Origin of the sequence: Ligaoa zhengdingensis, from assembly GCF_014384885.1 — a bacterium.
GTDB classification, from domain to species: Bacteria; Bacillota; Clostridia; order Oscillospirales; family Ruminococcaceae; genus Ligaoa; species Ligaoa zhengdingensis.
The window spans coordinates 1-56,224 of sequence record NZ_JACRST010000013.1 but is presented as its reverse complement, the minus strand read 5'-3'; the positions used below and the strand labels follow the sequence as shown (position 1 = coordinate 56,224).

Here is a 56,224-nt window from a genome sequence, read left to right as displayed (position 1 = left end):
AGGGTGAGCGGGTCGATCGGCTCACTGCATAAAACCAGCACATCCAGCGGGTCGAGGTCGTCGCCGTAGGTGCGGGGGATAAAGCCGTAGTTGGAGGGATAATGGGTGGAGGTGTAGAGGATGCGGTCCAGCCGGATGAGGCCGGTATCCTTGTCCAGCTCATATTTCTTTTTGCTCCCCTTGGGGATTTCGATGACCGCCATAAAATCCTTGGGGGTGATGCGTTTGGGGCTGATGTCGTGCCAGATATTCATGGTATTATTCCGCCTTCCTGAGCGCCGCGGGCGCCTAATTTTCATGATAGGTGTGGGTTCCTCCGGCGCGTCAGGCGGGGAAGACCTCTTTCAATAGGGTGTATGCCTTCTCCTCGGTGAATACGCCCGGGGAGGTCGCAAAGTTTGCTGTGGGCGCGCAGCGGTGGGCCACTTCGCGCAGTTGTTCGTCGGTGAGATGCGGCAGCGGGGCGTCCAGCAGCTCGCCGATCAGCGCCGAGACACTGCTTCCGCCGTAGCCCAGGCTGGCGAACAGATGGGCGTACTTCTCAAAACAGTGTGCCTTGGCTTCGCGCAAAAATGCACGCAGATAGACAGCGCACGCCTGCCCGTGCGGAATCTGGTGTTCCTCCGAGAGAAAATACCCCAGCGGATGGCAAAAGCCCGTCCCGGTCGTGCTGATGGTCACGCCGGCGTAGAGCGATCCGTAGAGCAGCCGCTCCCGCACCGCATAGGGGATATCCCCATTGTTGGGCCGCTTGTGGACAGCGCGCAGCGCATCCACCAGCAGCGATACCGCCCGCGCTGCAAATAGATCCGAGAGATCGGTCGCTTTGGAGGAGAAATACCCCTCGATGGCGTGGCAGAGGGCGTCCAATGCGGTGCTGATGGTGATGCCGTAGGGGAGCGCCTCGGTGTAGTGCGGGTCGGCAAAGGCGCAGACCGCAAAGGTGCGGTGGCCGGTGTGGTCGCAAAACGATTTCTTGCGGCCGGTCTCGTCCACGGTGAGCACCGAGTAGGGGGTCACTTCGCTGCCGGTTCCGGCGGTGGTACCGATCAGTACAAAGGGCAGGGCGCAATCGGGGAGTTTGCCGTACAGCTCGGTCCCGTGCACCAGCCCGGTGGCGAAAAAGGCTGCGGCCTTGGTCGCGTCGAGCGGGGAGCCGCCTCCGATCCCGATGAGAAAGTCCGCGCCAAATGCCTGAGCGCGGCGGCCGGCCTCCTCGCAGGAGGAGAGCAGCGGGTTGGGGCCGATGCCGTCGAACACCTCGTAGGTTACGCCCTGTTCGGTCAATGCTGCGGTGCAGTCGTCCAACGCGCCGCTGAGCTTGGCGCTGTGCCGCCCGGTGATGATCAGACAGCGGCGGCCCAGGGCGGAAAAAACTGCGCCGCCCTTTCGCACACAGCCCGCACCGCTGATGACGCGCGTGGGCAGAAAAAAGTTGAAATCCATGGGGCACCTCCAATGTGGTAATCAATCCGGTTGTCCTGTCTTCATTATAGACATTTATCATAGTCAAGGCAAGCCGCTTTGCAAAAAAATCGAAGGAAATTCGGATTACAATGAGAAATTCTACACAAAAAAGAGGAAAATCAGTCGAAAATAATGATAAAAAATTATCGGTCAACTTCTGTTGTTTCCCGAATATCCATCCAGAGAATTGCGGTAGGCAAAGACGCAGTAGCGCGCGTGGGACTGGATGCGCTGCCGCGCCAGCGTGATATGCCGTGACACGGTGGAGCAGTCCAACCCCAGCTCGCCGGCGATCTCGGTGACGGTGCGGCCCTCGTAGTAGCGCTTGGTGAAGCACTGCCGCTGGCGTTCGGTGAGTTCGTGGTCCACTGCATAGCGGGTGGCGCGCAGCAGCGCGGTGAGAAATTGGCGGTTGGTGTTGTCCTCATCCGCTTGGACGCACACCTGTGCGGAGATGCTGTCGATATCCTCCACCAGAAAGACGCGCTTGCTTCTCGGCCTCAGCATAGCACACCCTCCCGCTCCTCCTGCTGGCGGCGCACAAGTTCCATGCGCACCAGCATCACATCGTACAGCTCCTCCTGCATCACGGCCAAGCGGCGCTTGAGCAGATCCCGCTCGGCGAAGGGAAGCCGTTTGATATCCTGGCGCATACTTGTGACCCGTCCGCGAAGCAGATCCTCCGTGCGGGTGTATTCCTCGATCATGGCGTTGTAGTTCAAATTTTGCACTCTCCCTTCCAATACACGTTTTGTGTTTTTAGACCTCTCAGGGCGGATGTATAAAACATATGTTCTAATAATCTGCCCCCCTTGCCGAGTGGAAACAAGGGGGCCTTAACTTCAAGACTAGCACAGGAATGGGAAACTGTCAATGTGAACGAGGAAAATTATTCCAAAAATTTTTCTTGACATTTCTACACAAATTGTGTAATCTATAAGAAAGGAGATGAGCTGATTTGTTGGGTGTGCGACTGAAGGAGTTGCGGAAGATCAGGGGGATGAGCCAGGCGCAGCTGGCGCATGAAATCGGTGTTTCCCCCAGCGCTATCGGCATGTATGAGCAAGGGCGTCGGGAGCCGGACCACGAAACGCTCGGAAAGCTGTGCGCGGTGTTCCATGTCTCGAGCGATTTCCTGCTCGGGTCGGGCGGGGAAAGCCAGCAGCACGACCTGGATGAGATCATCGAGAGCGTGCGCGAGGCGATTTTACAGCCTGAGGGGCTGATGTTCAACGGCGTGCTGCTCGATCCGGCGGATAGTGAGAAGATCGTCGACGCCATCCGGTTGGGCATCGGCATCGTGCTGGGCCAAAAGAATATGAAACAAAACGGAGGAAGAAGCTGAGTGTCGGACATCTTCAGGACCGTCGGCGGGCTAATCAGGCAATATGGAACCAACGACCCGTTTGCGCTGAGCGAGGCGCTTGGAATCGGAGTGCTTTTTTGTGACCTGCCGGTGGATGTCAAAGGGTTTTATCTGTCTCTGAGAGGCAGACAGATGGTTTTTATCAATCAGGAGCTGGAGGAAAACGAGGCGAGAGTCACCTGCGGGCACGAGTTGGGCCACGCGGTGTTGCATCGCGACTACAACAGCGTGTATCTGCGCGCCCACACGCAGCAGTTCAACGGTCGGCGCTATGAACTGGAAGCGGACCTCTTCTGTGCCTGCTTGTTGATGGAGGAGCCGCAGACGGGGGACGAGGCGATCACATTGGAGGATATCGCGCGCCGCACGGGGCTGCCGGAGCGGCTGGTGCGGCTGTACTTTGGGTTCCGCGGCAGGGCGGCGCAGGGAACCTGTGAGGAAGGAGCGGGGCAGAGATGAGAAAACGGGCGCTGGTTTTGGCGGGCGGAGGCTCGCGCGGTTCCTATCAGGTCGGGGTGTGGCGCGCGCTGCGCGAGCTCGGATGGGACTTTGACATCGTCACCGGCACCTCGGTGGGCGCGCTCAACGGCGCGCTGGTGGTGCAGGGGGATTACGACGCGGCGGTCCAGATGTGGCAGAGCATCTCGACCACCGACGTGCTCAACATGCAGATCGACGACAAGATCGACGGCCTGCGTGACTTCAACAGCAAGCTGGCGCTGTTCCTTTCGGAGATGGCAAAGAACGGCGGGGCGGATCCGCGCCCGCTGGAGGAGATTTTGCGCCGCTGCGTGGATGAAGAACGCATCCGGAATTCGCCGCTCGACTTTGCAATCGTCACGGTGGAGTACCCCAGCCTGACCCCGCGCATCATCAGCAAGGATACCCTGCCGCCCGGCGAGCTGGTGGATTACCTGATGGCGAGCGCCGCCTGCTTCCCCGCGATGAAGATGCGGGAGATCGGCGGGGCGAAGTATATCGATGGGGGCTACTACGACAACATGCCGGTCAATCTGGCGATGGAGCGGGGCGCAGAGGAGATCGTCGCGGTCGATCTGGAGGCGATCGGGCGGCAAAAGGCGGTTCACGCCAAGAGCGGGGTCAAGCTGCGCTACGTCCGCAGCCGGTGGGATCTGGGGGTGTTTCTGCTGTTCGATCAGGAGGTGGCCGTGCGCAATATGCAGCTCGGCTACCTCGACGGCCTCAAGGAGTTCGGCAAACTCGAGGGCGAGGCATACGCATTCCGGCCGGGCGAGATCGTTGAGAACGCACGCGAGCTGGGGCGATATTTCGACCTTATCACCATCAAACTGGGGATCACAGTTCAGCCCTGCCACAGGGCGCGGCTTCAGCCCGACCCCAACGCAGCGCTCTGTTTGGCGCGCGCGGTGCGATCCGGCGCGCGCGTGCGCATGACCACCCCGGCGGGTATCACAGCGGCGGCCGAGACAGCGGCGCGCATCTTTGCGCTCCCGCCGCTGGAGGTCTACACCTTCGAGCAGTTCAACACAGCGCTGCGCAGCGAGGCCGATCGGCTCCATGCGGTGGATTTGGAGGAGCTGCGCAGCGATTTAGAGGAGCTGCGCCGACCCAAGGAACTGCTCGCTCTGCTGGAGGGGATCGATCGGCGGCATGTCACAGCGTTCCTCCTCAGCGAGCTGCGCAAGGGGTACGAGCGCGGCGACGAATCCCCCTTGATGCGGGTGATCGGCAGGCTGGCTGCGGATGAATTTATCGCGGCGCTGTACCTCTTGGCACTGGAGATGTCCGGGCGGCCGCAGGAGCCGGATTTGCCGCCGCCGGCTGAATAACCGCGGGCGTTTTATCCCATATTAAGGTTAAATCAACCAATGTGGGAGGAATACGATGGAATTCAAAGGAAGCAAGACGGAAGCCAACCTGATGGCCGCATATGCGGGGGAATCGCAGGCGCGCACAAAATATACCATTTATGCGGAGCTCGCCCGCAAGGACGGATATGAGCAGCTCGCACAGATTTTTGACGAGACCGCAAAAAACGAGAAGGCGCACGCCGAACAGTGGCTGAAATACCTGCACGGCGGCGACTTCAAAAACACCGAGGTAAACCTGACCGACGCCGCGGGCGGCGAACACTACGAGTGGAGCGAAATGTACCCCCAATTTGCCGAGCAGGCGAAGGCCGAGGGCTTCAACGAGATCGCCAATAAGATGCAGCTGGTGGCGGCGATCGAGAAGGAGCACGAAAAGCGCTACCGCGAGCTGATCGAGACTCTCAAAAACGGCGCGGTCTTCCAAAAGGACGACAAGATCGTCTGGATTTGCAGCAACTGCGGCCACGAGCATGTCGGCACCACAGCGCCGCAGATTTGCCCGGTGTGCGGCTACGGCCAGGCGTATTTTCAGGAGAAGGCGAACAACTACTGAGGAACAAAAAAGAGGCGGACCCTTTTAGAACAGGGCCCCGCCTCTTTTACTTTTTGGCTGATTCAGCGCTCCACACCCGGCCGTGCCGCGATGCCCCGGTCATAGGGATGTTTGCGCTTGCAGATTTCCGATACATAGTCCGCCCGATCCAGCAGCCACTGGGGCGGGTTGCGCCCGGTCATCACCAGCTCGAGCGGCTCCGGTTTGTGATCGACCAGCTCGTGCAGCAGCGCCTCGTCGATAAGGCCGCAGCTGAGCGCACCCATCAGCTCATCCAGGATCAGCATATCGCAGCGCCCCTCGCGGGCGAGCTCTAAGGCACAGTGCAGGTAGCGGCTGTGGATCTCGCGGGTCTGATCCAGCTCCTCTGGGTTCATCTGGAAGGTGAACTTGGGACTCATCTGCTCGCGGATGACGGTGATGTTGGGCAGCAGCTCCAGGGAGCGGAGCTCGCCGCTCGTCTGCCCCTTGAGAAACTGCACAATGGCAACCTGCATCCCGTTGCCTGCGGCGCGTAGCGCTAAGCCCATGGCGGCGGTGGTTTTTCCCTTGCCGTCGCCGCAGTAGATGTGGATGAGGCCGGGCTGTCTGTTCATGTAGAATCATTCCTTCCAGCGTGGATTGTTGGTCAATTCCAGGGGTTGTCCTCGGTCGGCTTGGCGGAATCCGGTTGAGTTTCCGCGGCGGCCCCGTCTGTGGATGATGAAAACTCAGTGGGGGAGAGCGGGTAGGGCGGCAGCGGATTCTCCTGCTTTGCCTTTTTGCGCCGGTGCGCCACCAGCAGGCTGATCAGTACCACCAGCAGAACCGCTGCGAGCGGCGCCGCGATCATCACCCAGAGTGGAATCTCGAGCTCCGACTCAGCCGGAGTGGGCTGTCCGCTCGCCGCAGTGGGTGCGGCGCTGTCGGAGCTCGACGGGGTTGGTGCAGCGGAGGAGGACGGCGACGCTTGAGATGACGAGGACTCGGAGGAAGCGGAGGTCGTCACCGTTCCCGTAAAGGTCGGCACCGTCACCGGGGCGGTGCTCTGCGAGGATGTGGCGTCTTCAGCCGCCGGAGCCTTGTAGCGCTCGATCAATTCCGCAATGGTGTAGTAGATGCGCCCGTCGTCCACCCGGTCGAGTTCCTCGCCCTTCAGAGTGAGTTCGCCGGATCTGCCGTAGGAGATGGTGAGGGAGAGGTCGCGGCCGTACAGCGCCTGCAGCACGGCCGATGAGACGTGGTTCCAGTCCCCTGCCTGCACATAGAGAGTATTCCCATCCGCGGCGTTGTCGATGCGGTCCTTCACTTCCATCCAGAATTCGTATTCGGTGTTGGCGGCCGACGGCTGCGCCGATCCTCCGGAATGAGATGCGGAAGGCTTGCGGTTGGTGGGCGTCAGGGTGAATGTTCCAAAGCTGTCCGCGGAGACAAGGACGTAGCGCGCGTTCCCCGCAGGGCTGGTCAGGATGTCGAGATAGGAGGTGGCGGTGCTGCCGTCCCGATCGGAGCGGTGCTCCACACGGGCGTATTTGGCGTCGAATGCGGTGGGGATGGGCAGGCGGAAGGTGACGTTGCGCTGCCGCAGATAGCGGTTGGAGATCACCCATGGCCCCTCCGACGAACCCGCCGGCTGGTAATACGCCTTGGCGTCGAACACCACCGCCGTGATCACCGGCTCCTTTTGTCCGTTTGCCCCCGGCACCTGTGTGGCGCGGAGCTCCTCGATCGCGGGGATGACCGAAACCTGAAGGTCGCCGGCTGCGGGAAGCCCGGTGATCGCCTCCACCAGGCCGCGCGGCGGGGCGGTGGACACCGCTTCGTTCTGTATCATCTCGTTCACCGAGCGCTGCACCAGCTCGCGCAGCGCCTCCGGGACGCCGTCGATCTCGATGCGCGAGACCGCCGGCTTGGCCACCGCGACCAGGCTGCTGTCCGCCGCATCGCTCAGCTCCTGCAAATCCTCGTCCAGGTAGTACGGGTAGACGACCGCCTGGGCGCCGCTGTAGAGGGCGCCGTCCGCATCCGCGTCCTGCACGCGGGGCGCGAATACGGCATCGCCAAAGCGGTAGTAGTTTTCCGAGAGGTCGTATTGGCCGCAGCCCCGGTTCGCCTCGCTGCCCAGCTCAAAGGCGTAGCGGGTATCGAGAAAGCGGTTGTTTTTGCAGGTCAGGCCGCTGCCGGGCATGGCGGAATAGTTGACGCTGATCGCGCGGTTGGCCCCGAGAAACCAGTTGTCCGAAATGACTACCTCGCCGTCCGCGCCGGCTGTCACCGAGATAACCTCGGTGCGCCATCCGCCGGCCTGCTCCGCGCCGATATGGAATTCGTTTCCGGTGATGACGCTGCCGTTGCCCGCGCCGACCACCGGCGCGACACAGAGCATGTCCACGAGGTTGCCGCGGAACAGAATGCGCCCGGAGGCTCCGGTCTCATTCAGCACCAGGTTGAAGCCGTAATCCGCGCCGTCCGCGAGCGTGAAGGTGCAGCCGTCCACTGAGACGGTTGAGCCCGACCCGTTGAGGTAGATCACCCAGGTGCTCCCCTCATCGACGGAAAAATGTAGATCACGGAACGCGATGGTCTGCCCATCGGCTTCGCAGGTGAACAGGGCGCTGCCGGCGATAACCGGCAGATCTTCGCTATCCCCCGTGCCCTCGATGGTCAGGCTGTGCGCGATGGAGAGGGTGCGGCTGGATGCGTACACCTCCCCCGCGGCGAGCAGGATGCGGTCGCCGTCGGCGGAATGCTCCACCGCCTCCTCCAGGGTGGCGTAGGAGGTTTCTTCGCCGCCGTGGATCAGCGTAACCGGCAGGGGCTCCTCCTCGGGAAGCGCTGCCAAAGACACGGGCGTTTCCGCTTGAGCATCTCCCAGCGGCTCGGAGGGCTCAGCGGTGGGGTGGCTGTCCGCCGTGCCGGTTTCACAGGGCCCCTCATGGTCGGGAGCAAGGGTGCAACCCGGCTGGTGGATGGGCGCCGCTTTCTCCGAGGAATCCGGCGCGCTGGAGGAGGACGCCGGTTCGCCCTCGTCCGCATCGCTGCTGGAGGGAGCGCTCTCCTCCTCGGATGAGGTCTCAGAGGAGGAGGGCCCATCTTCGGGGACTTCGCTGCTTTCTGAACTGCCCCCCGCTTCGGAGGTGTCTTCCCCGGACGATGCCTCCGATTCCGAATCGTCCGGCGGCGTTTCCTCTGCGCTGCTGTCCCCATCGGGCTGCTCAAGGTCGGGCGTGCGTTCCTCCACGCCGGGCAAAACCGCGGTGTCGGTGGGGAGGTCCCACTCGGCGAAGACAGAAGCGCCCAAGCAGGCAATTACCACCGCTACCGCGAGAAACGAGGTGAAAGGCCGACAGAATTTCTTTTTCACAGTGTTGTCCCCCTGTATTTCCCGGGTGCGCCCTCTGCCGCACAGCGGGAAAAGAGATGTTGATTGTCCTGATTCGACAAAAACCTAGAATCATTATACCATCTCACCGCGGGGCTTGTAAACCAGCATTTTCCTCTGCCGGTGATATTGTGGCGGGAAAAAATTTTTTAGAAAACCCCCTTTTCAAACGCGAACATATGTGCTATACTCGAAAAAGAACAAATGTTTTAAGACGGAAATATGCGCAGAACATACGTTTAAAAGGAGGACAACCGGTGATGACAATGGAGCTTTTGAAATGGATTGCAGCTAGTATTTGTTTTATGACCGCAGCGGCCAGTGCGTTGGCCTACTGGCTTTTGCCTGCGTCCGAAGCAGAGAAAAAGGCGGCTGCTTGCGCGCAGGAGGAACAGCCCTGCACCGCACAGCCGCAGCTTCGTGTGGTTGAGGGCGGGTGTCAGCCGCCCCGCCACTGTGCATAAATAAAAAATGGTTGCAAAGCAATTATCTTTCCGTGCAGCCGGCCGAGCACGATGATTCCGTTGCCCGCAGCAAATGAAAAGGTCGCGTGGGCGTTTCATAGATATCCTTTGAAATTGATAAAATATTTGATGGCTCGATGTCAAAATGGCGCCGATCTATGCTATACTTATTTTTGAAAATAAAACAGCTTAATCGGAATGTGAGGTGGAACCAATATGAAGATAATAGAAGTTAAGGAAAGAACGGCACTGCTGATAGAACAGCTAACCGAAGTATGGGAAAGGTCTGTAAAGGACACACATCTCTTTTTATCAGAGAGTGAAATAGAAGATATTAAAAAATATGTCCCACAAGCGTTAAAGGGTGTCGTCCATTTGGTTGTTGCGGAGAACGAAAGCGGATGTCCTGTCGCCTTTATGGGCGTGGAAGAACAAAAACTTGAAATGCTGTTTATTGCACCCGAAGAAAGAGGAAAAGGCTTAGGAAAAAAGTTAATCCAATATGGGATTGAAAATTACTCAATCAGGGAATTGGCTGTTAATGAACAAAACCCCCTTGCGAAAGGCTTTTATGAACATATGGGTTTTCGAGGCTATAAAAGGACGGACCATGATGAGCAGGGAAAGCCATATCCACTTTTATATATGAAGTTAAATTGACAAACCCTATTTATCGAGCAGATGCGATAAGGGCATCGCGCCGGAGCTGGCGAAACGGTATGGCGTGACCGAAAAACCGAAAACCAAATGGAATGGGTTCGCCAGATGAACGCCTGCAAGGCACAGGCAAAGGAAATCGTGAAGCACGATGATATACGAAACGCCCGAACGAAAAATGTTCGGGCGTTTCGTATTCAGCCGGTAGATTGCTTCGCACTTTTCTGCTATACTCTATTTTGCATGATAAAGTGACGAATCGATCTTTGCCGACCAGATAATTTTTGCGAGGAGAGGCGTTCTGTGATGGAAATATTAAAAGCGAAAAAAGCTGATATTGACAGCATCGAAAGGATTTATGAGAATATTCATGACGAGGAAGAAAAAGGATTGACTATAACTGGATGGATTCGTAATGTTTATCCTACCAGAAAAACAGCGGAAGATGCTTTGAACAGAGACGATTTGTTTGTTATGGTGGATGAAAGTAAAATGGTAGCAGTAGCGATAATCAATCAAATTCAAGTTGATGAATATAAATATGCAACATGGAAACATAACGCGAGTGACAATGAAATCATGGTGCTTCATGGCTTGGCAGTTGACCCATTTGAAAAGAAGAAAGGTTATGGAAAAGCTTTCGTAGCATTTTATGAGGATTATGCAAAACAGCATGGCTGTGTCGCATTGCGTATGGATACGAATGTGTTAAATACAAGAGCACGAAAGCTGTATCAAAAGTTGGGATATGAAGAAATAGGTATGATAAAGTGCGTATTTAACGGCATTCCAAATGTTCAGTTAGTATGCCTTGAAAAATATTTAGGATAAGTTTTTTGGAAATGAGAAGAAGCGCATAACACAAATTGTCGCGTAGTGGGGAGTTCAGCATAAATATTATGCGGAAAATGACCCTCCGTGTGGCAGAAACCATACGGAGGGTCAGCTGTTTTACGGATGCCGGTCATTAGCGGAAGGAATTTGGTTCAGCTGCGGCTTATTGGGGCAACAGGCTGGAAAATTCCTTGACCAGGGAGGAGAGCCCGCCGAGCAGGGCGTCCTGCAGTTCGTCGCTGTTGGAAACCACCCAGCTGTCGTCCGACGGCTCCAGGGCGATATCCACAGTTTTGGTGGCGGTCTTGTTACAGTCCTGGATGCACTCCCGCAGGGCGTCCATCAGCTTGGTGTTAAGGCCGTCCCCGCTTTTGCCCAGATTCCCCATGGTGAGCGCGATCGATTTCCCGAGGAAGCTCTGCACCACCGAGCCGAAATCCAGGGTGGTGATCTCCGCCTTTACCGTCGCGTTTTCCCCGTCCATCTCCGACGAAAGCACCTTGCATGAGAGGTCCTTCACTACCGCCTGGGCCAATTCCTTATTTTGCTCGCTGGTGAGGTCGAGCTTCTCGGTTTTGAGCGCCAGATCGCCGCCCAGGTAACCTTTTGCAGTTTCCAGGTCCAGCGCCTTGACCGCTTTGACCAGATTGTTGACCGCCTCCTCAGGCGTTTCCCCCTCAGCCTCAGCCTGTGACGGCGCAGCGCTCGATGAAACCGGCGGGGTGGAAGAAGCGGGTTCCGGGGCCGAAGAGGACGAGGCGGGACGCTTCCATCCGCAGGCGGCTGTGGAAAGCGCAAAAAGCAGCGCCAGGGAACAGATGGCAATTCGTTTCATAGTAACAACCTCCTTTGTATCGCTGGTGCCCCCAGAATAGCATATCTGGGCCGAAAAGTCACCCCGAAAAGCAGGATTGTAACTTTTGGGTAAAAAAATAGTACCGCCACCGCGATTGCAGTGACAGCACCCCTGGTGGACGATAAGGAACTCGAATCCCTGACCCTTCGCACGTCAAGCGAATGCTCTACCAGCTGAGCTAATCGTCCATATATAAAGTTGTCCAAATCGGTGATTCCCCGATGCGACTTTATTATTATACAACGTATTTACAGAAAAATCAAGACAAAGACACAAATTTTTTTTAAAATATTTGCGAAAGCATCATTTTACGGACAGATTGTGCAAAAAAAGCAAGAATCCATCAGCATCTTGCCCAAATCTTTTGACTCATCGGCGGCAGTTTGTATTGTTCCCAAACGGCCGATATGATATAATAACCGCAAAGCGGTTTTATGTCCGCCCTGCGGGCTGGAGCAATGAAATCACCGCTTGCTGTATGCCTGTGCTATCATAGATACAATATATTTAGTGAGGAGAACGATGTGCTTTGGTGATTGTGGGGATCGATCCCGGTTACGCGATTGTGGGCTACGGGGTGTTGGATTACCGCGCGGGACGGTTTGCCACCCTGGGCTACGGCGCGATCGCCACGCAGCCGGGCACGCCGTTTGAGCGGCGGCTCGAGCAAATCTACCGCGAAATGACCCGCGTCCTGCAAAAGTACCGGCCGCAGGCGATGTCGATCGAAAAACTGTTTTTCACCAACAATAAAACCACTGCGATCGACGTCGCGCAGGCACGCGGGGTCATCCTGCTGGCGGCCTGTCAAAACGGGGTGGAGATCCACGAGTACACCCCGATGCAGGTCAAGCAGAGCGTGGTGGGGTACGGCAAGGCCGTCAAATCGCAGGTGCAGGAGATGACCCGCACCATCCTCAAGCTGGACACCATCCCCAAGCCGGACGACACCGCCGATGCGTTGGCTTTGGCCATCTGCCACGGACACTGCGCGGGTTCGCTATTCCGTCTGATTAAATAAAGGAGAAGGCCGATGATTTACCGTTTAAGGGGCAAACTGATCCACACCGCGCCCAACCTCGCGGTGGTGGAGTGCGGCGGTGTGGGTTATGCCTGCAAGACCACTACCTCCACCCTGAGCGCCCTGCCCAAGCAGGGGGGCGAAGCGCAGCTCTACACCTATCTGCACATAACAGACAGCGCCCTCGACCTGTTCGGCTTTGCCACCGAGCTGGAACTGGGCTTCTTTAAAATGATGATTACCGTTTCAGGCGTCGGGCCCAAGGTGGCGCTCGCCATCCTCTCCGACCTCACCCCCGACCGCTTGGCGCTGTGCATCGCGTCGGGCGACCACAAGACCCTCACGCGCTCGCCGGGCGTGGGCAACAAACTTGCCCAGCGCATCGTACTGGAGCTCAAGGATAAGGTGGCTGACGCGGAGTTTGGCCTGTCCGCGCCCGAGGGGATCACCGCCGCCGAGATCGGGTCGGGCAATCTCGCCGAGGCTGCCGCCGCGCTGGAGTCGCTGGGCTATGCGCGCGCCGAGGCTGCGCAGGCGCTGGCCAAGCTGGACCCGGCCCTGCCGGTGGAGGAACTCATCAAGGGCGGCCTCAAAAGGTTGGCCATTGTGCCGTAAAGGGGGAACTGAAGATGAACTACAAATGGATTGCCGTCCTGCTGGCCGCCGCGTTGGCGGCGCTGCCGGGCTGTGCGCGGGAGAGCCGCCCCTCCTCCGCGCCGGAGGAGTCCTCCTCTCAGTCCGAACCGGTTTCATCCGAGCCGGAGGCGCTTTCCTCCTCCAGCAGTACAGCGGACGAGACCCAGGTGCTCCCGCAGACCGCCGACGAGGCGGCCGAGCGGTTTGTTGCGGCACTGCGCGCGGGGGACACCGGCGAGATGGAATTTCTGTCGGCGCGCTACGAGTCCCCGAGCGGGCAGTGCGACTATTGGAAGCAGGTCTCCCTGGGGGAGATCTCCTGCGAGCCGATCCAGTCCGAGGGGATCAGCGGTACCTACCGGCTGACGATGGAGGTGCTCGACGCGGGCCCAACCCTGCTCGCTACCGGCGTCGGCAGCTATGTGATGCGGGTGGGCAGCCTGGGGTACGACCCCATCCCGATGGTGCTCTGCATCGCGCCGGAGGACAGATACATCGATGAGATGCAGCTGATCGAGGACTCCGCCGCGGCGCAGGTGATGCAGGCGCGGGCGTTCGGCTTTTTGTCCCGCCCGTTCGAGACGCCGGACGACCTGACCGACGACCTGGATGTCGAATACCTGATCGCGATGGGCGCGTCGGAGTATCCGGACGGCCTGACGCAGGGGCAGATGGATGAGATGGCCGCGCGCTATTACGGCGCGGAGGAGTTTGTGCGGCAGGAGTCGCGCTTTTACGATCCCCAGGCGCAGCTTTATGTGATGCTGGGGCGCGGGGGCAATATCACCAACGACCGGATTGTGCGCATCGACCACGGCGCGGACGAGACCTTCCTCTATGTCGAAACCTATACCGACCCGGTTCAGGTATGTTTGGAGAGCACCCTGGAATATCATATGAGGGACAACGGCGACGGCACCTGGCAGGTGATCACCCTGCGCGAGGTGGATCCGCTCGCCTGATGAGCGGGGAGGAGGATGCCCGATGCAGCGGGAAAGACCGGATTGCCCGTGCGTGAGAAGGCGCTGCCCGCGGCGCGGGGATTGTGAGAGCTGCCGGGAGCACCACCGCCTTCATCCCAAGTACCCGCCCTACTGCGAGCGGAAAGAGCGGCCGGCCGCGCCCAAACCGGCCGGAGATAAAGGAGATTAGCCGTTTGGATAGCTACGAAATGGATTTTGAAAACCGCATTGTCGCGCCCGACTACGTCCGGGAGGACTCGGACGTGGAGGGTTCGCTGCGCCCCAAGACCCTGTCGGAGTACATCGGGCAGGAGAAGGCCAAGCAGAACCTCTCGGTCTATATCGAGGCTGCGCGGCAGAGGGGGGAGCCGCTCGACCACGTGCTGCTCTACGGTCCGCCGGGCCTGGGTAAGACCACGCTGGCGGGCATCATCGCCAACGAGATGAACGTCAACCTGCGCGTCACATCCGGCCCTGCGATTGAAAAACCGGGCGATTTGGCCGCGCTTCTCACCAATTTAAGCGAAAACGATATACTGTTTATAGATGAAATCCACCGCCTCTCGCGCGCTGTGGAGGAGGTTCTCTACCCCGCCATGGAGGACAACGCGCTCGACATCATCATCGGCAAGGGCCCGAGCGCGCGCAGCATCCGCATCGATCTGCCGCACTTCACGCTGGTGGGCGCCACCACCCGCGCAGGGCAGCTCACCGGCCCGCTGCGCGACCGCTTCGGCGTGATCCTGCGCCTGGAGCTATACACCCCGGAGCAGCTTGCGCACATTGTGCGGCGCAGCGCGGGCATCCTTGGCATCGATTGCGACGAGGAGGGCGCGCACGAGCTGGCGCGCCGCAGCCGCGGAACCCCGCGCATCGCCAACCGCCTGCTCAAGCGGGTGCGCGACTTCGCACAGGTGCTGGGCGACGGGGCGATCCACCGGCAGATTGCGGCCGAGGCGCTGGGCCGCCTGGAGATCGACGAGCTGGGGCTGGATAACATCGACCGCCTGATTTTGGAGACGATGATTAAAAACTACGCCGGCGGGCCGGTGGGCCTGGATACGCTGGCGGCGGCCATCGGCGAGGAATCGGTGACCATCGAGGACGTCTACGAGCCTTATCTGATCCAACTCGGCTTTTTGACGCGCACCCCGCGCGGGCGGTGCGTCACCCTGCCGGGCTATCAGCATATGAACATGCGGCCGAACCCCCAGGTGCGCTCGGCTGTGGAGGAAGGGTTTGAACAGATCGGGATCGAGGATGTGTAACCGGATCGACAGAACATCTTGCCGACAGGCAGAAACAGGGGGATGACAATGGGCAGACTATTTGGAACCGACGGCGTGCGCGGCGTCGCCAACCGGGATTTGAGCGTGCGGCGTGCGCTGGAGGTGGCCGAGGCGGCCGGCATGATTTTAAAACGCGAAAAGGGCGCAAAACCCGTCTTTGTGGTGGGGCGGGATACCCGTATCTCGTCCGCCATGCTGGAAAGCGCAATGGTGGCCGGGCTTTGCGCCGTTGGCGCGGACGTTTTGCTGCTGGGGGTGACGCCCACCCCTGCGGTGGCCTATCTGGTAAAGGCGCTGGGGGCGGATGCGGGCGTGATGCTCACCGCGTCCCACAACCCATATGAATTTAACGGCATCAAGATTTTCAACAGCCAGGGCTTCAAGCTCTCGGATGCGGACGAGGAGGAGATCGAGGCGATCGTCCTCGACCATGCCGAGCCCATCGAATATGCGTCGGGCGGCGATATCGGCCGCGTGACCGATGAACAGTATAAAATCAGCCTGTACACCCAGCATCTGCGCTCCACAGTGGGCGGGGGTTTTGCCGGGCTGCGGGTGGCGCTGGACTGCGCGAACGGCAGCGCCAGCCGCACCGCCGCAGGTGTCTTCACCGGCCTGGGCGCACAGGTCTACATCCTCAACGCCAGCCCCGACGGGGTCAACATCAACGACGGATGCGGCTCGATGCATGTTGATAAGCTGGCCGACTATGTCAAGGCCAACGGGTTCGACCTGGGGCTCGCGTTCGACGGCGACGCCGACCGCTGCCTCGCGGTGGACAGCGAGGGGGATGTGATCGACGGCGATGTGATGATCGCGATCTTCGCCCAGCGCATGAAGGCGGAGGGCCGTTTGCCGGGCGACGCGGTGGTGGGCACCGTGATGAGCAACCTCGGGTTCTTTCGGTTCGCCGAGCAGAACGGCATCCAGGTGCACGCCACCAAGGTGGGCGACCGCTATGTGCTCGAAAAAATGTTGGCCGAAGGGTACCACATCGGCGGCGAGCAGAGCGGGCATGTCATCTTCCTGGAGCACATGACCACCGGCGACGGCCAGCTCTCCGGTTTGCAGCTGCTCGAAGCAATCGCCAAGAGCGGCAAGCCGCTTTGCGAGCTCAAAAAGGTGATGGTGCGCTACCCGCAGGTGCTCAAAAACGTGCGGGTCACCAAGGAGCAGAAGGAACGCCTGCCCGATGCCAAAGCGATCTGGCAGAGCGTGGAGGCCTGTGAGCGGGAGCTCGCGGGCAACGGGCGGGTGCTGCTGCGGCCGTCCGGGACGGAACCGCTCGTCCGCGTGATGGTGGAGGGCGCAGACCTCGCACAGATCGAGGAGATTGCAGGCCGTCTGGCGCGGCAGATCGGGGAGGAGCTATGAGAATCGCGTCCGATTGGAAGGATTATGAGATCATCGACGCCTCAGGCGGCGAAAAATTGGAGCGGTGGGGGGATGTGCTGCTCATCCGCCCCGACCCGCAGATCATCTGGGACACCCCAAAGACCTGCCCCGATTGGAAGCGGGCGGACGCCCGCTATATCCGGTCGTCGGCGGGCGGCGGGGCCTGGGAGGAATACAACCTGCGCAAAAAGCAGTGGAATATCCGATACAAAGGGCTCACCTTTCAGGTGAGCCCCACCGGGTTCAAGCACACCGGCCTGTTCCCCGAACAGGCGGTCAACTGGGACCTGTTTTCCGAGCTGATCCGGGGCGCGGGGCGGTCGGTCAAGGTGCTCAACCTGTTCGCCTACACCGGCGGGGCCACGCTGGCCTGCGCGGCGGCGGGCGCGCAGGTCTGCCATGTGGACGCGGCCAAGGGCATGGTGAATTGGGCGCGGGAGAACGCCCGCCTCTCCGGCCTGGCGGACAAGCCCGTCCGCTGGATTGTGGACGACTGCAAAAAGTTTGTGGAGCGGGAGATCCGGCGCGGCAACCGCTACGACGCAGTGATTATGGACCCGCCCAGCTACGGGCGCGGCCCGGGCGGCGAGGTGTGGAAGCTGGAGGAGGCGGTCTACGGCCTGGTGGACTTGTGCACGCAGGTGCTTTCAGACGACCCGCTGTTCTTCGCGCTCAACTCCTACACCACCGGTCTGCCGGCCTCGGTGATGGAGTATCTGCTGGGGGTCACGGTTGGGCGCCGGTACAAGGGCGAGATTTCCGCCTCGGAAATCGGCCTGCCGGTGCGGGAGAGCGGCGGCTATGCGCTGCCCTGCGGCTCGACCGCGCTGTTCCGCCGCTGAAGCGGCAGGGCTAAAATCATTTGATGAGACGAAAGAGGCTGATAAAAAATGGCAACTGCGGTAGAATATAAACATCAGGGTTACAACTGCGCCGAGGCGATGGTCAAGGCGTGTAACGATCTGCACGATATGAGAATCCCCAGCGAGCTGGCGAGCCCGTTCGGCGGCGGCATGGCCTGCGGGGACACCTGCGGCGCGGTGGTGGGGGCGCTGATGGCCCTGGGCGCGGCGAGAGGCCGCACCGACAGCGCGCAGAAGAACGGCACGCGCGCACCCGCGGCCCAGCTGATGAAGCAGCTTGAGGAGAAGTATGGCTCGCTCGACTGCCGCGACCTCAAGCGGAACCGCGTCTCGTGCGACGCGATCATCGAGGACGCCTACGCGGCGCTGGAGGAACTGCTCCGGCGCGAATGATACCGGCAACCGACAATGACTCCCGCAGGGGAGCATTGATCTTATAACAGTAAGGATAATGACTATGGAACCTATCATCCGCGCAGATCATGTGACCTTCGCATACCCGGGCTACGACGACCAGCCGCCGCGTCCGGTGCTCCGCGGCGTCTCGCTCGAGATCCAGCGGGGCAGTATGGTGGCGGTTCTCGGGCACAACGGCTCGGGAAAATCCACCCTCGCCAAGCAGTTCAACGCTATCCTGCTTCCGCAGGAGGGGGATGTGCTGGTCGAGGGGATGAATACCAAGGAGGAGGACCGCATCTACGACATCCGCCAGACGGTGGGTATGGTGTTCCAGAACCCGGATAACCAGATCGTCGCCACCATCGTGGAGGAGGATGTGGCCTTCGCGCCCGAGAACCTGGGGGTGCCGCCGGAGGAGATTCGCCGGCGGGTGGACGACGCGCTCAAGGCGGTGCATATGTACGATTACCGCCGCCACGCGCCGCACCAACTCTCGGGCGGGCAGAAGCAGCGGGTGGCCATCGCGGGCATCATCGCCATGCGGCCCGACTGCATCGTGTTGGACGAGCCCACCGCCATGCTTGACCCGCACGGCCGCCGTCAGGTGATGAAGGCGGTCAAGGCGCTGGGCGAGCAGTTCGGCATCACCGTGGTGCTCATCACCCATTATATGGACGAGGCCGCCCAGTGCGACCGCGTTGTGGTGATCGACGACGGCCGGATTCTGCTGGATGGTGCGCCAAAAGAGGTGTTCAGCCATGTGCAGGTGCTCAAAGACGTGGGGCTGGATGTGCCGCAGGCCACCCAGCTCGCGTTTGAGCTGAGAAAAGCGGGGTACAACATCCCGCAGGACATCATCTCGGAGGACGAATGCGTCGCGGCCATTGAAAAACTGCTGGAGGAAAACCATGTCCATCATTAAAACGGAACATTTGACTTATACCTATTCCACAGGGACGCCGTTTGAAAAGACGGCGATCGACGACGTCAACCTCGAAATCGAGGAGGGGGAGTTTGTCGGCGTGATCGGCCACACCGGTTCGGGCAAATCCACGCTGATCCAGCACTTCAACGGGCTGGTCAAACCCACCTCGGGCAAGGTGATGATCGACAACGAGGATATCTGGGGCGAGGGCGTGGACATCCGCGCCGTGCGCTTTAAGGCTGGGCTGGTGTTTCAATACCCCGAATACCAGCTTTTTGAGGAGACGGTGTACAAGGACATCGCCTTCGGGCCGAAAAATATGAAGCTGGACGAGGAAGAGATCGACCGGCGGGTGCGCGAGGCCGCGGCGTTTGTCGGCCTCAAAGAGCATCACCTGCAAAAGAGCCCGTTCGAGCTCTCCGGCGGACAGAAGCGCCGGGTGGCCATCGCGGGGGTGCTGGCCATGCGGCCCAAGCTGCTGATTCTGGACGAACCCACCGCCGGCCTCGATCCCAAAGGGCGCGACCGCATCCTGGGGCAGATCAAGGAGTACCACGAGCAGGCGGGGAATACCGTGCTGCTGGTCAGCCACAGTATGGAGGATGTGGCCAAATACTGCGGCAAGCTGCTGGTGATGAACCAGGCCAAGGTGTACATGTACGACACGGTCGAGGCGGTGTTCGCCCATGTGGAGGAAATCCGCGGGATGGGGCTCGCCGTGCCTCAGATTTCGCGCATCTTCATCGAGCTCGCCCGCGCCGGATACCCCGTGCCCAGCAATGTCTACACGGTGGAATCCGCCAAACAGATCCTGCTGGAGACGCTGCGGAAAGGGGGGAGCGCACATGCTTAAGGATATCACGATCGGCCAGTATTTTCCCGGCGATTCCTGTGTGCACCGGCTCGACCCGCGCATGAAGATTGTGCTCACCCTCGCCTATGTGGTGATGCTGTTTTTGGCCCAGGATATGTGGGGGCTGTTGGTGGGGGTGGCGTTTCTCATCATCGCCTACGGCGTATCGCGCATCCCGGCCAAGATGATCCTCAAAAGCCTCAAACCTGTGGTGCCGATCATCCTGTTCACCGCCCTGCTCAACATGTTTTTTATCGAGGGGGACACCCTCTGGTCCTGGTGGATCTTTAAAATTTCGCGCGAGGGCGTCCAGACCGCGGTACTGATGGCGGTGCGCATCATCTGCCTGATCGCGGGCACCTCGCTGCTCACCTACACCACCTCGCCCATCGCGCTCACCGACGGCATCGAGCGGCTGATGAATCCGCTGAAAAAGCTGCGCTTTCCGGTGCACGAGCTGGCGATGATGATGACCATCGCGCTGCGGTTCATCCCCACGCTGATCGAGGAGACCGACAAGATCATGTCCGCGCAGAAAGCGCGCGGCGCGGACCTCGACAACGGCGGGCTGATGCAGCGCGCCAAGGCGCTCATCCCCATCCTGATCCCGCTGTTTGTATCGGCCTTCCGCCGTGCGGACGAGCTGGCGCTCGCGATGGAGTGCCGCTGCTACCGGGGCGGAGACGGACGCACCCGCCTCAAACAGCTTCGGATGCACATGGTGGATTTCTGGGGCGCCGCCTTTGTGGCGCTGTGCGTCGCGGGGGTTGTGGCGATCAATCTGCTGGTTCCCCGGTAAAGCATGTATGACGAACGACAGGGGGAGACGGCTATCCGCAACATCAAATTGATCCTTTGTTACCGGGGCACGGGCTACCTCGGCTTTCAGGTGCAGCCGGGTGGTATTACCATCTGCGAGGCGGTGCAGGACGCGATCGAGCGCATCTTCGGGGTGCGTTACGACGTCAAGGGGTGCTCCCGCACCGATTCGGGTGTGCACGCCAACCGCTACTGCCTCAACTTCCGCACCGACTCCGACTTGCCCACGTGGCGCATCAAGCGGGGGCTCAACGCGGTGTTGCCCGGCGACATCGCAGTGCTGGAGGCGGAGGATGCGCCGGAGGAGTTTCACGCGCGCTACTCCTGTAAGGGCAAGCGCTATGTCTATAAAATCTGGAACAGCGAGGTCAGAAACCCGTTTCTCACGGGACTCACGTACCACTACTTCCGCCCGATCGATCTGGAGCGGGCGCGGCAGGTCTGCGGTTTTTTTGTGGGAAGACACGATTTTGCGGCCTTCTGTGGGTCCAAAAACACCAAGGAGGACACGGTGCGCACCATCTACGCGTGCGATATGCGCCGCTCCGGCGACCTGGTGGAATTTTTTGTGGAGGGCGACGGCTTTCTTTACAATATGGTGCGCATCCTGGTGGGCACGGTGCTCGCAGTCAACGAAAATCGACTGGATGTTCGAGACCTGCCCCGTATGATGGAATTGGGGGTGCGCCGGGTGGAATGCCGGACGATGCCCGCCTGCGGCCTCTATCTGGACGAAGTATTTTATCAGGACCGTTCCGAATAAGGATGTGAATTAGTTTTGGCAGAGCTTTCCGACATCGACAAAATCCGAAAAAAGCGGCGCAGAAAGGTTTTGCTGGGAAGGATTCTGCTGCTGGTGGCGCTCACCCTTCTGGGCGTTGGGCTCTATGCGATCAAGGACGAGGTGTCCACCATCGGCTTCACCGACTACATTCAGGAGCGCATCGCCGGCATGGGCGCGGGCGACGGCTACCCCATGGAGTTCGCCGGCGAGCAGGTGCGCCAGACCGCCCGCGTGGGCGAGCATCTCGCGGTGCTCACCGATTCCAACCTCTATTTATACAATTCCAGCGGCAAGGAAATCCGCAACGTGCAGCATAAATACTCCAACCCGGTGATGAGGGCGTCTGGCCGGCGCGTTTTGATCTACGACCGGGGCGGTAAGCATCTGCGGGTGGAAAACATGCTCCGCACCGTGGCGCAGAAGGAGCTCGATTACCCCATCTACGCTGGGGCGATCTCCTCGCGCGGCGAGGTGGCGGTGGCCACCGGCGCGCAGCGGCGGCTGGGGGAGATGACGGTCTACGACCACATGCTCGCCGACCCGGCCAAATATGTCTGGAAATCGGCGGAAAACTACATCACCGACCTCGAATTCGACCTGGACGGCAAGGGGATCGCGGTCGCCGTGGTCAATGCCCGCGAGGGCGACCTGATCTCGGGGGTGCGGCGGTTCCGGTTCGACAGCGAGGAGGAGGCGGGCCGGCAGGAGTTTGTCGGCGAGCTGATCCATTCGCTCAATGCCGCCCGCGGGGGTCTCACCGTGGTGACCGACCGCCAAACGGCGGTGCTCGGCGCGTCGGGGGAGGTTCTGGAGCGCTACGACTACGGCTATGAGGCGCTGGCCTCGTTCGATCACAGCGAAAACGGCGATACCGCCCTGCTGTTCGGCGACGCGCGCGAAAATAAAAACAGCGCCGTCACCCTGCTGGGGCCGGACGGCAAAAAGCTGTGGGAGACGCAGATATCCTCCCATGCCGACCGGCTGTCGCTGGGCAAGACCCGCGTCTGCCTGATGGTGGACGGCCAGCTGCAGAGCTACGATTACGCGGGCAATGCGCTGGATCCCCAGCCGGTGCCGGGCGAGGTTCTGGCGGCGACGGTGATCGGCCGCGACGCCTACCTGGTGACGCCGGACGCCATCGAGAAGCTCGCGCTGGAATAGCGGCGGTTTGAATTTCTTCCTGTTCTGTGTTATATTGGAAGCGTCGCCGTCGTTATCTATTGAGAGGAAAGCCGGAGGCTTTCCATACAGACCGACAAAAGGAGGATTTCAGCATCCATGGCTTTTGTATACGATCTTTTGGCAATCGCCTTCCTGCTCTATTACATTTATGTTTCTTCCCGGCGCGGGCTTGCCGCCACAGTGGTCAACTTTGCCGGCTATCTGGCGGCGTTGGCTGCGGCGTGGCTGCTCTCCCGCACCATTGCGCCGGTGTTGTTTGAGACTTTCCTGCGCGACGGGCTGGTCACGCGCGTGGAGGACGCGCTGGCGAGCCTGCCCGGCGGGATTGATTTGGGCGAAGCCGCGTCCGACCTGCTGGATGCGCTGCCCGCGTACCTGACCCAGATGTTGGTGATCGGCGGTTACAGCGTAAGCGAGCTGTCCGACCGGCTGGCCGATTATTCCGCCAATGCCGCTGATACCCTGGTGGACGAGGTGTTCGCCCCGGCGCTGACCGGGCTGGTCACCATGATCCTGTTCATGGTGCTGTTCTCGGTGCTGATGGTGCTGGTGCGGTGGCTGACCCGTTGCTTCTACGGGGTCAACCGCGTGCCAATCATCGGGCTGTTCAACTCGTTCGGCGGCGCGGTGGTGGGCCTGTTATCCGGTTTGGTGGGGCTGTATGTCATTATCACCCTGCTCCAATTCATCATGGTAATCACCCAAAACTCGCTGAGCTTTTTGAACCATGAGCTGTTGGAGGATACCTACGTCTACCGCCTGTATCTGCGGTTCAATCCGCTGGACTGCCTTCGAGATCTGGCATAATCTGCTGCAAGGAGTACAAAATATATGAATCTGCCCAATCTGTTGTCCATCTTTCGCATTGTGCTGATTCCGGTATTCAGCTATGTCTACCTCACCGCACAGGAACAGCCCTGGTTTTACATCGCGGCGCTGATCCTGTTGGTCTCGGGCCTCACCGACCTGCTCGACGGCCTGATTGCGCGCAAATTTAACCTGGTCACGCAGCTGGGCAAAATCCTCGATCCGCTGGCCGACAAGCTCACCCAGGCGGCCGCCTGCATCGTGCTGGGTATCCGCAATCCGGGTTTTTGGCTGATCCTGGCCCTGTTTATTGTCAAGGAGCTGTTGATGCTGGCCGCGGGGGTCAAGCTCTACCGCCGCGACCACCGGTTGGACGGCGCCAGATGGTTCGGCAAGCTGTATACGGTGGTGTTTTACGTCATTATGCTGATGATTGTGGCGTTCCCCAACCTAGAATCAACCTGGGTGTTCGGTCTGCTGCTGGTGATGGCCGCATTTATGTTGTTTGCCTTTGTGATGTACATCCCGGTGTTTTTAAGACTCAACCGCAGGGACGATTCCAAGTAGAGTCGACGAATTTTGTGTATTTGACAAATAAACAAAATTTTTGTCATATTCCGTTCACATCGCGGCGGTATACTAAGGTCGAGCCTGAAATACCATTTTACTTTTCGACTCAAATTGCAACATCCAAACAGGAATGAAATGAGGCCCGAGGCGGAACAGGCAGCCCCGGGCCATTGATGATATTAAGAGGTGTAACAGCTGATATGAACAATATGATGTGTAGCAGATGCAAAAAACGGGTGGCCGTGGTCTATATGACCCGCTTGGACGGGGATAAGACCATCAATGAGGGCCTCTGTTTGCAATGCGCAAGGGAGCTTGGCATCAAGCCGATCAACGACCTGGTGGATAAGATGGGCCTGACCGACGAGGACATGGCCCAGATGGACGACCAGCTCCTGGAGATGATTAACCCCGAAGGTGACGACAACTTTGAGATGGGCGGCGCACAGCCGTTTCCGTTTTTGCAGAACTTATTCAGCGGCCAACAGCCCTCTGCGCAGGGCGAGTCCTCCGAGGAGGCGCCGCGCCATAAGGAGCGCCGCCGCGAGATCAAAAAGCCGCAGAAAGAGGAGAAGAAGCGCAAGTATCTCGACCAGTACACCGAGAACCTCACCCGCAAAGCGGCCGACGGCAAGATCGACGAGATCATCGGTCGGGACAACGAAATCGCGCGGGTCATTCAGATACTCAACCGCCGTACCAAGAACAACCCCTGCCTGATCGGCGAACCCGGTGTGGGCAAAACTGCGATTGCCGAGGGCATCGCCCAGCGGATTGTGCGCGGGCAGGTCCCCCCGAAGATGCTCGACAAGGAGCTCCATCTGCTCGACCTCACCGGCCTGATCGCGGGCACCCAGTTCCGCGGCCAGTTTGAGAGCCGCATAAAGGGCCTGGTGGAGGAGGTCAGCGCCGCGGGTAACATCATCCTGTTTATCGATGAGGTGCACAACCTGGTGGGAGCGGGCGACGCCGAAGGCAGCATGAACGCCGCCAACATCCTCAAACCCGCGCTTTCGCGCGGTGAAATCCAGGTGATCGGCGCGACCACCTTTGAGGAATACCGCAAATATATCGAGAAGGATGCCGCGCTCGAACGCCGTTTCCAGCCGGTCACGGTCAACGAACCCACCATCGAGGACACCATTCGCGTGCTCACCGGCGTCAAAGGCTATTACGAGCGGTTCCACCACGTCGCGGTATCCGAGGAGATCGTCCGCCGCGCGGTGCTGATGAGCGAGCGCTACATCAACGACCGCTTCCTGCCCGACAAGGCGATCGATCTGTTGGACGAGGGCTGCTCCTGCGCCGCACTGCGCAACAAGGAGCTGGCCGAGTTCGATACGCTGAACCTCACCTACCACAAAAAGAAGGAAGAGGAGCAGCAGATTGAGCAGCCGGAGGACGGCAATGTGGATTATGAACACCTGGCGCGGGTGCGCGCCGAGCTGATGCGCATCGACAGCCGGATGCACGAACTGGAACCCGCCGCGCTGAACGCGCAGGTCACGCTGGACGACCTTGCGAGCGTGATTGAGAAGTGGACGGGGATCCCCGCGAGCAAGATTGAGGAGAGCGAACTGGAAAAGGTCGCGCGCCTCGAACCGGTGCTCAAAAAGCGGATCATCGGCCAGGACGAAGCGGTCGAGCTGGTCGCGGCGGCGGTGCGCCGTTCCCGCGTGCAGATTTCGGTCAAACGCCGCCCGGCGTCGTTCATCTTTGTGGGGCCCACCGGCGTAGGCAAGACCGAGCTGGTCAAGGTGCTCTCGCAGGAGCTGTTCGATACCACCGATCCGCTCATCCGCCTGGATATGTCGGAGTTCATGGAGAAGCACTCGGTCAGCCGCATCATCGGGTCGCCACCGGGTTATGTCGGTTACGACGAGGCGGGCCAGCTCACCGAGAAGGTGCGCCGCAAACCCTATTCGGTGGTGCTGTTCGATGAGATCGAGAAGGCGCACCCCGATGTGATGAATATTCTGCTGCAAATCCTGGACGAGGGCCGCATCACCGACGCCCATGGCCGGACGGTCAGCTTTGAAAACACGGTCATCGTGATGACCTCCAATGCGGGCAGCGAACGCCGCGAGGGCTCTCTGGGCTTTGAGAAGCGCCCGGGCGACGTGGCGCGCGACAAGGCCTACAAGGCGCTGTCCGAGTTCCTGCGCCCCGAATTTTTGGGCCGCATCGACGAGATTGTGGTGTTCCGCCCGTTGGACCGCGGCGATTACCAGAAGATCGCTGCGCTGATGCTCGGCGAGCTGGTGGAGCCGATGCAGGAGAAGGGCATCCGCTTTGCATGGGACGACAGCGCCCTCCTCTGGATCGCCGACAAGGCCTACGGTCAGAAGAGCGGCGCGCGCGACCTGCGTCGGGTGATCCGAAAATCGGTCGAGGACCGCATTTGCAGCCTGCTGGTCAACTGCCTGGACAATCCGCCCGTGGGAATCCTGGCGACCGCCGCAGACGATGCGCTGGCGCTGCGCGTGATCGACAGCGACGGCAACTCGTTTGACGCCGACTGCCTGGTTGGCGTGTCCAAAGTGGAAGAATAACCCCTCGATTGGTCAAGAGGCCGGTGCCTGGCCGCGTTTTGCGGCTCGGTACCGGCCTCTTTTGCGCTATTTGGCGGGCGTTGCCTCTGCACCGCTGTCGCTGGGTACCCAGCGGACCAGAATTTCGGTCACGGATTCCTCCATGTTGCTGCTCAGCGTCTCATTGAGCCCGCGCTCGTAGGCGTAGCCGGCCAGATGAAGGCTGAGGTTTAAGGCGTGATCTCGCAGCTTCTGGTACGCCAAGGGCAGGCGGTCCCAGTTCCCCTTGACGACAATGCGCAGATAATCGCCGGCGGGCCGCACAAACAACCGCTCGCCCTCGCCCGAAACCGGCTTCATATAGAACCGGTCGTAATCTTCAAACCGGCCGGCCATGACCTTTTCGCTGTGGAGCATGATGCCGTATTCGTGGTTGAATAGCCGGTAACGGCGCTCCTGCTGCAGGAGTTGACCCATCGCGAGATAGAAGTTTTCGTCCATGTCCCCGACGATCTGTTCGCTCAGGACAAAGGTTTCCTCTTCGCAGAAGACCGATTCGATCCGGTTTAAGGTCACCGTTTTGGAGAGGGAGGAGAGCTTCTGTTTTGCCTTCAGCAGCCGTTTCATGCTCCGCAGATGCTCAATTTTTGCATCGATATCCGCAATTTTGTCGGACAGGATGCCCTCTATGGCGCCCGCGCCGCAGTGGATCGCCGCCTGCGTCTGCTCGATGGACATCCCCAGTTCGCGAAAGGCCAGGATCAGCTCCAGGTCGGGCATCTGATCCAGTGTGTAGTACCGATAACCGTTTTCGCCCTTGACAGCGGGAGAAAACAGGCCGATTTGATCATAATAATGGAGGGTTCGCTTGTTGATGCCGTGCAGCCCGGCGAGCTGCCCCACGGTCAGGCGCCGGTTCAGATTGTTCACAAAGTCACCCCTTGACATTACAGTTACTGTAAGGTTTATGATACCATATAGCGCCGAAAAAAATCAAGAAAAGAAGGAGAGAGCGCCTATGACAAATCGTTTGGACAGGGACTTCAGCGCGCTGGCGCTGTTTCGATACACGCTTCCCAGCATTTTGAGTTTGCTGTTTATGTCCCTCTATCAGATGGTGGACGCCATCTTTATCTCCAATTTTGTCGGAGAAAACGCCCTGGCGTCGATGAATATCGTCTACCCGGTCATCAGCGTGATGCTGGCCATCACCCTGATGCTCACCACCGGTGGCAGCGCGATTGTGGCAAGAAAGATGGGGGAGGGGAAGGAGCAGGAAGCGAAGGAGGATTTCACCGTCATTATGTTGACGGCGGCGGTCCTGGCTGCGGTCTTATCCCTCCTGAGTATGCTGTTTATGCAGCCGCTCCTCCGCTTTTTGGGGGCCACCCCCGCCCTGTACGACGACTGCCTCGGCTATTTGGGCACATTGATTCCGTTCATGCCCATGGCGGCGCTTCAAATCGTGTTTTCCACCTTTTTGATCACCGCCGGCAGGCCGGGCCTGGGCTTTTTCCTGACCGCGGTTTCCGGCGTCAGCAACATTATCCTGGATTATGTGCTGATGGTACCGCTTGATATGGGGATTGAAGGCTCTGCTTGGGGGACGGTCGCCGGCTATCTGATCGCCTCGGTGCCGGCCCTGCTGTATTTTTCGTTTCAAAGGCGGGGGAGCCTGTACTTTGTCCGTCCCAAGTTCCGGGCCAGGATGCTGGGCTTCTCCTGCTTCAACGGCTCGTCGGAGATGGTCAGCAACCTGTCCGTCTCGGTGACCACGCTCCTGTTTAATAAGCTGGCGCTGCATTATATGGAGGAGGCGGGCGTCACCGCCGTCACGGTGGTCCTTTACGCGCAGTTCCTGCTGACCGCCGTGTTTATGGGATTCATCGGCGGAGCGGCCCCCATCATCAGCTTTAATTTGGGCAGCGGAAACCAAAAGAGGCAGGCGACGCTTTTCCGCCACTGCACCTTCACCGTACTGCTGATGACCGCGGTGGTGGTGGTCGCATCCTACCTGCTGGCGCGGCCGATCGTATCTGTCTACATCCGGCAGAGCAGCGATATCTTCCCGCTTGCGCTGCACGGTTTCCTGTTGTTTGCTGTGAGCTACCTGTTTGCAGGCTTTAACATCTACGCTTCGGGGCTGTTCACCGCCTTGCACAACGGCAAGGTTTCTGCGATCATCTCCGTGTTGCGCACGTTTGTGCTCCTGGTGCTTTCGCTGCTACTGTTGCCGCGGTTTATCGGCGCGGACGGCATCTGGTTGGCGGTTCCCGTGGCGGAGTTTCTGGCCTGCCTGGTCTCCGTAGGTTATCTGATCGGGTACCGCAAGCAGTATCATTTCACCTTTGGCCTGCGTAAGAAAACAGAGCTGGATGCATAGAACTCATCCTGATTCACAAAAAATACGGGATTTGCCCGGATTCAGGTGGAGTTTCAGTAGAATTTATGGTATCCTGAGAGGGGAAGCCGCCGTATTGTCTGGCGACTTCCCCTTAATTTCATCTGTAGGTGATCCCATGAAAAAGTTCTTGTTTCCGCTGGGTATGTGGCTCCTGTTTGAAGCCATCGCAGTCGTCCTCTGGCTGACGTTGGACCAGGTGTTTTACCTGTTCAATTTTTCATACATAGGCACCTGCCTCGCGCTCGGGATTTTCTTTTATACCCAAAAGGTAAAGCACGCCAGGAACATGGTACAATTCGCGGTCGGCCTGTATATGCTGGTCTACCTCGGGCTTCTCTCGAATGAAAATATGCAGATCGAAGGGTTCTGGTACTATCTGTTCCTTGGCGTTTTTGAGGCTGCCGTCATCCATTACGCAGTGGCAAAGATTTTTGGCCCGCTGCTGTTTGGGCGCGGCTGGTGCGGGTACGCCTGCTGGACAGCGATGGTTTTGGACCTGTTGCCCTACAAGCGGCCTGAGCACCCCAGAAGGGGGTTCGGGTTCCTCCGATACGTCACATTTTTGGCGTCTTTGCTGTTTGTCGGCGGAATGTTCCTGCTGCGCATCCCCGGGATGGACCGGATCATGTTCTGGAGTTTCCTCATCGGAAATGTCCTTTACTATGCGGCCGGGGCCGCGCTGGCATTTGCGCTCCACGACAACCGCGCGTTTTGTAAATACCTCTGCCCTGTGGCCGTATTCCTGAAGCCCGCGAGCTATTTTTCCCTGCTGCGGGTAAAGGTTGACCGGGGGAAGTGCGTTTCCTGTGGAAAATGCAAAGAGTCCTGCCCGATGGATGTGGATATGACGGACAATTCGCGCCGCCGCAGGTACGGGACGGAATGTATCCTCTGCTTCCGGTGTATCGACAATTGCCCCAAAAAAGCGCTTCACCTATGACGGATCCGCCAGGGCATTTTGGTTAAAAGGCTGTCCGGCCGCTCAAACTAGAAAAAACAGTTTGAGGGGGCGGCTGGATGAAAAACCGGATGGTTCCATCCAAAGCGGCGAAAATTGTGCTCGGCTGCTGCCTGGCGCTGGTGCTGGCGCGCAGCTTTGGGCTCGACCACAGCACGTCGGTGGTCACCATTACGCTGCTGAGCGTCCAAAATACCCGGCGAGACACCCTACAGGTCGCAGCGCGGCGCCTGTGTGCCTTTGGCGCTTCACTGCTTATCTCCAGTGTGATCTTCCGGTGGATGGGGCACACCATCCCGGCGTTGGGGTTGTTCCTGTTGGTGTTCACTTTGGCCTGCCAGCAGTTTGGGCTGCTCGACGGCCTCTCGATGAGTACCGTGCTCACCCTGCACTTTTGGGCGGCTCCTACACTAACTGCGCGGGCGATGTTCAACGAACTGGCCCTGATGCTGTTGGGCATTGCGATGGGGGTGCTGATGAACGCCTATATGCCGCGTCTTATCCGGGAAATCCGGGAGGACCAGCGCCGAATCGACGGCGCGATGGGGCGCCTGCTGGAGGAGATTGCGCGTCTCGTCTTGCTTGAAGGGGATCGCGACCGGGCTGAAGAGCAGCTTCAGGAGCTCAGCGGCGCGCTGGAGCAGTCGATTGCGCGCGTCAGCCAGCAGATGAACAATGTAATTTTTCAGGATCGCAGCTATTACCTGAGCTATATCGAGCTGCGGCGCAAACAGCAGCGCATGCTGCGCCGGATGCTGGAAAATACGGCTCGGCTGAGGAGCGCGCCCCAGCAGTCGAATGATGTGGCGGAATTCCTGAAGCTGATCGCCCAGTCGCTTTCCAGCTACGACAACGCCGGCGAGTTGCTGTTTCAGCTGTATTTGCTGCGCACACATTTTCGTTCCCTCGACCTGCCGGAAACCCGCGAAGAATTTGAAGCGCGGGCGGTGTTGTTTGAATTGGTGAGCGACGTGGAACAATTGCTGTTGGCCAAACAGGAGTTCGCTCAGAGCCTCACCCCCGAACAGATTCGGTTGTTTTGGGAGGAAAGCTCGGGGAGTTTTGTATAATATTTATATGATTATTCTATATGTAATAAACAAAGGGGGCGCACTCGCGGGTACGCCCCCTTGTTGTTTGTAATTTTATTGCGCATTGAGATAGTTGGAAGCGGCGACAGCGGCCACAGCGCCGTCGGACGCCGCGGTGATGATCTGGCGCAGCGGCTTGGAGCGCGTGTCCCCAGCCGCGTACACACCGGGCAGTTGGGTGTTGCAGTCTTCCCCCGCCGCCAGGTAGCCGTTCGCGTCCAGTCCGGCCTCGGCGAACAGTTGGTTGACCGGGATCAGCCCGATGGCAACGAACACCGCCGCCACGTCGAGGGTGCGCTGTCCGTCCTCCAGCCCTGCGGCGCGCACCGAGGTCACCACCTTGTCGCCGAGGATTTCCTCCACCGTGTGCTGGTAGAGGATTTCGATGTTGTCCCGCGCGAGAACCGCGTCTACCATCACCTTTTCGCCGCGGAACTGGTCGCGCCGGTGAATCAGATACACCTTGCGGCAGAGGTTGGAGAGAAAGAGCGCATCCTCGAGCGCAGTATTGCCGCCTCCCACCACCGCGACATCTTTGCCTCGGAAGAAGGCGCCGTCGCAGGTGGCGCAGTAGGACACCCCGCGGCCGGTAAATTCGGCCTCGCCGGGACAGCCCAGCTTGCGGCGCTCCACACCGTTGGCGAGAATGACCGCGCGCGCCCGGTACTCCTCGCTGGTGGTGACGACGATCTTTTCCACCGCACCCAACCGGGCTTCGGTGACCTCTTCAAAGCGGATGTCCGCCCCCTGTTTGACCGCTTGGTTGTAGATCAAGGTGGCCAATTCCACGCCGGAGATTTTTTCAATCGAGGGGTAATTCTCCACCTCGCTGGTCAAGGCGATCTGGCCGCCGTACATGCCTTTTTCCAACACGATGGCCGAATGACCCGCGCGGATGGCGTAGACAGCGGCAGTAAGCCCCGCACAGCCTGCACCCACAATCAACAGATCGGTTTTTGTCATCAGCAACCACTCCTTTTGTTTAGCGTGTGCGTAACCAGGCCGAGTATACCCGGCTTGGTTGTGTTCCATCCAAAATATACCACATAGGTGGATATTTGACAACCAATTTCAGGAAAATTTTCTTCAAATGTCGAAAGTTGAGCAGAATATCGAAATTATACAGCATCAAAACGAAATTGAAACCTGCTATAATGATATTGAAAGAAAGCGGCGATCCGGCCGCAAATCGGATATTGAAACGACCCTGCGCAAAAATGGGCAGGGAATTGAATCTTTTGGGCGAAAGGGGAACAATCAGATGACTTCCAGAGAACGAGTATGGGCGGCCATCCACCATCAGCAGCCGGACCGCGTGCCGTTGGATTTGGGGGCGACCAGCCAGACCGGAATCAACGCCTCCACTTTGTACCGGCTGCGCGCAGCTTTGGGCCTGCCCGAGAAGCCGATCGAAATTTCCGAGATATTCCAGATGTTGGGCGCTGTGGACGAGGATCTGCGGCAGCTTGTCGGCGCGGATGCCGTCGGCATCAACGGACCTGGCGATATGTTCGGCGGGCGGAACACCGCCTGCAACAAACCGTTTGTAATGAGCGACGGAACCCCCACGCTGGTGGGCGACAGCATTGAGCTGGAGCAGTTGGACGACGGGTCGGTGGTGGCTTATCCGCAGGGTGATCGCTCGGTTCCTCCGTCGGGTAAAATGCCCGCAGGCGGCAGCTTTTTCGACAATATCGACCGCTCAGGGGAATTCGACGAAGATGACCTGACGCCCGAAGAGGACTTCAGCGAGGCGTTCAGCGTGATGGACGACGACACCGCGCGCTACATAGAAAAGCAGGCGGAGCATTATTATCAGAACACCGATTACGCCTTGGTGGGCAACCTGGGCGGTTTCGGCATCGGCGACTCGGCCATGGTTCCCGGCCCGCATGAGAAACACCCCAAGGGTATTCGCCGGTTTGACGATTGGCTGATGGCGCATATGCTCTACCCCGAATACATCCAGGCTGTGTTTGAGATGCAGACCCAGGTGATGCTCAAAAACCTGGAGATCTACAAGCAGGCGGTGGGCGACAAAATCCAGATTGTGTGGATCAGCGGCACCGATTTCGGCACCCAGAACGGCGGCTTTTTCTCCCCTGACATCTTCCGCGAGCTCTATAAACCCTATTATAAACGGGTCAACGACTGGGTGCACGAGAACACAGAGTGGAAAACCTTCTACCATTCCTGCGGCAGCATCGTCAGCTTCCTCGACGACTTTGTGGAAATGGGCGTGGATATTCTAAACCCCGTGCAGCTTTCAGCCAACGGGATGGACGGCCACATGCTCAAGGAGAAATACGGCGACAAGCTGGTGTTCTGGGGCGGCGGTGTGGATACGCAGAAAACCCTGCCCTATGGCACGCCCGAGGAGGTGCGCCAGCAGGTGCTCGAGCGTCTGGAAATCTTTTCGCCGGGCGGCGGCTATGTGTTCAACACCATCCACAATATCGTGGCGAAAACCCCCGTGGAAAATCTGATCGCCATGTTCCAGGCGGTCCAGGAGTTTAACGGCAGGGCCTAATCCATCGTTTTTCATTTCACTCCTCTTTTATACCTTTTTTCCTTTCGGTATCGGGGCGCAAAAACACCCCGACAGACAAAAAATCTCCGTCGAAAATCAATCCGACGGAGATTTTTTGTCGTTTATTTATGCGCCCAAATAGGCTTTGCGCACCTTGTCGTCCTCCAGAAGCTCCCTGGCATTGCCGCTCATCACCACGTTGCCGGTTTCCAGCACATAGGCGCGGTTGGCAATTGAGAGCGCCATTTTGGCGTTCTGCTCCACCAGCAGGATGGTCATGCCGTCCCGGTTGAGCTGCCCGATGATATGGAAGATTTCCTTGACCAGCAGGGGGGACAGGCCCATCGACGGCTCATCCATCAGCAGGATTTTGGGCTGGGACATCAGCGCGCGGCCGATCGCCAGCATCTGCTGCTCGCCGCCTGACAGAGTGCCGCCCAACTGCTTGGAGCGCTCCCGCAGGCGGGGGAAGTAGTGGAAAATCTTTTCCAGGTCCGCGTCGATCCCAGCCTTGTCCTTGCGGATGTAGGCGCCCATCTCCAAGTTTTCCATCACCGTCATCTCTGAAAAGATGCGCCGCCCCTCCGGCACATGGGCCATGCCGTGCTGCACAATCTTGTGCGGGTCGATCGAGAACAGGTCGAGCCCTTCCAGCGTGACAGTGCCGCTGGTAGCCTTCTTGAGGCCCGAGATGGTGTGCAGCACGGTGGTCTTGCCCGCGCCGTTCGCGCCGATCAGGGAGACGATCTCCCCCTGGTGTACCTCCAGGCTTACCCCGTGGATAGCGTGGATCGCGCCGTAATGAACGTTTAAATTTTCAACCTTCAGCATCGCGGCCTCTCCTTTCTCACTGGTCGTCGGTGCCCAGATAGGCGCCGATGACCTTGGGGTTGTTGGCGATCTCAAATGGGGTGCCGGTGGCGATGATGTGGCCGTAGTCGATCACCACGATGCGTTCGCATACGCTCATCACCAGGCTCATGTCGTGCTCGATCAGCAGCACCGAAATCTGAAACTTTTCGCGGATGGTCTGGATCGCGTCCATCAACTGGGTGGTTTCGGTGGGGTTCATACCGGCCGCAGGCTCGTCGAGCAGCAGGATTTTCGCCCCGGTCGCCAGCGCGCGGGCGATCTCCAGCTTGCGCTGCTGGCCGTAGGGCAGGTTGGCCGCCACCTGGTCGGCGTAATCCTCCATGTGCATCACCCTGAGCAGATCGAGCGCGCGCCGTTGGGCCGCGGCTTCCTCTTTCCAGTAATTTTTGGTGCGCAGAATGCCGCTCAGGATGGAATATTTCATCGTGTGGTTGAAGGAGACCATCACATTTTCCAGCACCGTAAGTTCCTTGAACAGGCGGATATTTTGGAAGGTGCGGGCGATGCCGGCAGCCACCATCTGGTGAGGCTTTTTGCCAACCATCGGCACGCCGTCCAGATAGATCGCGCCCTCGGTGGGCTGGTACACACCGGTGAGCAGGTTGAAAATGGTCGTCTTGCCAGCGCCGTTGGGCCCAATCAGACCGACCAGCTCGCTTTTGCCGATTTCCAGGTGGAAGTCCTCCACAGCCTTCAGGCCGCCGAAGGCGATGCCGAGGTGCTCCACTTTCAAAACAGATTCCGTCATGCCTTGGTGACCTCCTTTTGTTTGGATTCGCCGCCGGCGGCGGGGGTGTTGGATTTGGGCCGTCTCAGCTTGCTTAACAGATGGGTCAGCGAGAATTCGTAGTTGCCGAACAGGCCGGAGGGCTTAAAGATCATCACGATGATGAGGGCCAGCGAATAGATGACCATGCGGTACTCCGAGAAGCTGCGCAGCGCTTCGGGCAGGATGGTGAGGCCGGTGGCGGCCACAATCGAGCCGGTGAGGGAACCGAGGCCGCCCAGTACGACGATCACGAGGATGTCGATGGATTTGAGAAAGTTAAAGGTTTTAGCGCCGAGCACCGCCATCTGCTGCGCATAGATCGCGCCTGCGATGCCTGCGAAAAATGCGGACATGGTGAATGCCATCACCTTGTAATAGGTGTTGGAGATGCCGCACGCCTCCGAGGCGATGTCGTCCTCGCGGATCGCCTTGATCGCGCGGCCGTGGCGGGAGCGGACGAAGGCGAACAGGATTGCAATGATCAAAGCGGTGAGCCAGAACACCACGTCGAAGCTGGCCAGCCGCGGGATGCCCGAAAGGCCCTGCGCGCCGCCGGTAAATTTGACGTTTTCGATGATGACGCGGATGATCTCGCCAAAGCCCAGGGTGATGATGGCGAGGTAATCGCCCTTGAGGCGCAGCGCCGGGATCCCCACGATCAGGCCGAAAAACGCGGCAACCACGCCGGCCAGCAGCAGGGACAGCAGGAAATAGCCGTACCCCGCGGGGGTAATGCCGTCCGGGGTGGAAAGCACCACGCCGCTATCCTTGGCGTGTTTGACCAGCAGCGCGGCGGAGTACGCGCCCACCGACATAAACCCGGCGTGGCCCAGCGCAATTTGGCCGAGCAGGCCGGTGGTCAGGGTCAGGGACGCGGCGAGGATGATGTTGATCATCACGGTCATACACACACCCGCGACGTAGCTGTTGATGATCCCCGCGGACATCAACCCTTTCAGCAAAAGAAACACCAGCACCACGGCGATCAGATTGATCACATAGGAGCGGTAGGCTGTTTTTTGGTTCACATAAAGTTTCATCTGTCCGTCACCTCCTACACTTTCTCACCGATATTTTTGCCCAGGATGCCGGTCGGCTTCACCAGCAGCACGATAATCAGGATACCGAACACCACCGCATCCGCGAGCTGAGAGGATATGTACGCTTTGGTGAGGCTCTCCACCAGACCGATCACAAAACCGCCCAGCATCGCGCCCGGAATGATGCCGATGCCGCCGAGCACCGCGGCGATGAACGCCTTAAGGCCGAGCATTGAACCCATATAGGGGTTGACCTGCGGATAGGCCGAACAGTACATCACGGCCGCGATGGCCGCAAGGCCTGAACCGATGGCGAAGGTGATGGAGATGGTGGTGTTGGAGTTGATGCCCATCAGGATGGAAGCGCCTCCGTCCTCGGATACTGCGCGCATCGCTTTGCCCATCTTGGTCTTTTTGACAAACAGCTGCAACAAAATCATCGAGATCACCGACAGCACGATGGTGATCAAGGTGATCGAGTTGAACTGCACCCCGCCCAGGTTGAAGATCGACTTGTTAAACACCGTGGGGAACGGCTTGGACGAGGAGGAGAAGAGCAACATGCAAAGGTTTTCCAGCAGCAGACTCACCGCGATGGCGGTGATCAGCGCGGTGATGCGGGGGGCGTTGCGCAGCGGCTTGTAGGCCACGCGCTCAGTCACCACGCCGAGCAGGGCGCAGGCCGCCAGCGCCAGCACGATGCACAGCCACGCCGGCACGCCCATGCGTACCAAAAGCGGGACGGAAAAGAGCGATACATACGCGCCCACCATGATAAAATCCCCGTGAGCGAAGTTAATCAGCTTTACAATGCCATAAACCATCGTATAGCCCAATGCTACCAGCGCGTAGATACTGCCGACCTGTATGCCGTTGATGATCTGGTTGATGAATATGACAAAACCGTCCATTTTGGCACCTTACCTTTCCATGCGCAGATTTTGAAAAATTGAATGAACCGGATCTATTTTACACCAATTTTGAAAAAAATACCAGAAAAATGGCGAAGAGAATGAGAAAAAACGACAAGGGGCAGAGCATTTCGCCCCGCCCCCGTCGAAGGAGCCTCTCCCGTAGGAAAGTATCCTGAATGTTACATCTTGCTGTCCAGGGTAACAGCGCCATCCTGCAGCTTGATAATCGCAACCTTTTTGATCGGGTCGCCGTTTTCGTCGAAGGTCATGTCGCCGGTCACGCCGCTGTAGGAAACCGCCTGCAAAGCGCTGGTGATCGCAGCCTTGTCGGTGGAACCTGCGGCTTCGATGGCCTGCTTCATGATGTACAGGGAATCGTAGCCCAGCGCCGCAAACGCATTGGGGACCTCACCGTTGTATTTGCCCTCGTAGTTGGAAACAAAGGTGGCGACCTTCTCGTCGGTATCATCCACAAAGTAGTGGTTGGAGAAGTAGCAGCCGTCCACCACAGCGGTGTTGTCGCCCAGCTGGGCCAGAACGCCGTCCCAGCCGTCAGCGCCCAGCATCGGGCCCTGGAAACCGGCGTCGCGAGCCTGTGCGGTGATCAACGCGAGCTTCTCGTAATAGTCGGGCAGGAACAGGACGTCGGGATTCGCCGCCACCACGTTGGTGAGCTGGGACTTGAAGTCGGTGTCCGCATCGCCGTAAGCCTCGTAGGAGACGACCGTCATGCCCTTGGCTTCGGCGGTGGTTTTAAACGCATCCGCGACGCCCTGAGAGTAGTCGCTTGAGCTGTTGTACATGATCGCAGCACTCTTGGTGCCCAGCTTTTCAGAGGCAAAGGTCGCCATGATCTGGCCCTGGAACGGGTCGAGGAAGCAGGTGCGGAAGATGTTCGAGCCGTTCAGGGTGATGTTGGCGGCGGTGCCGGTCGGGGTCAGCATCGGGGTCCCGTCGGAGGGATCGGCCGCGAGCTGCGCCACGGCGTTGGAGGGCTGGGAGGTAACGTCGCCGATCAGCGCCACAATGCCCTGGCTGAGCAACTTGTTATAGGCGTTGGTGGCCTCGGTCACGTCGCCCTTTTCATCCTCGATCAGCAGTTCGACCTGCTTGCCCAGGATGCCGCCAGCCGCGTTAATCTCCTCTTTGGCCATCTCCAGGCCATTTTTTACGGCGGTGCCGTAGGTGGATACGCTGCCGGTCAGGGGAGCGAGTACACCGATTTTAATGGTATCACCCGTGGGGGCGGGAGCCGCGTCGGAGGCTGCGCTGCCGTCAGCGGGAGCCGAAGAACTGTTGCTGGGGGCAGCGGGGCCGCAACCGGCCATCATGCCGGCGGCCAGCACTGCTGCGAGTGCAAGCGTCAAAAACTTTTTCATGTCTTGGATCCTCCTTATCAATTCAATCAGCCATTCACGCCGGGCTTTTACAGGTTAAACTTTAACAGTTGTACACATTACAGTGCAAAAGCGTGAATACTTGCTTGTATTATATTAGTATTGCAACAAGAAAACAATATCTTTATTGGCTAATCCTCATCTTATTTCCGATCTTTTTTTTAGGGATATTCATAAATTGTACAAAAACTTGACCGAATTTTCACAGTAATCACCGATTTTTTTGCAAATACAGACAAAAAGGCAAGCAGCGTTTTGTGCTGCTTGCCCGAAAAATAGTATTTTTTATTTATTGGCGGCCGGGTCGAAAAATTCCAGATAGGTGGAGATGGCGGCCGCTGCACCCTCGTCGCTCAGCCGGCTGGTGTCGAGCGAGAGCTGATAGTTTTCCGCGCGGCCCCATTTGGTGTCGGCATAGTAGTCGTGGTATGCGGTGCGGCGCTTGTCGATTTTTTGCAGCTCATTTTCCGCGCGGTGCGGGTCCATGCCGTACTGTTCCACGACGCGCCTGAGGCGCGCCTCCCGCGAAGCGTGGATGTATACGCTGACCACATCAGCGCGCCCCGCAAGAATCGAGTCAGCACACCGGCCGACGATGACGCAGGGACCCTTCTGTGCGATATCGCGGATGACCTTGGCCTGGTGGACATAGACCCGGTCGTTGATCGACAGGCCGTTCATGCTGTCAGCCCGGCCCACACCGGCGTACATTCCCAGCGAGAGGGAGTAGAGCAGGCTGCTGGAGACCTGCTCGTCGGCCGAGGCCAACACGGATTCATCCAGGCCGCTCTCCTTGGCGGCGAGCTCAATCAGCTCTTTATCGTAAAAGGGAACGCCCAGTTTTTCCGCAAGCAAGCGGCCGATCGTGCGCCCGCCGCTGCCGTATTGTCGGCTGATAGTAACAATCACAGGGTGTTTCATCACAAATTCTCCATTCTGCCGCTGCGTCCGGCAAGTATTCAAGCGCGGAAGCGCCCGGGCGCAGCCCAAAGCCGGACGCTTTTCTTGATTTTATTTTACCTCATTTTCAAATAAAATCAAGCGATTTCTATGCAATTACAATAAAACAAGCGGTGTAATATATGGTCTGTTCATGCGATTCGACAGAAAAGAGACGGCGTGAGCGGTTGGTGAGATGTCGGTCCCACACTGGACAGGCGCATATTCTAAAAGCATTGGTCAATGATTTGTTCTGAGAGACGTTTGAAGTAGTTGCCCGCCGCGCTCAGCGCCAGCACCAGCAAAATGCGCCGTTCGTTTTCATCAAAGCCGTCGAAGCGTGGCGACGCACACAGCCGCTCCAGCGATTCGGGCAGCTGGTTCCGCAGCTCCCCCTTGAGCTCCAAAAAGCTGGTGTAGAGGTCGGCCAGCGGCATCTGGCTGTCCAGCGCGCCGAACAGGGCCTTGATGTCCTGGATGGACAGGGTCTGCTTGAGGTTGTAGATCATCAACATCTGTAGGATATGGTCGCGGGAATACTTTTTTCCCTTGATGGGCTGCAACAGCCCCTCCTTGCTGTAGTTGTTGATCATCGTTTTGGTCAAGAGCTTGTCCTCTGGGCGGCGGCGGTTGCCGCCCATGCGGCTTTCAAACAGCGTGATGATCTGATCCATATAGAGGTCGATGTCGGGCAGCTCGGCGGGCGCGATGTCCCGGTCGTCCAGCGCCCTTGCGATCCAGTCGTTCCAATCGGACGGTTTCTGTTCCATCATCATTCTCCTCAACGCGGCGGCCACTCAGCCGCTGAAAAATGGGGGAGAGGGCTGTTGTGTGCAGTGCCCATCTCGACAGCTTTTAGTTTACCGCAGAATTGTAAACTTTTCAAGATGAGCTTGCAAACACGACAATATATGATATAATTATTTTATAATATAGTTATTAAAACTACTTTATGCGGAGAAAAGGAGGATGGAGGTATGTCATACTATATGAAAAAGGCCCGGGATCCGATCAGCAGCGCCACCCATCTGTGGGGAGCGATCATTTCGGTGGTGGGGCTGGCGATGCTTTTGACCAAGACCCTCCGTCTGCCCGAATTTTCTTTGATGAAGGTGCTGTCCTCGGCGCTGTTTGGGTTATCGCTGATCGCGCTGTACACGGCGAGCAGCGTCTACCATTTTTCCAATGCGGGGAGTAAAAAGGTCACCGTCCTGCGCAAGCTCGATCACGCCATGATCTATGTGCTGATCGCGGGCACCTATACCCCCGTGATGCTCAACCTGCTGCCCTATCCGCGCAATGTGGCGTTTACCGTGTTCATCTGGGCGTTTGCCGCTGTCGGCATCGTCCTTAAGCTGTGTTGGTTCGGCGCTCCGCGCTGGTTGCAAACCACCCTTTATTTGGTGATGGGATGGGCGATCCTGTTCGACGCCACGGTGTTTGCGCGCATGAGCGCGGGCGCGCTGGCCTGGCTGATTGCGGGCGGCGTGAGCTACACGGCTGGCGGGGTCATCTATATGCTCAAAAAGCCGAACATCTCCGAGCGGTTCGGGTTTCACGAGCTGTTCCACATCTTTGTGCTGATCGGTAGCCTGTGTCATTTCCTGTTGGTGTACCTCTATATCGCGTAACCCCCTAAAAGGATTACCGGTTGCTCGCGGTCAGCGGAGCGGCTGAATATATAAAATAGGGAGCCGGTGCTGAACTTTTCAGTGCCGGCTCTTTTGGCGAAAGTGGCACTATGAAGGTTCAGCAGCCGCTGTCATCGCAAGGATATCATATATTGTGCGTTGAGGGGGACAGGTTACAATCGTGTACGGAAAAATGTATATAGACCCAGAAAATACTGGAATATGGTTTTCGTTTGATTGATAAATAGGACACAGTTGAGTCATTGTTACAGTTTTTGGTCACAAATAGGCAATAAAATTTACACTTACTGGACATCTTTTTGGAACAAAATGTAGACTTTTTTAATTGTTTGATCTATAATAAAACCATAAGTATAAGCCTGAATAGAAGTTAAGATGGCTATTGGAATCCACGTTTGCGTGGTTCACAGATGCCGAATTTGCCGATATTAACTTCCAGGCTGGTGCGCTGGATATCAGCGTAAGCGACGAAATGGGCGGGATGGCGCCGCTCGGAACAAAGACTAGAAAAGCGATGAAAGGATGACTGAGACAATGAAAACCAAGAAGAAACTGTTGGCGCTTGTACTGGCGCTGGCCATGTTGTTCTCCTGCCTGAGCGTGACTGCGCTCGCAGCGACCCGGGATGTGAACCGCCAGTTCGCAGTCACCGGCCCGGATGGAACCAAAACCACCGGAATTATATTCTTCAGCAAGGGTGAGGAGATAACGATCGGTTATACCTGGGGGGTCGATCCCCTCAACAAGACGAAGGAGTGCTGGGTGCTCACCATCAACGGTGTGCCCATCAGCCAGAGATCCGGCCGCTACACCTTTATGAAGGTGGGCGGCGTCAACCTGACCAACGCGTCCGGCGCCACGCTCAGCGACGCTACTGTCCTCTACGAGGGCAGCTATACGGCTGGTACTGCCCCCTCGGTCATCTACGACGACGAGCAGGAATATCTGCCGAGCGCGAATATCTCGATGAACCAGTATTCCTCTACGAGCACCTTCTCCCGCACAATCAGTTTTTCAAAGAATCCCAACGCGCCGTCCGAAACCTCCTATTCGCTGAGCTACAGCAGCGGCGTGACCGACAATTCGGTCAGCGGCGTACCTGCGGCCGGCACCTATAAGGCAGGCGCGACGGTGACCATCCCGGCCGCAGCGCCCACGCGGAGCGGTTACAACTTCTACGGTTGGCTGGATGCCGTCAGCGGCTCCGTCTACAGCGCGGGCCAGTCGTTCTCCATGCCCGACCGCGCGGTGGTGCTCCAGGCCCAGTGGCAGACGCCCACCATCCCAGATGCGAACCGCAACACCAACAAAACCATCACGGTCACCGACCATGACGGCGAAGAGTGGCGGGGAACCTTCTTCTTTGAGAGCACCGAGAGCTTCACGATCGGTTACACCTGGGGGGTTGATCCCCTCAACAAGACGAAGGAATGCTGGGTGCTGACTGTCAACGGCGTGCCGGTCAGCCAGAACTACGGCCAATATGCCTTCTACAAAATCGGCGGCGTCAACCTGCCTGACGCCGAGTATGCCAATATCAACAAGGCCACCATCCTGTACGAGGGGAGCCGGACCGCCGGCGTCGGCCCCGCGGTGATTTATGCCCCGAAGAGCTGTGTCCCCAGTGGAACCCTGACCTATGAAAACAACACCTCCAACTTCTGGCAGGGAATCCAGTTCACCCGCCAGCAGTACTCGGTCACCTTCGCCGCAGGCGCGGAGGACGCTTCGATTGAGGGCCTGCCCGCGGGCGTCAGCTACATCAAGGGCGCAAATGTGCCGATGCCCGAGGCGGAACCCACCCGCAAGGGATACACATTTGCGGGCTGGGAAAGCAGCGCTGATGGCCTGACCTATCAGGCGGGCGACAGCTTTGTGATGCCCAACCAGGCGGTGACTATGACTGCGCAGTGGAGAGCCAAGACGCTGCGTGGCACTGTGACTGCGGGCGGCAATCCGGTGGCGAACCGCACGGTTTCGCTGCGCAACCTGGATACCAATACCTCCTATTCGGTTAAAACCGATGCAGAAGGATATTTTGAATTCGATGGGGATGCGGGTAAATACCGCATCTACGTCGCGGGCAACGCGGATTACAAAGCCTACAGCGCCACCTTCTCTGTTGTATCCGGTACTGTCCACGATATCGCCCTGGAGCTGGTCGAGCCGGTTGTCGATCCTGATCCTGATCCGGACCCGGTTGACCCTGATCCGACGGGGACGTTGAGCGGCACAGTGACTGCGGGCGGCAGCCCGGTGGCGAACCGCACGGTTTCGCTGCGCAATCTGGATACCAACACCCCCTATTCGGCCAAAACCGATGCGAACGGCGTCTATGCGGCTGATCTGCCTGAAGGCAAATACCGCATCTACGTCGCGGGCGACACGAATTACAAAGCTTACAGCGCAACCTTTGACGTAGCTGCAGGTACTGTACACGACATCGCCATGACGGCAAAATAAAGACAGACCGAGCGCCCCTGCTCCGGCGGGGGCGCTTTTTCATCGCGGAGTATGCGGTTTTCGCATATTTTTGGTTATGCAATTTCCGCATAGGATAAACTAGATGGGAGGTGATGTGAGATGTATCCAAGAGTGCGCGACCTGCGGGAGGACCGCGATCTGTCGCAGGGGCAGGTGGCCAAGCTGCTCAACGTCAGCCAGGCCACCTATTCCCGGTACGAGAGCGGTGTGCTGGACATTCCGACCGAGACGCTGCTGAAGCTCGCGGATTACTACGGGGTCACGGTGGATTATATTTTGGGGCGCAGCCAAGCGCCCAACGGATAAGGGAGAGAGCCATGAGAAAACAGTTTATCGATACCGGGGAGATCGTCACCACCCACGGCGTGCGCGGCGAGGTGCGCGTCTATCCGTGGAGCGATACCCCCGACTTTTTGTGCGGATTCGATTCGTTTTATCTCGACGCAAAGGGCGCACGGCGGATGGAGGTCGAGCGCGCGCGGGTGCATAAGAACGTGGTGGTGGTCAAATTCAAGGGGATCGACACCATCGAGGAGGCGGAAAAGCTGCGCGGCAAGACCCTCTATATCGACCGGGACGACTGCGAGCTGGAGGATGGCGAATACTTCATCCAGGATTTGATCGGGCTGCGGGTGCTCGATGCGGACACCGGCGCGTGCTACGGCGAGATTTCGGATGTGAGCCAGACCGGCGCGAACGACGTCTACCACATCCGGGGGGAGGGCGGCCGCGAGCGGCTGATCCCCGCGATCAAGGAGGTGGTGGTGAGCACCGATCCGGACGCCGGCGAGATGCGCATCCGCCCGCTGGAGGGATTGTTCGATGAGGATTGACATCGCAACCCTGTTTCCCGAGATGTGCGAGGCGGTGCTCTCCGAGAGCATCCTGGGCCGCGCGCGGGGCGCAGGGTATATCGAATTATACTGTCACAATATCAGAGACTATTCCGAGGACAAGCACCGCCGCGTGGACGACACGCCGTTCGGCGGCGGCATGGGCATGGTGATGCAGGCCGACCCGATCTACTGCTGTTGGCGGGACGTGTGCGACATTTTGGGCAAACGGCCGCACACCATCTACATGTCCCCGCAGGGCAGGCGCTTCGAGCAAAAGATGGCGCGGGAGTACGCCAAGCGGGACGGCCTGTTTCTGCTGTGCGGCCATTATGAAGGGGTGGATGAGCGGGTGCTCGAGGAGATTGTGGACGAGGAGCTTTCAATCGGGGATTACGTGCTCACCGGCGGGGAATTGCCCGCGCTGGTGGTGGCCGACGCGGTGGCGCGCATGTGCGACGGCGTGCTGGCGAGCGAGGAGTGCTTTGTGGAGGAGAGCCACTACAACGGCCTGTTGGAATATCCGCAGTACACCCGCCCGGCGGTGTGGCACGAAAAGCCGGTGCCCGAGGTGCTGCTCAACGGCCACCACGCCAAAATCAGGCAGTGGCGGCGGGAACAGTCGCTGGAACGCACCTGGAGAAAGCGCCCCGACCTGTTGGAGCGCGCCCCGTTGGATGAGAGCGACCGGCGTTACCTGCTCGATCTGCAAAAGAGGACCGAAACAGAAGATTTTTAATCAAATTTTCTTGATTTTCGGCTTGTTTTATGGTATCCTATTTTCTAGTGCTGTATCTCAAGTTGATGCGGCAACTTTGATTCGAGGTGACAATACATGAAAGATGGCATCCATCCGAAGTATGAGCCCACCACGATCACCTGCGCCTGCGGCAATGTGATCGAGACGAGCTCTACGAAAAAGAATATCAAGGTCGAAATTTGCTCCAAATGCCACCCCTTCTTTACCGGCCGGCAGAAACTGGTTGATACCGGCGGCCGTGTGGATCGTTTCAAAAAGCGCTTCAATCTGGACAAATAATTTGGACCTTAGAAGACGGTTACCAATTAAGGCGGTGCATCGCGGTGCACCGCCTTTGTTGTGATTACAGGGCGAAAATTGTCGCACGGCGCGCGGCTGCCGCGGCGATTTTTGATATTTTTGAGGAGGGAACGACAACATGATGGAGATGATTCTAAAGGTAAACGGGATGATCAACGATTTTGTCTGGGGCCCGGTGATGATCGTGCTACTGATCGGGACAGGGCTCTATTTCACGGTGCGCACGGGCTTCTTCCAGTTCCGCAAGCTGGGCTATGTCTTCAAAAATACGATAGGAACGCTGTTTCAGGGGAAAAAGGAAGTGGCCGAGGGTGCGGTTTCGTCCTTTCAGGCGCTTTCCACCGCGTTGGCGGGCACCATCGGCACCGGCAATATCGTCGGCGTGGCCACCGCTATCGGCACGGGCGGCCCCGGCGCGATCTTTTGGATGTGGATTTCAGCGCTGGTCGGCATGATGACCAAGTATTCCGAGGTGGTGCTGTCGGTGCGGTTCCGCGATAAGACCAGCAGGGGCGAGTGGAAGGGCGGACCGATGTATTATATCCAGAACGGCCTGCATCAGAAGTGGCTCGCGGTCATCTTTGCGGTGTTTGCGTTTTTGGCCTCCTTCGGCATCGGCAATATGACGCAGGGCAACTCGATCGCCACCTCGATGAACACGACCTTCGGCGTGCCGCCGCTGGCCACGGGCATTGTGCTGGCGTTGTTGATCGGCTTTGTCATCATCGGCGGCGTCAAGCGCATCGGCGCGATCACCGAAAAGATCGTCCCGTTCATGTCTCTGTTCTACATCGTCTGCGCGGTGGCGGTGCTCGTGATCAACGCCAAAGAGATCCTGCCCGCCTTCGGGCTGATCTTCTCCAGCGCATTCAAACCCTCCGCGGCGTTCGGCGGCTTTTTGGGTGCGGGCGTGATGAAAGCGATCCAGCTGGGCATGGCGCGTGGCATCTTTTCCAACGAGGCGGGCCTCGGTTCCGCCCCGATTGCCCACGCGGCGGCCGACACCGAGCACCCGGTGCAGCAGGGCCTGTGGGGCGTGTTTGAGGTGTTTGCGGATACCATCGTGGTCTGCACCTGCACTGCGCTGGTGCTGCTCACCAGCGGGCAGTGGGCCAGCGGCCTGGAGGGCGCGGACATGACGATGGCCGCCTTTGCGCAGGCGCTGCCGGGCGTCGGCAGCATCATGGTGACGATTGCGCTGTTTTTCTTCGCCTTTTCCACCATGTTGGGCTGGTCCTATTACGGTGAAAAATGCTTTGAATACCTGTTCGGGGAAAAGCGCGTGATGCTCTACCGGCTGTTCTTTGTGCTGGTCGCCGTCGTGGGCACCGTCACCGAGCTCAAGGTGGTCTGGGATATCTCCGACACCCTCAACGGCCTGATGGCGATTCCCAACCTGATCGGCCTGCTGGGCCTTTCGGGCGTGGTATTTAAATTGACCAAGGAATATTTTGCGGCGAACGAGGGCATTCGGGCAAAAATCGAGCCGTAATCCGACACTGATTATTAAGAGGGAGGGAACCCGATGGAACGGGGCTACAAGACGATCTATGAACAGGCGCAGGACGAATTTGTCGAGCGCAAATCCCGTTTTATCGGCTGCATCCGGCCGGTTGCCACCGAGGAGGAGGCGCTCGCAATGATCGCGGAGAAGCGCAGCCAGTACTGGGACGCGACGCACAATGTGTACGCCTACATCCTGCGCGACAACAACATCCGCCGTTGCAGCGACGACGGCGAGCCGCAGGGCACAGCGGGCGTCCCGGTGCTGGACGTGCTGCAAAAGGAGGGCCTCACCGACGTGTGCGTGGTGGTGACCCGCTACTTCGGCGGGATTCTGCTGGGCGCGGGCGGCCTGGTGCGCGCCTATTCGCATGGGGCCAAAATCGCGGTGGATGCGGCGCGGGTGATGCACATGAACCCGTGCGCGGTGCTGGAGCTGGAATTCGATTACGCGCAGTACGGGAAGATCTCCTACATCCTGCCCAAATACAATATCAATACGCTGGACAGCGATTTCGGCGTGGTGGTGCGGCTGCACCTGTTGATCACCCAGGACCGGCTGGATGCCTTCCGGCGAGAGTTGGAGGAGCTGACCGCGGCCACCGTCTATCCGCGGGTGATCGAGGAGAAGTTCGCCGACCTCGCGTGACAACTGAAAAAGGGGCGCTGACAGATGTTTATCAAGGTGAACAGCTTTGGGCTTACCGGCATGGACGCCTACCGCGTGCAGGTGGAGATCGACCTCTCGCGCGGAATGCCGGCCTTTGAGATTGTAGGCCTGCCGGACGCGGCGGTGAAGGAGGCGCGCGACCGGGTGCGCGCCGCGCTGCTCAACGGCGGCTACACCTTCCCGGTGGGGCGGGTGGTGGCCAACCTGGCCCCGGCCAGCCTGCGCAAGGTCGGCTCGCTCTACGACTTGCCGCTGTTTGTCGGCCTGCTTCGGGTGGCCGGTGCGCTTTCCTGCCCGCTGGACGACTGCGCATTTTTGGGGGAGCTCTCCCTTTCGGGCGCGGTCAGCCGGGTGAACGGCGTGCTGCCCATGGTGTTGAAGGCGCGCGAGCAGGGGATTCGTTCCGTCTATGTGCCCGCAGAGAACGCCGCGGAAGGCGCGGTGGCCGAGGGAATCGACGTCTACCCGGTCGCAAACGTGGCGGAGCTCATCGCCCACCTGGAGGGGGAAACGCCGCTGACGCCGACTCGGGCGGAGCCCTTTGTGGAGGGGGTGTCGGCCAGCACCCTGCTTGATTACCGCGATGTGAAGGGGCAAGCCGCGGCCAAGCGCGCGCTCGAGATCGCGGCGGCGGGCGGCCACAACCTGCTGATGATCGGCCCGCCCGGGTCGGGTAAGAGCATGCTCGCCAAGCGCCTGCCCTCCATCCTGCCGCCCCTCACCTTTGAGGAGGCGGTGGAGATCACCAAGATCCACTCGATCGCGGGCCTTCTGCCGCCCGGCGCCTCGTTGGTGAAAACGCGACCCTACCGCCACCCGCACCACACCGTATCCGCGGTGGCATTGTCGGGCGGCACAGCGGTGCCGCGGCCGGGCGAGGTGAGCCTTGCGCACCGCGGGGTGCTGTTCCTCGATGAGTTGCCCGAGTTTTCGCGGCAGGCTATGGAGGTGCTGCGCCAACCGATGGAGGACGGCTGCGTGAGCATCGCGCGCGCCTCGGGCACCTGCACTTACCCCTGCTCGGTCATGTTGGTGGGGGCGATGAACCCCTGCAAGTGCGGCTACTTTGGGCACCCCACCCGGCCGTGCACCTGCAGCCCGTCGTCGGTGGCGCGGTACCTGTCGCGGGTGTCCGGCCCGCTGCTCGACCGCATCGACCTGCATGTGGAGGTGATGCCGGTGGAATTTGAGAAGCTGTCCTCCCAGACGAAGGGGGAGCCCTCCGCCGCCATCCGCGAGCGGGTCTGTCGCGCGCGAGAAATGCAGACGCAGAGGTACGCCGGCCTGGGCATCGGGTGCAACGCGCATATCACCACGGCGATGCTGGGCGACTTCTGCGCCATGACCCCGGCCGCCACAGCGCTTTTGGGGCGGGCGTTCGACGCGATGGGCCTCTCCGCCCGCGCCTACGACCGCATCCTCAAGGTGGCGCGCACCATCGCCGACCTGGACGGCGGGGGAACGATCGACGCGCAGCATGTCGCGGAGGCTGTGCAGTACCGCGCGTTGGATCGGAAATACTGGAACCGCTAGCGGACAGAAGGAGCGAACAGGATGGATTATCAACTCAGGATGGCCCGGGGGCTGGATGCCCTTCCGCAGGCGCGCGCAGTGCGCGAAGCGGTGTTCGTGCAGGAACAGGGCTTTCACAACGAATTTGACGGGATCGACCCGGCAGCGGAGCACGCAGCCCTGTTCGACGGCGCGCGCGCCGTCGCCGTGGGGCGCGCCTACCCCGACCCGGCGGAGCCCGCCTGCTGGCATATCGGGCGCATCTGTGTGCTGCCTGAATACCGGGGGCAGCACCTGGGCGAGCGTATCATGCGCGCCCTGGAGGAGCGGGCCGCCGCGCTGGGCGCGCGGCGGGTACAGCTTTCCGCGCAGGTGCAGGCGGGCGGATTTTATCAAAAGCTGGGCTACAGCGCCCAGGGGGAACCCTATCTGGACGAGCATTGCCCGCATATCCGCATGGAGAAGACGCTGGGTGTGCCCCTGAAGGTACACAAAAAAATGGGCGAATGAGGGGCTTTTTTAGATTAATCCCACGAAGTTGGTCGGGTATCAAAAATTTTATTTTTGAAAGCAGGATTTTTCATCCGAGTTTGGTATAGTATAAATAGACAGAAAAAGGCGGTGATCGGCTTGACAATACGGGAACGCACCGAACAGTGGGAACATGTCGCGCTCTCCGAGCACGCGGCATTCGCAGACTGCACGCGGGGCAGGGCGCGCGCCGAGCGGGAGTGCGATATCCGCACCGCCTACCAGCGCGACCGCGACCGCATCATCCACTGCAACGCCTTCCGCCGCCTGATGCACAAGACGCAGGTGTTTATCTGCCCCGAGGGGGATCACTACCGCACCCGCCTCACCCACACGCTGGAGGTCTCACAGATCGCGCGCACCATGGCGCGCGCGCTGCGTCTCAGCGAGGATCTCACCGAGGCGATTGCCATGGGGCACGACCTGGGGCACACGCCGTTTGGTCACGCAGGGGAAAAGGGGCTCGACGAGATCACCCCGGGCGGCTACCGGCACAACGAACAGAGCGTGCGGGTGGCGCAGCGGCTGGAGCGGGACGGCGCCGGGCTCAACCTGACGGTTGAAGTGTTGGACGGCATCCGCTGCCACAGCTACGGCTGCGGCGACGCGATCACCCAGGAGGGCCGCCTGGTGCGCTTCGCGGACAAGATCGCCTATATGAACCACGACATCGAGGATTCGATCCGCGCCCGCATCATCACCGCGGACGAAATCCCGTTTAACGTCAAGTGTACGCTGGGGCGCAGCAAATCCGAGCGGATCAGCGCCATGGTGGAGTCGATCGTGCGGGGCAGCGGCGATGACATTGTGATGGGCGCGCCCGAGCTGGCCGCCTATCAGGAGCTGCGGGAATTCATGTTCGCGCAGGTCTACAAAAGCGCCATTGTGGCCGATGAGGAGCGCAAGGGCACCGAGCTGGTCAAACGGCTTTACGAATATTTTGTCGCGCACGCGGAGAAGCTCCCCGACGAGTACCGGCAGATCGCCGGGCAGGAGGGGAAGGACCGCGCGGCCTGCGACTACATCTCGGGGATGAGCGACCGCTACGCTATCGCGCTGTACGAGGAGCTGTTCATCCCGCGGTCCTGGACCAAGCCGCCCGTTCCCAGCGGAGCGGGGGATTGATTACAGAAAAACAAAAGGAGGGGAGGAATCCGCTTGATACCGGAACAGTTCATTCAGGAGTTAAAGCTCAATAGCGAGATCGAGTCGGTGATCTCCTCCTACGTGCAGCTCAAGCGGGGCGGGCGCAACCTGGTGGGGCTCTGCCCGTTTCACAACGAAAAGTCTCCCTCCTTCACCGTCTACACCGATTCCCAGTCGTTCTATTGCTTCGGCTGCGGCGCGGGGGGCGACGTGATCAGCTTTATCAAGCGCGCAGAGAACCTCGACTACATCGAGGCGGTCAAATTCCTGGCCGACCGTGCGGGCATGAAGCTGCCGGAGGACAGCTTTGACGACAGCGCCGCCCGGCTGAAGACCCGGATTTTGGAGATCAACCGGCAGAGCGCCCGCTTTTTTTACAGCTGCCTGATCTCGCCGCAGGGCAAACCCGCGCTCGACTACCTGCATGAGCGCGGATTAAACGATAAAACCATCCGCCGCTTCGGGCTGGGCTTTGCCCCCCAGAGCTGGGACGCGCTGACCCGCCACCTGAAGGCGCAGGGCTTCAGCGAGCAGGAGATGCTCGCTGCCAGCGTGGTGGCGCGCGGGCGCAAGGGCGGGGTGTACGACCAGTTCCGCGGCCGGGTGATGTTCCCAATCATCGACATCCGCGGCAACGTCATCGCCTTTGGCGGGCGGGTGATGGAGGGCAGCGGCCCCAAATATCTCAACTCCCCGGATACCCCGGTGTTCAAAAAGAGCCGCAACCTGTTTGCGCTCAACATCGCCAAATCCACCAAGGAGGAGCGGCTGCTGCTGGCCGAGGGGTATATGGACGTGATCGCCCTGCATCAGGCCGGCTTTGAAAATGCGGTCGCCACCCTGGGCACTGCGCTGACCGACGAACAGGCCCGCCTGATGAGCCAGTACGCCAAGCAAATCATCATCGCGTACGACAGCGACGGCCCCGGCCAGACCGCCACTAAGCGGGCGATCAATATTTTCAATGAGATCGGGCTGCAGGTCAAGGTGCTCTCGATGCAGGGCGCGAAGGACCCGGACGAGTTCATCAAAAAGTTTGGACGCGACCGCTTCCGCCTGTTGATCGAGGGCAGCGCCAACGCGCTGGAATTCGAGCTCCAGAAAATCCGCAGTCAGTTCGATCTCTCCACCTCGGACGGCAAGGTGGCGTACCTCAAGGAGTTTGCAAGTTACATCGCGGGCATTAAAAACCCCATCGAGCGGGATGTCTATATTGCGCGCACGGCGGGGGAGCTGGAGGTCGGGCGGGAGGCGATCGCTTCCCAGGTGGATTATATCATCCGCCGCCGCACCCGCGCGAAGGAGAAGAAGGACGCGCGTGAGCTGCGGGTGTTCGCTGCCGGGCCGGCCGACCCGGTCAACCCCGAGCGGGGGAAAGCTCTCAAGGCGGCGCTCGCCGAGGAACGGCTGATCGCGATCCTGCTCAAGAATCCCGATTACTGTTCGTTTATCCGCCAGAGGATCGGCCCGCAGGATTTCGTCACTGAGTTCAACCGCCGCGTGTTCGAGCGGGTCTGCGGGCGCATCGAGAACAACGAGAGTTTGGATCTCGGAATGTTTGGGGACGAATTCGACGACGCGCAGATCAGCCGGATCGCGAGCTTTTTGGCCAAGGCGGACGGCCAGAACTACACCCGGGAGGAAACCGAGGACTATATCAAGGCGATACTGGACCAAAAATTGCAAAAAACAGAAAAGGATGTCGCGCAGATGAACGATGCGAGCTGGAGTCAGTACATATCGGATCTTGCGGCTAAGAAAAAATAGGGGGAATTCGATATCATGGCAGGACAGGACAAGAAGACATTGCTCAAGGACCTGATTGACAGCGGAAAACAAAAGGGCAAACTGAGCACCAAGGAGATCAACGATGTTCTGGAAGAGCTCGACTTCGACGTGGAGCAGGTGGATAAGCTCTACGACACGTTGGAGAGCCAAAACATCGAGATCATCGAGGATTTTACCGCGCCGGTGGATATCGAACTGATCCCCGAGGAGCCGGAGGAGCTGGAAAATTCGCTCGCCTCCGAGGGAATCAACATCGACGACCCGGTGAAGGTTTACCTCAAGGAGATCGGTCGGGTGCCGCTGCTCACCCCGGAGGAGGAGATTGACCTCGCCACCCGCATGGCGGAGGGCGACCCCGCCGCCCGCAAGCGCCTCTCAGAGGCCAACCTGCGCCTGGTGGTGAGCATTGCCAAGCGGTATGTGGGCCGCGGGATGCAGTTCCTCGACCTCATCCAGGAGGGCAACCTGGGCCTCATCAAGGCGGTGGAGAAGTTCGATTACACCAAGGGCTTCAAGTTTTCTACCTACGCCACTTGGTGGATTCGCCAGGCGATCACCCGCGCCATCGCGGATCAGGCCCGAACCATCCGCATCCCGGTGCATATGGTGGAGACCATCAACAAGGTGAAGAAGGTTTCCAGCCAGCTGCTGCATAAGAACGGCCACGAGCCCACCGCTGAGGAAATTGCAGAAGAGCTCGATATGCCCGTGGAAAAGGTGCGCGAGATCATGCGCGTGGCGCAGGAGCCGGTGTCGCTGGAGACCCCGATCGGCGAGGAGGAGGACAGCCACCTGGGCGACTTCATCCCCGACGACGACGCGCCCGCCCCGGCGGACGCTGCCAGCCATACCCTGCTCAAGGAGCAGCTCGGCGACGTGCTGCAAACGCTCACCCCGCGGGAGGAAAAGGTGCTCCGCCTGCGGTTCGGCCTGGAGGACGGGCGCAGCCGCACGCTCGAGGAGGTTGGCAAGGAGTTCAACGTCACCCGCGAACGCATCCGCCAGATCGAAGCCAAGGCGCTGCGCAAGCTGCGCCACCCCAGCAGAAGCAAAAAGCTCAAGGACTTTTTAGACTGATATAAGGAGGAATAGGGATGCACATCACCCTGGAGGCGGACTATGCCATCCGCATTGTGCACTGTTTGACACTGCACAATACCCGTGCTGATGCCAAGTCAATTGCCGAAACAACAGGTGTGACATTGCGCTTTTCGCTTAAAATATTGCGCAAACTGGTTGCAGCTGGTATCATACGCTCTTACAAAGGTACGCAGGGCGGCTATGAAATTGCCAAGGCCCCGCGCGACATCACACTCTACGACGTCATCACCACCATCGAAGGCCCGCTCAACATATCCCGTTGTACCCACCCCAACTTTAACTGCACACGGCCCAAGGAGGGCAGCTGCCAGTTTCAAAAGGTCTTTATCGAGCTTTCGGAGGACATCAAGCACAGGCTGCAATCGATTAACTTTGAACAGATGATGTAGCCGATACATCCACCTTACTTAAAACAAAAAAGCGCGAACCGTGTACCGGTTTCGCGCTTTTTTGTTTCTCTGTTTATCGTAAAGCCCTGGCACGTCGGATCATTTTGAGGTAGATTTCCAGAAAATACGGCTCATTGACGGCGGTTTGCATCTCCTCCAGCGAGAACCACTGCACGCCGCTGTTCTCATCCGGCTTGGCGGTCAGTGCGGCGTTTTCAGGCGCGATCAGGACATAGGAGCTGTTGAGGTGTTGGTGGGCGCACACATAGCGCCCGCGCTTCATATGGCCGAACACCGGGCAGATGTCAAGCGACAGCATCTCCCCGGTCAGCGGCCGCAGATCGGCCACCCCGGTCTCCTCGCGCGCCTCCTTCAGGGCGACAGCCAGCAGGTCGCGGTCGCCGTCCGCATGGCCGCCCGTCCAGGCCCAGGTGTTGTAGATGTTGTGATGGATCAGCAGCACCCGGTCGAGCGATTCGTTCAGAATGAGGCCGGAGGCGGTGATGTGGGCGATTTCGTTTGCGCGTGTCAGGATGTCGTCGGGAAACAGGCGGATATAGTCCAAGATCAGCCGCCGGTCCTTTTGCTCCTGTTCACAGGAGGGGACAAAGCGCTCGATCTGTTCGCGATACTCCATCGGGTGGCCTCCTTCTCAGTCGTCGTACAGCGTCTCGGAGGAGGGAACCAGTTCGCCGACCGTCTTGAGGTCGCCGGTGAGCAACGCGAGCACCCCTTTATAGACCAGCAGGGGATCGCGCTTAAACTGGCGACAGACTGCCTCCGCCTCCGCCTCGGTGGGCATGAACAGCGACAGGTCCATCAGATCCGAACCGATGTCGGAGATGATGAGATCAACCATGTAGCCGTCCTGCACCTTGTGGATGGACGAGAGGTTTTCCTTGGCGAGCCGCTGCCGCATCAGCAGCTTTTGCGCCGAAGTGAGCGCCTTCTCCCGCACGGTGAGCGGCAGGGAATCGCTGAGTTCTTCGGCGGTACGCGCGCCCAGATCGGTCAGTCGGTAGTAATCCTCATCCTGGTCGTTGGTTTCGCTGATCACGAGGTGCCCAGATTCGAGCAGCTCGCTCATCGCATCGGCCAGCTCGAAGTAGTTGACCAGTCCCCGTTTGAGCAGCGCCTCGTTGATTTGAGAGAGGGTGAGTTCCTGCCCGATGTTGTGCAGCAGATAGCAGACCAATATTTTGATTTCATGGCCCAAGGTGAGCCCACCCGGTTCGATCCCGCCGGAAAACGCGTTTAATTCCATAATGATAAACACCCAATCCCAAAGAATTCCGTCCGGGGGAGATTCGCCGCTGAAGTCCGCCCGGATACAACATATTTTTATCATACAATATTTGGCCCAAAAAAGAAAGGGACGAAGTGTGGATTTTTATTTTCCAAACTTGGAGAAAACAACGGAGACAAGACGATGAAAAGCGCGCCCCTCTTGAATGAGGGGCGCGCCGAGCGCGATTTCTTTTATTTTCCGTCCGCTTTCAGCGGTCAGTCATGCAAGTCTCAGTTCTCGTGCTTTCTGCGAACCACGATCAGGGCAGCGCCGCCGATAACAGCAGCCGCCGCAATCACAATCGCCACGATCGCCCATGCCGGCAGGATGCGCTCAGCCTCGGGGGCCACCTGCGCCGCAGGCGCTTCCGCCTCAGCCGGGGCCACAGGCTCGATCACCGCAGGAGCCTCGGGTACGACCGGCTCCACAGGAACCGTCGCCTCGGGCGCTGCGGGCGCCACCGCCGCGGGTACCTCGCCGCCCGTCTCCGGGTTGCTGTTCGCTGCAGGCGTTGTCGGTGCAACCGCCGCAGGCACGCCGCCGGCCATCGCCTTGATCTCGTCGGAGGTGTAATACACTGCCGCCGCGCTGTAGCCCTTCAGCTCCCCTGCGCCGTTCACTGCGTATTCCTTGCCGCCGATCTCGAAGACCACCGTCACTCCCTTGTTCTTCAGGGTGTCGATCACCGTCGCGGGCACCATCGCGCCCTCGTCCAGTTTCGCGTTCACTTTGCCGCCCTTTTCAGTCGCATTGATCTTCTCGACCACTTCCGCCCAGTAGTCGCTATCCGCTACCTGGCTCGTGCTGCCCTTGTTGGGTTTGCTCGGCTTCGGAGGATCAACCGGCTTGTCGTCGTCCACCAGTTTCAGCGCATCTACCGCCTTATCCAGCTTCTGTGCAGTCGT

The 56,224-nt window shown here is 59.1% G+C and carries 58 protein-coding genes, 1 tRNA gene and 2 pseudogenes (1 of these 61 cut by a window edge); 41 read left to right on the top strand and 20 right to left on the bottom strand.

All coding sequences use genetic code 11. The features are described from left to right. From H8711_RS09135 to H8711_RS09120, 4 genes are all read right to left on the bottom strand, one after another. Window positions 1–254 carry the start of an inorganic diphosphatase gene (locus H8711_RS09135; protein WP_249283162.1) on the bottom strand. The gene continues 277 nt to the left of window position 1, outside the view, so 254 of the gene's 531 nt are visible here — the first part of the coding sequence; the start codon lies at window positions 252–254; its stop codon lies off the left edge, out of view. 70 nt (window positions 255–324) lie between these two features. Further along, window positions 325–1,446, bottom strand: a complete 1,122-nt coding sequence (locus H8711_RS09130; protein WP_249283161.1) for an iron-containing alcohol dehydrogenase — start codon at window positions 1,444–1,446, stop codon at window positions 325–327. A 171-nt stretch (window positions 1,447–1,617) separates the two neighbouring features. Then, complete coding sequence (locus H8711_RS09125; RefSeq protein ID WP_249283160.1) at window positions 1,618–1,974, bottom strand: RNA polymerase sigma factor; 357 nt, start codon at window positions 1,972–1,974, stop codon at window positions 1,618–1,620. Further along, window positions 1,968–2,189: a hypothetical protein gene (locus tag H8711_RS09120; protein ID WP_249283159.1), complete on the bottom strand. Its 222-nt coding sequence runs from the start codon at window positions 2,187–2,189 to the stop codon at window positions 1,968–1,970. Before H8711_RS09120 ends, H8711_RS09125 begins: the two co-directional genes overlap by 7 nt. A gap of 245 nt (window positions 2,190–2,434) precedes the next feature. Between H8711_RS09120 and H8711_RS09115 the strand changes: the two genes are divergently transcribed. From H8711_RS09115 to rbr, 4 genes are read left to right on the top strand one after another with little or no spacing between them, the layout of a single operon-like run. Then, window positions 2,435–2,812 carry a helix-turn-helix domain-containing protein gene (locus H8711_RS09115; protein WP_249283186.1) on the top strand — a complete coding sequence of 126 codons (378 nt, stop codon included), beginning with the start codon at window positions 2,435–2,437 and terminating at the stop codon, window positions 2,810–2,812. Then, window positions 2,813–3,292 carry an ImmA/IrrE family metallo-endopeptidase gene (locus H8711_RS09110; RefSeq protein ID WP_249283158.1) on the top strand — a complete coding sequence of 160 codons (480 nt, stop codon included), beginning with the start codon at window positions 2,813–2,815 and terminating at the stop codon, window positions 3,290–3,292. Further along, window positions 3,289–4,644 (top strand): patatin-like phospholipase family protein, encoded by a 1,356-nt coding sequence (locus H8711_RS09105; RefSeq protein ID WP_249283157.1) that lies wholly within the window; start codon window positions 3,289–3,291, stop codon window positions 4,642–4,644. The genes H8711_RS09110 and H8711_RS09105 overlap by 4 nt, the downstream gene beginning before the upstream one ends. A gap of 55 nt (window positions 4,645–4,699) precedes the next feature. After that, on the top strand, window positions 4,700–5,239 hold the full coding sequence (gene rbr / locus H8711_RS09100) for a rubrerythrin (protein ID WP_249283156.1): 540 nt from the start codon (window positions 4,700–4,702) through the stop codon (window positions 5,237–5,239). Window positions 5,240–5,301: 62 nt separating this feature from the next. Here the strand turns inward: rbr and H8711_RS09095 are convergent, their stop codons facing one another. Both H8711_RS09095 and H8711_RS09090 read right to left on the bottom strand, forming a co-directional pair. Continuing rightward, complete coding sequence (locus H8711_RS09095) at window positions 5,302–5,835, bottom strand: cob(I)yrinic acid a,c-diamide adenosyltransferase (protein WP_249283155.1); 534 nt, start codon at window positions 5,833–5,835, stop codon at window positions 5,302–5,304. Between the two features lie 32 nt (window positions 5,836–5,867). Next, a complete protein-coding gene (locus H8711_RS09090; protein WP_249283154.1) occupies window positions 5,868–8,582 on the bottom strand; it encodes a right-handed parallel beta-helix repeat-containing protein in 2,715 nt (904 codons plus the stop codon). A 56-nt stretch (window positions 8,583–8,638) separates the two neighbouring features. Here H8711_RS09090 and H8711_RS09085 point away from each other — a divergent pair, with 56 nt between their 5' ends. The 4 genes and pseudogenes from H8711_RS09085 (at window position 8,639) to H8711_RS09075 (ending at window position 10,552) form a co-directional block, all read left to right on the top strand. Then, on the top strand, window positions 8,639–9,064 hold the full coding sequence (locus H8711_RS09085; protein ID WP_249283153.1) for a hypothetical protein: 426 nt from the start codon (window positions 8,639–8,641) through the stop codon (window positions 9,062–9,064). Between the two features lie 216 nt (window positions 9,065–9,280). Further along, the gene (locus H8711_RS09080) at window positions 9,281–9,724 is read left to right on the top strand and encodes a GNAT family N-acetyltransferase (protein WP_249283152.1); all 444 of its coding nucleotides are present in this window, start codon (window positions 9,281–9,283) and stop codon (window positions 9,722–9,724) included. Between the two features lie 34 nt (window positions 9,725–9,758). Then, a pseudogene (locus H8711_RS14225) lies at window positions 9,759–9,874 on the top strand (TnpV protein); the annotation flags it as partial. Window positions 9,875–10,027: 153 nt separating this feature from the next. Then, window positions 10,028–10,552, top strand: a complete 525-nt coding sequence (locus H8711_RS09075) for a GNAT family N-acetyltransferase (protein ID WP_249283185.1) — start codon at window positions 10,028–10,030, stop codon at window positions 10,550–10,552. A gap of 166 nt (window positions 10,553–10,718) precedes the next feature. On the opposite strand, the gene H8711_RS09070 is transcribed toward H8711_RS09075, so the two are convergent. Continuing rightward, window positions 10,719–11,390: a hypothetical protein gene (locus H8711_RS09070; protein WP_249283151.1), complete on the bottom strand. Its 672-nt coding sequence runs from the start codon at window positions 11,388–11,390 to the stop codon at window positions 10,719–10,721. Between the two features lie 133 nt (window positions 11,391–11,523). Beyond that, window positions 11,524–11,599: transfer RNA gene (locus H8711_RS09065), tRNA-Val, on the bottom strand. Between the two features lie 341 nt (window positions 11,600–11,940). Here H8711_RS09065 and ruvC point away from each other — a divergent pair. The 15 genes from ruvC to H8711_RS08990 all read left to right on the top strand — a co-directional run bounded on the left by ruvC (window position 11,941) and on the right by H8711_RS08990 (window position 26,468). After that, the gene (ruvC, locus tag H8711_RS09060; protein ID WP_249283150.1) at window positions 11,941–12,432 is read left to right on the top strand and encodes a crossover junction endodeoxyribonuclease RuvC; all 492 of its coding nucleotides are present in this window, start codon (window positions 11,941–11,943) and stop codon (window positions 12,430–12,432) included. Between the two features lie 12 nt (window positions 12,433–12,444). Further along, window positions 12,445–13,047, top strand: coding sequence for a Holliday junction branch migration protein RuvA (ruvA, locus tag H8711_RS09055; RefSeq protein WP_249283149.1), 603 nt, complete (start codon window positions 12,445–12,447; stop codon window positions 13,045–13,047). Between the two features lie 14 nt (window positions 13,048–13,061). Next, window positions 13,062–14,030, top strand: coding sequence for a hypothetical protein (locus tag H8711_RS09050; RefSeq protein ID WP_249283148.1), 969 nt, complete (start codon window positions 13,062–13,064; stop codon window positions 14,028–14,030). Between the two features lie 209 nt (window positions 14,031–14,239). Next, entirely contained in the window at window positions 14,240–15,298 is a 1,059-nt protein-coding gene (gene ruvB / locus H8711_RS09045; RefSeq protein ID WP_249283184.1) for a Holliday junction branch migration DNA helicase RuvB, read from the top strand. A gap of 48 nt (window positions 15,299–15,346) precedes the next feature. Beyond that, window positions 15,347–16,693, top strand: a complete 1,347-nt coding sequence (gene glmM, locus H8711_RS09040) for a phosphoglucosamine mutase (protein ID WP_249283147.1) — start codon at window positions 15,347–15,349, stop codon at window positions 16,691–16,693. After that, window positions 16,690–17,556, top strand: coding sequence for a class I SAM-dependent methyltransferase (locus tag H8711_RS09035; protein WP_249283146.1), 867 nt, complete (start codon window positions 16,690–16,692; stop codon window positions 17,554–17,556). Before glmM ends, H8711_RS09035 begins: the two co-directional genes overlap by 4 nt. Window positions 17,557–17,604: 48 nt before the next feature. Then, window positions 17,605–17,970, top strand: a complete 366-nt coding sequence (locus H8711_RS09030; RefSeq protein ID WP_249283145.1) for a C-GCAxxG-C-C family protein — start codon at window positions 17,605–17,607, stop codon at window positions 17,968–17,970. Window positions 17,971–18,034: 64 nt separating this feature from the next. Beyond that, entirely contained in the window at window positions 18,035–18,898 is an 864-nt protein-coding gene (locus tag H8711_RS09025; RefSeq protein ID WP_249283144.1) for an energy-coupling factor transporter ATPase, read from the top strand. Further along, a complete protein-coding gene (locus H8711_RS09020) occupies window positions 18,885–19,754 on the top strand; it encodes an energy-coupling factor transporter ATPase (RefSeq protein WP_249283143.1) in 870 nt (289 codons plus the stop codon). The genes H8711_RS09025 and H8711_RS09020 overlap by 14 nt, the downstream gene beginning before the upstream one ends. Further along, the gene (locus tag H8711_RS09015) at window positions 19,747–20,553 is read left to right on the top strand and encodes an energy-coupling factor transporter transmembrane component T family protein (RefSeq protein ID WP_249283142.1); all 807 of its coding nucleotides are present in this window, start codon (window positions 19,747–19,749) and stop codon (window positions 20,551–20,553) included. Before H8711_RS09020 ends, H8711_RS09015 begins: the two co-directional genes overlap by 8 nt. Before the next feature lie 3 nt (window positions 20,554–20,556). Continuing rightward, window positions 20,557–21,336, top strand: coding sequence for a tRNA pseudouridine(38-40) synthase TruA (gene truA / locus H8711_RS09010; RefSeq protein WP_249283141.1), 780 nt, complete (start codon window positions 20,557–20,559; stop codon window positions 21,334–21,336). A gap of 15 nt (window positions 21,337–21,351) precedes the next feature. Then, window positions 21,352–22,518 (top strand): DUF5711 family protein, encoded by a 1,167-nt coding sequence (locus H8711_RS09005; protein ID WP_249283140.1) that lies wholly within the window; start codon window positions 21,352–21,354, stop codon window positions 22,516–22,518. 117 nt (window positions 22,519–22,635) lie between these two features. Beyond that, a complete protein-coding gene (locus tag H8711_RS09000; RefSeq protein WP_249283139.1) occupies window positions 22,636–23,346 on the top strand; it encodes a CvpA family protein in 711 nt (236 codons plus the stop codon). Between the two features lie 24 nt (window positions 23,347–23,370). Further along, window positions 23,371–23,913: a CDP-alcohol phosphatidyltransferase family protein gene (locus H8711_RS08995; RefSeq protein WP_249283138.1), complete on the top strand. Its 543-nt coding sequence runs from the start codon at window positions 23,371–23,373 to the stop codon at window positions 23,911–23,913. Between the two features lie 212 nt (window positions 23,914–24,125). Next, on the top strand, window positions 24,126–26,468 hold the full coding sequence (locus H8711_RS08990) for an ATP-dependent Clp protease ATP-binding subunit (RefSeq protein ID WP_249283183.1): 2,343 nt from the start codon (window positions 24,126–24,128) through the stop codon (window positions 26,466–26,468). Window positions 26,469–26,534: 66 nt separating this feature from the next. On the opposite strand, the gene H8711_RS08985 is transcribed toward H8711_RS08990, so the two are convergent. Then, window positions 26,535–27,377, bottom strand: a complete 843-nt coding sequence (locus H8711_RS08985) for a MerR family transcriptional regulator (RefSeq protein ID WP_249283137.1) — start codon at window positions 27,375–27,377, stop codon at window positions 26,535–26,537. 88 nt (window positions 27,378–27,465) lie between these two features. Here H8711_RS08985 and H8711_RS08980 point away from each other — a divergent pair, with 88 nt between their 5' ends. The 3 genes from H8711_RS08980 (at window position 27,466) to H8711_RS08970 (ending at window position 30,879) form a co-directional block, all read left to right on the top strand. Next, window positions 27,466–28,830, top strand: coding sequence for an MATE family efflux transporter (locus H8711_RS08980; protein ID WP_249283136.1), 1,365 nt, complete (start codon window positions 27,466–27,468; stop codon window positions 28,828–28,830). A 136-nt stretch (window positions 28,831–28,966) separates the two neighbouring features. Then, a complete protein-coding gene (locus H8711_RS08975; protein WP_249283135.1) occupies window positions 28,967–29,791 on the top strand; it encodes a 4Fe-4S binding protein in 825 nt (274 codons plus the stop codon). 77 nt (window positions 29,792–29,868) lie between these two features. After that, window positions 29,869–30,879 (top strand): aromatic acid exporter family protein, encoded by a 1,011-nt coding sequence (locus tag H8711_RS08970; RefSeq protein WP_249283134.1) that lies wholly within the window; start codon window positions 29,869–29,871, stop codon window positions 30,877–30,879. A 75-nt stretch (window positions 30,880–30,954) separates the two neighbouring features. Here the strand turns inward: H8711_RS08970 and H8711_RS08965 are convergent, their stop codons facing one another. Beyond that, window positions 30,955–31,863 carry an NAD(P)/FAD-dependent oxidoreductase gene (locus tag H8711_RS08965; protein WP_249283133.1) on the bottom strand — a complete coding sequence of 303 codons (909 nt, stop codon included), beginning with the start codon at window positions 31,861–31,863 and terminating at the stop codon, window positions 30,955–30,957. Between the two features lie 298 nt (window positions 31,864–32,161). On the opposite strand from H8711_RS08965, the gene H8711_RS08960 reads away from it, so the two are divergent. Then, window positions 32,162–33,430, top strand: a complete 1,269-nt coding sequence (locus tag H8711_RS08960) for a uroporphyrinogen decarboxylase family protein (RefSeq protein ID WP_249283132.1) — start codon at window positions 32,162–32,164, stop codon at window positions 33,428–33,430. A 126-nt stretch (window positions 33,431–33,556) separates the two neighbouring features. On the opposite strand, the gene H8711_RS08955 is transcribed toward H8711_RS08960, so the two are convergent. From H8711_RS08955 to H8711_RS08925, 7 genes are all read right to left on the bottom strand, one after another. Beyond that, a complete protein-coding gene (locus H8711_RS08955; protein WP_249283131.1) occupies window positions 33,557–34,261 on the bottom strand; it encodes an ABC transporter ATP-binding protein in 705 nt (234 codons plus the stop codon). A 16-nt stretch (window positions 34,262–34,277) separates the two neighbouring features. Next, the gene (locus H8711_RS08950) at window positions 34,278–35,051 is read right to left on the bottom strand and encodes an ABC transporter ATP-binding protein (protein WP_249283130.1); all 774 of its coding nucleotides are present in this window, start codon (window positions 35,049–35,051) and stop codon (window positions 34,278–34,280) included. After that, on the bottom strand, window positions 35,048–36,112 hold the full coding sequence (locus H8711_RS08945; protein WP_249283129.1) for a branched-chain amino acid ABC transporter permease: 1,065 nt from the start codon (window positions 36,110–36,112) through the stop codon (window positions 35,048–35,050). The genes H8711_RS08950 and H8711_RS08945 overlap by 4 nt, the downstream gene beginning before the upstream one ends. A gap of 14 nt (window positions 36,113–36,126) precedes the next feature. Beyond that, window positions 36,127–37,023, bottom strand: coding sequence for a branched-chain amino acid ABC transporter permease (locus tag H8711_RS08940; RefSeq protein WP_249283128.1), 897 nt, complete (start codon window positions 37,021–37,023; stop codon window positions 36,127–36,129). 182 nt (window positions 37,024–37,205) lie between these two features. Next, entirely contained in the window at window positions 37,206–38,405 is a 1,200-nt protein-coding gene (locus H8711_RS08935; protein ID WP_249283127.1) for an ABC transporter substrate-binding protein, read from the bottom strand. Between the two features lie 303 nt (window positions 38,406–38,708). Then, window positions 38,709–39,344: a cytidylate kinase-like family protein gene (locus tag H8711_RS08930; RefSeq protein WP_249283126.1), complete on the bottom strand. Its 636-nt coding sequence runs from the start codon at window positions 39,342–39,344 to the stop codon at window positions 38,709–38,711. 245 nt (window positions 39,345–39,589) lie between these two features. After that, a complete protein-coding gene (locus tag H8711_RS08925; protein ID WP_249283125.1) occupies window positions 39,590–40,132 on the bottom strand; it encodes a DUF1836 domain-containing protein in 543 nt (180 codons plus the stop codon). A 207-nt stretch (window positions 40,133–40,339) separates the two neighbouring features. On the opposite strand from H8711_RS08925, the gene trhA reads away from it, so the two are divergent. The 14 genes from trhA to H8711_RS08855 all read left to right on the top strand — a co-directional run bounded on the left by trhA (window position 40,340) and on the right by H8711_RS08855 (window position 54,031). Next, window positions 40,340–40,993 carry a PAQR family membrane homeostasis protein TrhA gene (gene trhA, locus H8711_RS08920; protein ID WP_249283124.1) on the top strand — a complete coding sequence of 218 codons (654 nt, stop codon included), beginning with the start codon at window positions 40,340–40,342 and terminating at the stop codon, window positions 40,991–40,993. 555 nt (window positions 40,994–41,548) lie between these two features. Then, window positions 41,549–43,477, top strand: a complete 1,929-nt coding sequence (locus tag H8711_RS08915) for a carboxypeptidase regulatory-like domain-containing protein (RefSeq protein WP_249283123.1) — start codon at window positions 41,549–41,551, stop codon at window positions 43,475–43,477. A 120-nt stretch (window positions 43,478–43,597) separates the two neighbouring features. Beyond that, a complete protein-coding gene (locus tag H8711_RS08910; protein ID WP_249283122.1) occupies window positions 43,598–43,804 on the top strand; it encodes a helix-turn-helix domain-containing protein in 207 nt (68 codons plus the stop codon). Between the two features lie 11 nt (window positions 43,805–43,815). Next, the gene (rimM, locus tag H8711_RS08905; RefSeq protein WP_249283121.1) at window positions 43,816–44,331 is read left to right on the top strand and encodes a ribosome maturation factor RimM; all 516 of its coding nucleotides are present in this window, start codon (window positions 43,816–43,818) and stop codon (window positions 44,329–44,331) included. After that, window positions 44,321–45,070: a tRNA (guanosine(37)-N1)-methyltransferase TrmD gene (gene trmD, locus H8711_RS08900; protein WP_249283120.1), complete on the top strand. Its 750-nt coding sequence runs from the start codon at window positions 44,321–44,323 to the stop codon at window positions 45,068–45,070. Before rimM ends, trmD begins: the two co-directional genes overlap by 11 nt. Before the next feature lie 96 nt (window positions 45,071–45,166). Beyond that, window positions 45,167–45,370 carry a 50S ribosomal protein L31 gene (rpmE, locus tag H8711_RS08895; RefSeq protein WP_249283119.1) on the top strand — a complete coding sequence of 68 codons (204 nt, stop codon included), beginning with the start codon at window positions 45,167–45,169 and terminating at the stop codon, window positions 45,368–45,370. Between the two features lie 139 nt (window positions 45,371–45,509). Continuing rightward, window positions 45,510–46,883, top strand: a complete 1,374-nt coding sequence (locus H8711_RS08890) for an alanine/glycine:cation symporter family protein (protein WP_249283118.1) — start codon at window positions 45,510–45,512, stop codon at window positions 46,881–46,883. Window positions 46,884–46,916: 33 nt separating this feature from the next. Further along, a complete protein-coding gene (locus tag H8711_RS08885) occupies window positions 46,917–47,543 on the top strand; it encodes a YigZ family protein (RefSeq protein WP_249283117.1) in 627 nt (208 codons plus the stop codon). Between the two features lie 24 nt (window positions 47,544–47,567). Beyond that, window positions 47,568–49,097, top strand: a complete 1,530-nt coding sequence (locus H8711_RS08880) for a YifB family Mg chelatase-like AAA ATPase (protein WP_249283116.1) — start codon at window positions 47,568–47,570, stop codon at window positions 49,095–49,097. A gap of 21 nt (window positions 49,098–49,118) precedes the next feature. Continuing rightward, complete coding sequence (locus H8711_RS08875; protein ID WP_249283115.1) at window positions 49,119–49,586, top strand: GNAT family N-acetyltransferase; 468 nt, start codon at window positions 49,119–49,121, stop codon at window positions 49,584–49,586. A gap of 111 nt (window positions 49,587–49,697) precedes the next feature. Then, on the top strand, window positions 49,698–50,732 hold the full coding sequence (locus H8711_RS08870) for a deoxyguanosinetriphosphate triphosphohydrolase (RefSeq protein ID WP_343274501.1): 1,035 nt from the start codon (window positions 49,698–49,700) through the stop codon (window positions 50,730–50,732). A gap of 33 nt (window positions 50,733–50,765) precedes the next feature. Continuing rightward, window positions 50,766–52,520, top strand: coding sequence for a DNA primase (gene dnaG / locus H8711_RS08865; protein WP_249283113.1), 1,755 nt, complete (start codon window positions 50,766–50,768; stop codon window positions 52,518–52,520). 15 nt (window positions 52,521–52,535) lie between these two features. Next, the gene (gene rpoD / locus H8711_RS08860) at window positions 52,536–53,618 is read left to right on the top strand and encodes an RNA polymerase sigma factor RpoD (protein WP_249283112.1); all 1,083 of its coding nucleotides are present in this window, start codon (window positions 52,536–52,538) and stop codon (window positions 53,616–53,618) included. Window positions 53,619–53,635: 17 nt separating this feature from the next. Beyond that, on the top strand, window positions 53,636–54,031 hold the full coding sequence (locus tag H8711_RS08855; RefSeq protein ID WP_249283111.1) for an RrF2 family transcriptional regulator: 396 nt from the start codon (window positions 53,636–53,638) through the stop codon (window positions 54,029–54,031). Between the two features lie 73 nt (window positions 54,032–54,104). Here the strand turns inward: H8711_RS08855 and H8711_RS08850 are convergent, their stop codons facing one another. The 3 genes and pseudogenes from H8711_RS08850 to H8711_RS08840 form a co-directional block, all read right to left on the bottom strand. Then, the gene (locus tag H8711_RS08850; RefSeq protein ID WP_249283110.1) at window positions 54,105–54,668 is read right to left on the bottom strand and encodes an NUDIX hydrolase; all 564 of its coding nucleotides are present in this window, start codon (window positions 54,666–54,668) and stop codon (window positions 54,105–54,107) included. A gap of 15 nt (window positions 54,669–54,683) precedes the next feature. Further along, the gene (locus tag H8711_RS08845; RefSeq protein WP_249283109.1) at window positions 54,684–55,295 is read right to left on the bottom strand and encodes a DUF4364 family protein; all 612 of its coding nucleotides are present in this window, start codon (window positions 55,293–55,295) and stop codon (window positions 54,684–54,686) included. 254 nt (window positions 55,296–55,549) lie between these two features. Continuing rightward, window positions 55,550–56,224, bottom strand: a pseudogene (locus H8711_RS08840) (hypothetical protein); the annotation flags it as partial.

Excerpts from the sequence above, each read along its gene's own strand:
- H8711_RS09020 (WP_249283143.1), top strand. The coding sequence starts at position 18,885 with ATGTCCATCATTAAAACGGAACATTTGACTTATACCTATTCCACAGGG.
- rimM (WP_249283121.1), top strand. The coding sequence starts at position 43,816 with ATGAGAAAACAGTTTATCGATACCGGGGAGATCGTCACCACCCACGGC.
- rpmE (WP_249283119.1), top strand. The coding sequence starts at position 45,167 with ATGAAAGATGGCATCCATCCGAAGTATGAGCCCACCACGATCACCTGC.
- H8711_RS08930 (WP_249283126.1), bottom strand. The coding sequence starts at position 39,344 with ATGAAACACCCTGTGATTGTTACTATCAGCCGACAATACGGCAGCGGC.
- rbr (WP_249283156.1), top strand. The coding sequence starts at position 4,700 with ATGGAATTCAAAGGAAGCAAGACGGAAGCCAACCTGATGGCCGCATAT.
- H8711_RS09030 (WP_249283145.1), top strand. The coding sequence starts at position 17,605 with ATGGCAACTGCGGTAGAATATAAACATCAGGGTTACAACTGCGCCGAG.
- H8711_RS08845 (WP_249283109.1), bottom strand. The coding sequence starts at position 55,295 with ATGGAATTAAACGCGTTTTCCGGCGGGATCGAACCGGGTGGGCTCACC.
- H8711_RS08980 (WP_249283136.1), top strand. The coding sequence starts at position 27,466 with ATGACAAATCGTTTGGACAGGGACTTCAGCGCGCTGGCGCTGTTTCGA.
- H8711_RS08950 (WP_249283130.1), bottom strand. The coding sequence starts at position 35,051 with ATGACGGAATCTGTTTTGAAAGTGGAGCACCTCGGCATCGCCTTCGGC.
- H8711_RS09050 (WP_249283148.1), top strand. The coding sequence starts at position 13,062 with ATGAACTACAAATGGATTGCCGTCCTGCTGGCCGCCGCGTTGGCGGCG.
- H8711_RS08915 (WP_249283123.1), top strand. The coding sequence starts at position 41,549 with ATGAAAACCAAGAAGAAACTGTTGGCGCTTGTACTGGCGCTGGCCATG.
- H8711_RS09075 (WP_249283185.1), top strand. The coding sequence starts at position 10,028 with ATGGAAATATTAAAAGCGAAAAAAGCTGATATTGACAGCATCGAAAGG.
- H8711_RS09025 (WP_249283144.1), top strand. The coding sequence starts at position 18,035 with ATGGAACCTATCATCCGCGCAGATCATGTGACCTTCGCATACCCGGGC.
- H8711_RS08885 (WP_249283117.1), top strand. The coding sequence starts at position 46,917 with ATGGAACGGGGCTACAAGACGATCTATGAACAGGCGCAGGACGAATTT.
- H8711_RS08910 (WP_249283122.1), top strand. The coding sequence starts at position 43,598 with ATGTATCCAAGAGTGCGCGACCTGCGGGAGGACCGCGATCTGTCGCAG.
- H8711_RS08955 (WP_249283131.1), bottom strand. The coding sequence starts at position 34,261 with ATGCTGAAGGTTGAAAATTTAAACGTTCATTACGGCGCGATCCACGCT.
- H8711_RS08925 (WP_249283125.1), bottom strand. The coding sequence starts at position 40,132 with ATGGAACAGAAACCGTCCGATTGGAACGACTGGATCGCAAGGGCGCTG.
- H8711_RS08990 (WP_249283183.1), top strand. The coding sequence starts at position 24,126 with ATGATGTGTAGCAGATGCAAAAAACGGGTGGCCGTGGTCTATATGACC.
- H8711_RS09035 (WP_249283146.1), top strand. The coding sequence starts at position 16,690 with ATGAGAATCGCGTCCGATTGGAAGGATTATGAGATCATCGACGCCTCA.
- H8711_RS09105 (WP_249283157.1), top strand. The coding sequence starts at position 3,289 with ATGAGAAAACGGGCGCTGGTTTTGGCGGGCGGAGGCTCGCGCGGTTCC.
- H8711_RS08995 (WP_249283138.1), top strand. The coding sequence starts at position 23,371 with ATGAATCTGCCCAATCTGTTGTCCATCTTTCGCATTGTGCTGATTCCG.
- H8711_RS09095 (WP_249283155.1), bottom strand. The coding sequence starts at position 5,835 with ATGAACAGACAGCCCGGCCTCATCCACATCTACTGCGGCGACGGCAAG.
- H8711_RS08945 (WP_249283129.1), bottom strand. The coding sequence starts at position 36,112 with ATGAAACTTTATGTGAACCAAAAAACAGCCTACCGCTCCTATGTGATC.
- trhA (WP_249283124.1), top strand. The coding sequence starts at position 40,340 with ATGTCATACTATATGAAAAAGGCCCGGGATCCGATCAGCAGCGCCACC.
- H8711_RS08935 (WP_249283127.1), bottom strand. The coding sequence starts at position 38,405 with ATGAAAAAGTTTTTGACGCTTGCACTCGCAGCAGTGCTGGCCGCCGGC.
- truA (WP_249283141.1), top strand. The coding sequence starts at position 20,557 with ATGTATGACGAACGACAGGGGGAGACGGCTATCCGCAACATCAAATTG.
- H8711_RS08880 (WP_249283116.1), top strand. The coding sequence starts at position 47,568 with ATGTTTATCAAGGTGAACAGCTTTGGGCTTACCGGCATGGACGCCTAC.
- H8711_RS09130 (WP_249283161.1), bottom strand. The coding sequence starts at position 1,446 with ATGGATTTCAACTTTTTTCTGCCCACGCGCGTCATCAGCGGTGCGGGC.
- H8711_RS09015 (WP_249283142.1), top strand. The coding sequence starts at position 19,747 with ATGCTTAAGGATATCACGATCGGCCAGTATTTTCCCGGCGATTCCTGT.
- H8711_RS08975 (WP_249283135.1), top strand. The coding sequence starts at position 28,967 with ATGAAAAAGTTCTTGTTTCCGCTGGGTATGTGGCTCCTGTTTGAAGCC.
- H8711_RS08960 (WP_249283132.1), top strand. The coding sequence starts at position 32,162 with ATGACTTCCAGAGAACGAGTATGGGCGGCCATCCACCATCAGCAGCCG.
- trmD (WP_249283120.1), top strand. The coding sequence starts at position 44,321 with ATGAGGATTGACATCGCAACCCTGTTTCCCGAGATGTGCGAGGCGGTG.
- H8711_RS08940 (WP_249283128.1), bottom strand. The coding sequence starts at position 37,023 with ATGGACGGTTTTGTCATATTCATCAACCAGATCATCAACGGCATACAG.
- H8711_RS08875 (WP_249283115.1), top strand. The coding sequence starts at position 49,119 with ATGGATTATCAACTCAGGATGGCCCGGGGGCTGGATGCCCTTCCGCAG.
- H8711_RS09080 (WP_249283152.1), top strand. The coding sequence starts at position 9,281 with ATGAAGATAATAGAAGTTAAGGAAAGAACGGCACTGCTGATAGAACAG.
- H8711_RS09000 (WP_249283139.1), top strand. The coding sequence starts at position 22,636 with ATGGCTTTTGTATACGATCTTTTGGCAATCGCCTTCCTGCTCTATTAC.
- H8711_RS09125 (WP_249283160.1), bottom strand. The coding sequence starts at position 1,974 with ATGCTGAGGCCGAGAAGCAAGCGCGTCTTTCTGGTGGAGGATATCGAC.
- H8711_RS08970 (WP_249283134.1), top strand. The coding sequence starts at position 29,869 with ATGAAAAACCGGATGGTTCCATCCAAAGCGGCGAAAATTGTGCTCGGC.
- H8711_RS08855 (WP_249283111.1), top strand. The coding sequence starts at position 53,636 with ATGCACATCACCCTGGAGGCGGACTATGCCATCCGCATTGTGCACTGT.
- H8711_RS09085 (WP_249283153.1), top strand. The coding sequence starts at position 8,639 with ATGTTGATTGTCCTGATTCGACAAAAACCTAGAATCATTATACCATCT.
- H8711_RS08890 (WP_249283118.1), top strand. The coding sequence starts at position 45,510 with ATGATGGAGATGATTCTAAAGGTAAACGGGATGATCAACGATTTTGTC.
- glmM (WP_249283147.1), top strand. The coding sequence starts at position 15,347 with ATGGGCAGACTATTTGGAACCGACGGCGTGCGCGGCGTCGCCAACCGG.
- rpoD (WP_249283112.1), top strand. The coding sequence starts at position 52,536 with ATGGCAGGACAGGACAAGAAGACATTGCTCAAGGACCTGATTGACAGC.
- ruvA (WP_249283149.1), top strand. The coding sequence starts at position 12,445 with ATGATTTACCGTTTAAGGGGCAAACTGATCCACACCGCGCCCAACCTC.
- H8711_RS08965 (WP_249283133.1), bottom strand. The coding sequence starts at position 31,863 with ATGACAAAAACCGATCTGTTGATTGTGGGTGCAGGCTGTGCGGGGCTT.
- H8711_RS09070 (WP_249283151.1), bottom strand. The coding sequence starts at position 11,390 with ATGAAACGAATTGCCATCTGTTCCCTGGCGCTGCTTTTTGCGCTTTCC.
- ruvB (WP_249283184.1), top strand. The coding sequence starts at position 14,240 with ATGGATTTTGAAAACCGCATTGTCGCGCCCGACTACGTCCGGGAGGAC.
- H8711_RS08850 (WP_249283110.1), bottom strand. The coding sequence starts at position 54,668 with ATGGAGTATCGCGAACAGATCGAGCGCTTTGTCCCCTCCTGTGAACAG.